Here is a 46913-nt window from a genome sequence, read left to right on the forward strand (position 1 = left end):
TTAACATTGGTGCCACATATAATATGTAGTTATTTCTATTAAACCAAATCATAACAACAACAAATAAGCATAAAACTAAAAATGCTACTGTTGCTAGGGTATTTAAAATATTTATCCTTGAAACAAAGCTAGAATTAATCATTTCAAGTTTATTTACATAATAGCCCGAATCATTGAATGCTTCTTTTATTGAGTCGGTAGTTTTAGTTGATTCTTTAAAATCACTCATCCTTGCATTTGTAATGAACACAGAAGTTTCTTCGACTACCCTTCCTCCTGAAAATAAAAGATTCTCAGGTTTATAATAAACCGTAAAAGAATAGTCTCCTATTTTTTCTTCAAGAGGTATTCTCATAACTGAATATGGTTTATAAAAGTTATTCTTAGATTTATTATAGAAATCCCTCAACCTGAATTTTGCATTGAAAAGTGTATTGTTTACCTTTTCATAATCTCCTTTAAGATTAGCAATTGAGTAGTAAGGAAGTATTCCTTCTTCAAAAAATATGTGTCTAGCTGGAACACCCATAATTCTAGCAGTTGAATTTTCTCCTGTATAGGTAAAACTTATTGTATATTTTATTAAATCTTCATTATTTTGATTCTCAACACTTCTAGAAACTACTAAATCCTCAACATTTGTAGGATTTTGGAAAATAATTCCCGAAAAATATCTATCCTTGCCATCATCAGGCCAAAGCAGATCTTTGCTAAAAAATTGTGTCAGAGAAGATAAAAACAAAACTATAATAAATATTGCAAAAATAATGTATTTTTTTATCTTTTCACTCATTTTCTACCTCCAAATGAAAACATTTCACTTTATTATTATAATAACATAGGTTAATGATAAAATAAACAAAAACTTTAATTTTAAGCTATTTATGATATTTATTTAATTAATTTTATCAATTTATAAATTTTTGTGAAATTATTTTCTTACATTATAAAAAAGCTCCAATAAAATTTTATTAGAGCTTATTATATTAAGGCTTATTTTATTAAGAAGTTGCATTGAGTTCTGTCCATGCTCTGTCATATAATTTTAGGCTATCTCCTAAATCTTTAAAGCTTTCTAAGTTTTCTAAATCATGAGGATTCGGATATGCTACTTCAGAGTTTTTTATTTCCGCTGGCAAAAGCTCTCTAACTCCTTTTACAGGAGATGTATAACCGATGCAATATTTTACATTTTTTACTTGAACTTCTTTTTTTATCATATAATTTATAAATTTATGAGCACCACTAAGGTTTTTTGCATTTTTTGGTATTACCATTGCATCCACCCATTTGTTAGAGCCTTCTTTAGGTATAACATATTTTAAATCAGGATTTTGTTCTATCATAAGCAGTGCATCTCCTGAATACATCACTCCGATATTAGCATCACCTTGAACAATTACATCTCTGCCATCATCATCCATATAAGCATATACCAGGGGTTTTTGTTTTATCAATTCATTTTTTGCTTCTTCAATTTCTTTTGGATCGACTGAATTAATTGAATATCCCAGCCTTTTCAAAGAAAGTCCTATTGTATCTCTTTGAGAATTATACATTATAATTTGTTTTTTATACTTGGGATTCCAAAGAATATCTAGTGAATCGACTTTATCTTTTACCTCTTTTGAATTGTATATTATGCCGACAGTTCCCCAATAATACGGAACTGAATATTTATTTTCCTTGTCATATGTTGGATTTTTTAAAAAATCCTCAACTTGTGAAAAATTATCTATTTTAGAAAAATCAATTGGTTGAAGAAAATCTTCCTTTATTAATTTCTCAATCATATAGTCGGAAGGAACTATGACATCAAATTTGTCTTGAGATTGAGTAACTTTAATATACATATCTTCATTTGAAGCAAATGTTGAATAATTTACCTTTATTCCCGTTTCTTTTTGAAAATCTCTTAAAATTTCTGGATCTATATATTCCCCTGCATTATATACATTGATACTTTCTTTGGCTTGATTTTTTCCGCAAGCAGTTAAAGAAAATAATATTAATAATAAGCATACAAAAATTTTTTTCATTGACTCAACTCCCTTAATTTATTTTCACTTCTCCTATTTATAATTACAAGAAGTATTAATAAAATCAACAGCATTAAAGTTGATAAGGCATTTATTGATGGATTTATTCCTTTCCTTGCCATGGAATAAATTGTTATTGATAGATTTGTTACTCCTTGTCCTGTGTTGAAAAAAGACACAACAAAATCATCTATTGAAAGAGTAAAAGCCATCAAAGCACCCGTTAAAATAGCTGGCTTTATTTGTGGTATTATTACTTTTCTTATAGCATAAAAAGGTTTAGCCCCTAAATCAAGTGCCGCTTCCAATGTATTGGTATCTAATTGATTTAATTTTGGCAAGATTGATAAAATCACATAGGGTATGCAGAATACTATGTGTGAAATTATCATTGTGCAATAGCCCATGCTGAGCTTAAATAGTCCGAAAAAACCCATTAATGCTATTGCTGTAACTATATCAGGATTAAGAACTGGTAGATAATTAATATTTAAAATAACATCTTTTTTTATTCCTCTTAATTCATGAATTCCTATTGCAGCAAGAGTTCCAATAATTGTTGAAATTAGTGTTGCTAAAACTGCCACTATTAAAGTTGTTCTTAAAGACGACAATATTGACGGGTCATAAAATAAATTTTTATACCACCTCAAAGTAAAACCTGCCCAGGAACCTCTAAGCCTTGAATCATTAAAAGAAAAAACTATTAAGATGAATATTGGAGCGTATAAAAATATAAATACTAGAAATAAATAAATTCTATCAATCAATTTTTTCATAAGCAACCGCTCCTTTAGACTCTTTATTTTTATTCTTTTTCAGTAATCCAGGAAGTACCATAAATATAATCATAATAACTATTAGAACTATAGAAATTGCAGAGCCAAATCCCCAATCTCCTGTGAATGTAAATTGTTTTTCAATTAAATTACCTATCAAATAGAAATTATTTCCTCCCAATAAGTTTGGTATAACAAAAGTAGAAATAGCAGGTATAAATACCATAGTTATACCTGTATATATTCCTGGAAGTGATAGAGGAAAAATAACTTTTAAAAATACCATAAAACTATTACAGCCTAAATCTTTTGCTGCCTCAATAAGTCTTTTATCAATTTTTAATAGAACTGTATATATTGGGAGTACCATAAAAGGCAAGAAGTTATAAACCATACCTATTGCTACAGCCTTCATATTATACATGAGATTAAAAGGACCAAGACCAATTAATCCCAAAGCTTTATTAATAAGACCATTTCTTCCAAGTAAAGTCAACCAAGCATAAGTTCTTAATAGAAAATTCATCCACATAGGAATTATAAAAACCATTATTAAATTATTTCTTATTTTTTCATTAAATTGGGAAATAATATAAGCAATAGGATATCCTATTAATAGGCACATCAAGGTTGATATTGCAGCTACTCCCAATGAAACAAATAGTATCTTTAAGTAAAGAGGTTCAAAAAATTTTGAATAATTATTTAATGTAAAAGAAAAATTAACTATATCTTTATTGGCATTTAATGAATAAAGTAAAATAAGTGTTAAGGGAAAAACTATAAATAAAATTCCCCATAAAGCATAAATATAAGCGTATCTCTTCATAATAAGCCCTACTTTCTTCTCATAACGTGGATTAAATCAGGTTCAATTATAAGTCCTACCTTTTCTCCAACCTCATTTTTAATTGTAGACTGTATTATCCATTCAACTCCGTCAACATCAACGCTCATTTCATGATGAACACCATAAAAAACTTCATTAGTAACAAGACCGTTAATCATCCCTTCATGGCGAACAAGTTTTATATCTTCCGGTCTTACAACAATATCCACTTCTTCATTTTTTTCAAAACCCTTGTCTACACAATCAAAAACATGTCCTTGAAATTCCACCTTATAATCTTCGATCATTTTACCTTTAATTATATTAGATTCTCCTATAAAATCTGCGACAAAAGCATTTTTAGGCTCATTATAAATAGATACAGGATCATCTTTTTGCTGAATTATACCATCGTTTAAAACCACAATGGTATCAGACATAGATAAGGCCTCTTCTTGGTCATGAGTTACATAAATAAAAGTTATACCGACTTGCTTTTGAATTTTTTTAAGCTCATATTGCATATCTTGACGAAGCTTTAAATCAAGAGCTCCTAGGGGTTCATCAAGCAAAAGAACTTCAGGTTCATTAACAAGTGCACGAGCTATGGCTACCCTTTGTTGTTGACCTCCTGAAAGAGAATCTATATTTCTATTTTGAAAATTATTTAATCCTACTAATTTTAATGATTGTTTAACCTTATTTTCGATCACTTTTTTAGATAATTTTTTTATTTTTAAACCAAAAGCTACATTATCAAAAACATTTAGATGGGGAAATAAGGCATATTTTTGAAAAACTGTATTTATTTTTCTTTGGTAGGGTTCATCATCTGTAATATCCTTGCCATTAAAAATTACCCTACCCTTATCAGGCCACTCGAAACCTCCAATTATCCTTAAAATCGTAGTTTTGCCACACCCAGAAGGTCCTAATAGAGTTAAAAATTCATTTTTCTTAATTGTTAAATTAAAATCTTTTAAAATTACATTATCCCCAAAAGTTTTGCTGATATTTTTTAGTTCAATAACAAATTTATCTTCCATCCTTACCCCCTAGAAATTTGGTGGAGAGCTAATCCAAATAACCTTAGCCTCTCTTTTTTTATTATTTACAAGAAAATGCTCCCTTTTAGCCTCGAAATAAAAAGTTTGCCCACTTTTTAATTCAAAAATTTTATCACCATAATGCAAACAAATGCTTCCCTTCTCAACATATCCAAAAACTTCACCTTCAAAGGGGGCAATTTTTTTAGACTTGCCACCCTCTTTTAAGGAAATTAGAGTAGGTTCCATCATATTTTTTTGTGCATTAGGGACAATCCATTGTAAAAAAAATCCCAAATCTTCATTTTCATATTCAAAATAATCATCTTCAGAAAATATTATTCTTTCATTTTTATCTTTTGAAAAAAATTCTGAAGGAGAAGTACCCAAAGCTTCAAGAATATCTAAAAGTGAATCAACGGAAGGTGATGTAAGATCTCTTTCTATTTGTGATATAAAACCTTTAGTAAGCTCACTTCTTGTAGCAAGCTCTTCCTGAGTAAGTCCACTGGCTACTCTTAGCTCTTTTATCTTATTACCTATTTCCATTTAATCTCCTCTTATTAAATATTTTTCTTAAATTATTAAACTATTCACAGTATAAAATCAATACCTATATTTGTCAATAGGTTTATTATATTAAATTTAAAATTTATCATAATTATAATTTGAATTTCATTTATTTGTTTTTCGTGATATAATTTTTTTATGAAAGAAAGATATAATATAATTGATTTTTTGCGTGGATTTACCATCATTCATATGATTATTTTCCACTTGATATTTGATCTGATTAATTTTTATAATTTTAATATCAACATGAATTTTTATTACTACCAACAGTATATATGTATTTCCTTTGTTTTTTTAGCTGGGCTGTGCGAAAACTTTTCAAAAAATAGGATAAAAAGATCTATTATTTTAGGAATATCATCTATATTAATTTCTGTTTTTTCATTCATTTTTGATAGATCTTATACCATATATTTTGGTGTTATACATTTCTTTTTTTCAGCAGGTATTATTTTTTATTTATTTGAAAAATTTTCTATAAAATTAAATAAAAAAATTTTATTCTTTGTTAGTTTATTGCTATTTATAATTTTTAAAGATATATACAAAGGTTCTATATTTTTCAAGCTTATTGATATACCTAAAAATCTTTATACTTACAATTTATTTATTTTAGGCTTACCTAAAGCTACTTTCACTTCTGGAGATTATTTCCCGATAATTCCTTGGATATTTTTGTATTTTTCCGGTTACTATTTTTATGAATTTTTAAATATTAAAAAAAGAATGCCATCCAAAAATATTATTAATATTTTGGGAAGACATTCTCTAATTATATATTTGCTCCACCAAGTTATTTTAGTGGCAATATTAAAATTAATTTTTGGCTAGTTAGAATTTACCTCCGGCACCTCCGCCGCCACTTGAACCGCCGCCGAAGCCACCAAAGCCTCCTGAGCTTCCGGAACCAAAACCTCCGAAACCACCAAAGCCGCCAAAACCACCAAAATCATCAAAACCGCCGAATCTATTTCTTCTGTATCTTCTCTTACGATTTTTAGGACCATTGATAAAAAATGAAAATATTATATAAATTACAATAATTAGAATTATAAATTCAGGACTTGTCAATGAAAAATCATCTGATTGAGAAACATCTTTAGAATATTTCCCTTCCTCAGCATTTAATTCCACATCATATTCATCTTCATAAAGTTTAATTATATTATTAAAACCTTCAAGAATGCCAGCTTCATAATCCAAATCTGAAGAATTTTCACTTTCTCTTATAACTTGTCCCATAGCCCTATAAATTCTGGCACATTTTGCATCAGTTATAAAACCTTCAGCTCCATAACCAGGCTCAATCTGAATATCTCGTGATTTAGTAGCCATAAGTATAAGACAACCATTATCCTTTCCCTTTTCACCAATTCCAAGCTCACTAAAAATTTCTGTGGCATAGGCTTTTGCTTGTCCTTCTTCAATGCTATCAAGGATAACTATTGCTATTTCTCCACCTGTTTTATTTTTTAAATCTAAATTTATTCCATTAATATAGTCCTTACTTTCTTGGGACAATACGTTTTGTGTATCATAAATAAAATAATCAAATTTGTTTTTATCTATAATATTTTTAGCAAAACATATATCAAATATTAATGGAAATAAGACTACAATAAATAAGAGCCTTCTCTTCATAAAATCACCTAAAATTCAACACTAGGAACTTCCATATCCTTTTCTGAAACTTCAAAATATTCTTTTTCGTCAAATCCTAATATTCCAGCAATTAAATTTGTTGGAAATCTCTTTACAGATTTATTATAAACCGTAACAGTATCATTGTATCTTTTTCTTTCAGTTGCTATTCTATTTTCTGTTCCTTCGAGTTGAGATTGAAGGTCGAGAAAGTTTTCATTAGCTTTCAATTCCGGATAAGATTCTACAACAACATTTATTGCCCTTGTAAGTTCTGCATCGGCTTTTGCAAGTTCTTTCGGTGTAGATGCACTTTCTATCCCACTTCTTGCTTGTGTTATTTTTGTAAGTGTTTCTTCTTCATGTTTAGCATATCCCTTAACTGTATTTGTCAGATTAGGAATTAAATCAGCACGTCTTTTAACTTGATTTTGCACTTGAGCCCAAGACTGATTCACATCTTCTCTGAGTGACATCAACCTATTATATTTACCTCCGAGAATTGCTACTAAAGCAATTGCTATTACTATTACAATTATTAATCCTGCTATTCCCTTATTCTTTCTCATGGTTTCCTCCTATTTTTATTATTTTCATATCATTTATAGCTTGCTCAACTAACTTATCAATATCTAAAGCTTCTTCTGAATTTTCCATCTCTTCAACCTCTGGTCTTAAAGATGGATGCTTAGGTAAAAATACTGTGCAGCAATCTTCAAAAGGTAGAATTGAAGTTTCATAAGTTCCAATTTCTCTAGCAATATCAATAATATTAATTTTATCCATACCTATCAAAGGTCTAAAAACAAGTTTACGTGTGATTATATCCGTAACTTTTAAACCGTCAATAGTTTGTGAAGCTACTTGTCCTAAATTTTCTCCTGTTATTATTGCATCATAAGAATTGTCTAAACTTAATTTATCGGCTATTCTCATCATAAATCGGCGAGAAAGAAGAGTCATCTGATCTTCAGGACAATTTTTGTTAATTTCTTTTTGAATATTTAAAAGATTAACTGAATACATGGTCATTTTCCCTGAAAAACTAGAAATTTTTTCAGCTAATTTAATAACTTTTTCTTCTCCTCTTTGAGATGTAAAAGGATAAGAGTGAAAATGTAGGACATCTAAGGCTATTCCTCTTTTTGCCATTAAAAATCCTGCAACAGGTGAATCTATTCCACCCGATAAAAGTAATAACCCTCTTCCATTTGTACCCCTAGGAAGACCTCCATAAGCTTTTATTTTTTCCGTATATATATAAGAATTTTCTTTTTTAAAATCCAAATATAAATAAAAATCAGGATTATGAACATCTACTTTTAGAGGGAAATTTTTTAAAATTGCCCCACCTAATTTATTATTAAAATCCATTGAATTCATTGGATAAGATTTATAGGCTCTCTTGCAATGAACTTTGAAAGTTTTAAAATTTGGGTTTTCTTTTAGTTTTTCTCCAACAAAAGAAACCACAGCCTCTTCTATTTCTTTTAGATCACTTTTAACTTTTATACAGGGACAAATATAAACAATTCCGAATATATGCTTACACCTTTTTATTAACTCTTTTTCGTCCCTATATCCATCAATATAAATTTTTCCCATAGAATGGTATACATTTCCATGATCTAAATCGCTTATAGCCTTTTTTATTTGTCCAAGAAGTTTTGACATAAATTGCCCTCTATTCTTTCCTTTAAGGACAATTTCTCCTAAAGACATTGACAATACTTTTTCCAAACAATCACCCTATCATTATATTTCTAATTTCATTTACATACTTAATTAGTTTTTCGACAAAAATATCTATATCTTTAAAACTGATATCTTTAGATGTACAAATTCTAATAGTTCCATCCATTAAATTGTCATTAAGACCAATTTCTTTTAAGGTTTTTGACTTGTGATTTCCGTTAGAAGAACAAGCTGAAGCAGTAGAAATATAAATTTCATCTCCCTCTAAATAGTGAAGAAGAACTTCTGCTCTTATATCTTTTATAGATACACTCAAGTGAAAATTTGAAGAATTTTCGGGCGTATTTATCTGATAATCGCTTAAATTTTCCTCTAAAAGTTTTAATAGATAAGCCTTAATCTTACCAGCATGTTCTATTCTTTGTTCTAAATTTTCATAGGCAAGTTGGCAAGCCTTGGCAAAACCTAAAATTCCCGGAACATTTTCTGTTCCACTTCTGAGACCTTTTTCTTGACCTCCACCGATGACAAGGGATGGAATATCAAGGGATTCTCTAACATATAAGGCTCCTACTCCCTTTGGTCCATAAATTTTATGGGAAGAAATGGAATAAGTATCAATACCTAATTCTTTTAAATTAACATGAATCTTACCAACAGCTTGAACGCCATCACCATGTATTAAAACATTTCTATTTTTTTCTTTAACTCTTTTAGTAATTTCCTTTAAATCATTTATAGTCCCAAGCTCATTATGGACATGGATAAGAGAGAGAACTATAGTATTTTCATCAATTTCATCTAAAAGTTTTTCTATATCTACATTTCCATGTTTATCAACACCAATAAATTTAACATCTAATCCTTCATTTTTATAATTGATAAACTGATCGTTAATTGATGCATGCTCAATAGCAGTAGTTATTATTTTATTTCCTTTTCTTTTATTCTTTTTTATTAAACCATGAATGGCAATATTATTGCTCTCAGTTCCACCCGATGTGAAAAAAATCTCTGAAGCTTGTGCCCCAACTAATTTAGCAACTGCACTTCTTGATTGTGCAATTTCTTTTTCAACTTTTAATCCAAAAGAATGTAGAGATGAAGGATTGGCAAAATCCTCACTCAAAGCTTTTGTCATAATATCTATTGATTCTTGACAAGTTTTTGTTGTTGAACAATTATCTAAATAAATCATCTAATCACCTATGTATCAATATCCTAAATCTTCATTTATTAAAAATACATATATATCTCTATCCTTAGCAGATGCATTTAAAAATAACTCCATATTAGCTGCATCATCATAATGTACATAATCATCAGACCTCAAGCCTTTAAAAATATCATTATTAATCCTTCTTGAATTTAAAGGTATAGCTATATTTTCAGCTCTTCTAACAGCTTCAGCCTTATCTGCTACAATTTTATTTCTGCCAATAAAAATAAAAACTTTCTTATGACCAAAGCAAACTGAAGAAATTCTATTTCCAATTCTATCTACAAAATACAAACTTCCATCAGATGTAATTGCATTTGCAGAAGTTAGATAATAATCAGCATCTTTACAGTTGTCTAATCCTTTTTTAAAGCCATCTTTCCAATGCCAAAAACATTTATAGCCCTTATCTATTAAAATATCATAAATTCCTAAAGTTTCTAAAGTCTTAGAGCCAGCAAAGCCAAAACTTATATTTTCTTTTGCAAAATGAAGAAAATAATCAACTGCATCTTCTTTATTATCAAAAATATAAGAAAAAAAGCCATTTTTAATAAGTGAGCTTTTAGTTCTTAGTAAATCTATCATTAAAGTTAATTCACCTCATATTTATGATATACTATTTTTTTTAAAATTTAAAGTATTTATAAGATCAAGTTAAATGCTATAATCATATTGGTGATTGCTTTGATATATAATGAAAAAAGACTAAGTGAAAATTCAGAAAAAAATTTTTTAATAATAGAAACAACAGGGCTTTCAATAAAAAATGACGTCATTATTGCAATAGGAATTATTAAAAATAATACTATTTATCAATTTATTATAGAAGATTTAAAAGAAGAGATAGAACTTATAAATAAGGCAAATAAAATTATTAGAAATGAAGAAATAATTGCTTATAACGGAACTTTTGAAAAAAATTTTTTAACTTATAAGGCTGATACTTATAAAATCCCAACTGATTTCAACATAAAAAAATTAAGTCAAAAAATAAAAAACTTTAAATATCTATTCCCTTTAGAAAATTATTCAAAAAATAATTTAGAAGAATTTTTCAAAATTGAGGGTCAACCTGTAATTTCAGGAAAAAATGTCGGCGAAAACTTTAAAAAATATTTGCTTAATAAAGACAGAAATAAACTCCTAGAAATTTCCAAAAGAAATAGGGAAAATCTAATAAAATTAAAAAACTTATATGTGGTAGTAAGTAAATACCTAGGAAAATTTCTTAAATTAGAATTTGGTAGCTTAACCTTTGAAATAAAAAATATTTATTTAGAAAAAAATACAATAATATATGAAGGAGAATCCTCTTTTGAAGGAAATTATTACAGATCTAATAAAAATTATACCTTTATTTGCAATAAAAATTTCAAAGTGGAATTATTTACTCATTCCGATATCTATGATAAAGCTGATTACTGTTACTATTTATTAAAAAAAGACTTTAAAAACCTGACCAATAAATCTCATCTAAAAAGTCCTTCTCAAATTTTGATTTTATACTATAAAGATTTTTTAATAGAAAATATAATACAAGTCTTTAAAAAAATAATCCAAATGGAGATAGAAAACTTTATATAAGACTATGATTAATTCAAATATCTTTAAAAAAGGCCTAAAGATTATTCTTTAGGTCCCTTTTCCTTAATATAATTATAAACTTTGTCTAACCTTTCAGCAGGCAATGTTTCTACAATTTCTTTTATTGAACTAACAATTTCAGAATCTTCTTTAGGGTCACTGCCCAACAATCCATAAATAAAAGATAATTCTTCATGAGATAACCATTTTTGATATCCCTTTAAATGACTTAGTATAAATTCTTTTTTTTCGTTGTCACTAATCATATTATCACCTCTTCGTGACTATTTTACCCAAAAATATGAAGATAAACATAAAAGTTAAAAATTTTTCAAATTGTAATAATTTTTTTCAAAAAGAAAAAAATAAGTTTATTTTATCCATTATAAAAACTGATTTCAAATTTATTTATATGATTATTAATATATAGAATCACTCCTGTGTATTTATTAGAACCTATATTTTGTTGAAATTGTCCTTTGTCATTTTTTACATAAAAATATCTTTTAGAGATTTACTCACAAACTTATTTTATAAAGCCTCAAAAAAAGTGTTGATGATTTGCCACCAACACTATTTTTCTATGAAAACATTAAATTTATGATACTAAATTCCTAATAAAAATTTTCTATAACATTAACTTATAAATTTTATATTTCTTTTAAATATTTTTTTAAAAACTTTACAGCTTTTTCCGGTTCAAATTTTGAAATAAGACCTACTGATGATAAAATATATGACTTGTCAAGCAAGAATTTGGGGTTTTCAGGTTTCAAATAAGAATCATCTAAATCATTTATTGACTTTAAAATTAAAGATGGATTCTTGGAATTAATCAATACTCCACCAGTTGCTAAAAATTCTTTAGCCCTTCTCAAATCCTTACCACTTTGCTTATATATATATCTTGTACTTGTAGGAATTTTTTTTAACTTGCCAATGTGTCTTGACAATGCAGTTTTTGCTGCTAAATACCCTAAAATTTGATCAAACTTTTCTTCTTCAAGATCAGTAGGCATAAAATCTGTATTATCAAAACGCTCTTGACATCTTTTTTTCGCATCAGTATAGCCAAGGTTTTTAAAAACTTGGTCACCCAAAGACTCATAAAGAGCTGTTGCAGAATATCTCATTCCCATATCTCCCTCAACTGTCCTTTTTTCATATGGCTCATCAATTTCGGGAGCTATGATATTTTCATCTCCCCAATAAGACTTGCCAATAGAATGAATATCTGTAGTAGCTCCACCGATATCAATAGACAATAGTCTTATATCATTTACCTTGCCATAAGTTGAAATAGCATTTTGAACTGCTATTGGTGTGGGTAAAAATATTTTGCATTTTTTTGATAAGGCATCTATCCCCTTAGCTTTTGTAATTGTACTTATGAAAATTTCAGCAATTACTTTTCTTAAAGGAATATAATTTACAACATTGGTTGTTGGCATTACATTTTCAGTAAATACATATTTAATATTGGACTTATCAAAAATATCCCTAATGCAATTATTAGCCGACTCATTGCCACAACAAACAACAGGAAAACTATAATTTTTTTTAGCTATAGCTTTTGCGTTAAAAATTATATTGTAAGTATTTCCACCATTAGTTCCACCACAAAGCAATAGTATATCTGGTTTTAAATTTTCAATTTCATCAAGGTCTTTACTTGTCAATTCATAATAATATTCTTTTAAAATTCTAGCCCCACTTGAAAGGCTGGCAGTTTTACAAGCATAAGTTGTTAAGTTTTTAGAAAATCCCACAACAACAACCTTCAAACCGCCCGATGCTGAAGAGCAACCTAAAAATTCATCATATTCAAGCTTGCATTTTGCCTTAAGCTTTTCAAGTGCCTTATAAAATCCAACTCTTACATCTGAATTTACAGTAGTATAACTTTGACTAGAACCGATAACTTCTATTTTTTCAGTATCTAATAGGTTAAGCTTTGTATAAGTTGAACCTACATCTACTAAAAGATATCTCATGCAAGTTTTTCATCTACAACTTTCATTATACTTTGGTCATTTTCTTTGATTATTTTAGCAACTTTTTCCATTTTCTCTTCAAGTTCTTTTTTATAATCTTGATCTTTCAAAGAATTTAAATTAATTTTTACATTCAAAAAAGCACCTTCTGAAGCTGCTTTAATATTAATTAAAGCTACAGCAACATCTGTTATAGCATTAGAATTACCATTTTCAGCAAGTTCTTTGCAATAAGGATAAAGTTCAGTAACTTTTGTGCCTAAAGTCAATGGAACTTCTATTGCTTTTTTATAACCTTCTTGAATTTTTTCTGCCCTTATCTTTTTTTCATCTTCTGTTTCTTTTGGCAACTTCATAGCATCCATAACACCATTAAAAGAAGATGCGTCTTTATCTATAGCTTCTACAAATAAATCTTTATATTTAGCACATTCAATTTTAATTTCTTCAGCTCTTTTTGAAAAATCTGCATATTTTTTCTTTCCAATTGTTAAATTTGCAACCATAGTCAATAAAGAAGCTGCCATGGCAGCATTTAATGCTGCGATTGAGCCTCCACCTGGAGCAGGTGAGTTGGAAGCCGTTTCATTAGCAAAATCAATAATAGTTAAATCTTTAAGCATATATCCTCCTAGAATAATCCTACAATCTTACCTTCATTATCAATATCCATGTTTTGTGCTGCTGGGACTTTAGGAAGTCCTGGCATAACCATAATATTTGAAGTTTCAGCAACTATAAATCCAGCACCATTAGATATTCTAACTGTTTTTATTTCTATATCAAAATCTTCAGGGGCACCAATAATTTTTTTATCATCTGTAAATGAAAATTGTGTTTTAGCAATACATATTGGCAGTTTATCAAGACCAAGTTCGACTAATTTTTTAACTTGTTTTTTTGCGGCACTAGTAAATACAGCACCTCTACCCCCATAAATTTCTCTTACAATCTTATTTATTTTATTTTCAATTGAATCATTGGCATCATATAATAATTTAAAATCAGATTTTTCTTCATCAATAATTTTAACTAATTTTTGGGCTAAATCTTCTGCTCCTTGACCGCCTTTTTCCCAAACTTGACATAAAGACATTTCAAGACCCAAGTTCTTACAAAGAGTTTGAAGTTTGGCAATTTCAGCATCAGTATCCTGAACAAATTGATTTATGGCAACAACAACAGGAAGTCCAAATTTCTTCAGATTTTCGGCATGGCGTTTTAAATTTTCAAAACCTTTTTCCAAGGCTTCTACATTTTCTTCTTTGAGGTCATTTTTATTAACCCCGCCGTGCATCTTAAGAGCCTTTATAGTTGCAACAAGGACCACTGCATCAGGCTTAAATCCACCTATTCTGCACTTAATATTTAAAAATTTTTCTGCTCCAAGGTCTGCACCGAAACCAGCCTCTGTAATTGCATAATCACTTGTTTTTATAGCCAGCTTAGTTGCAATTATCGAATTACATCCGTGTGCAATATTTGCAAAAGGTCCACCATGAATTATCGCAGGTGTATTTTCAAGAGTTTGTACAAGGTTAGGTTTAATTGCATCTTTTAAAAGCATTGCTACTGCACCTTGTATTTGTAAATCAGAAATATATACCGGCTTTCCAGCTCTTGTATATGCGACAATAATTTTAGAAATTTTTTCTTTTAAATCTTTAAGATCCTTTGATAAACAAAGCACAGCCATAATTTCAGAGGCTACAGTTATCATAAAATGGTCTTGTCTTGGTACTCCATCAGTTTTTTTACCTAGACCATTTACTATATTTCTCAAAGACCTATCATTCATATCAACAACTCTATTCCAAGTTATATTATTAACATCAATATCAAGAGCGTTACCTTGATAGATGTGATTATCTATGCAAGCTGATACTAAATTATTAGCTGTTGAGATGGCGTGAATATCTCCTGTGAAGTGAAGATTTATATCTTCCATTGGAATTACTTGAGAATATCCTCCTCCTGTAGCTCCGCCTTTGACACCAAAAACAGGACCTAATGAAGGTTCACGAAGAGCCACAACTGATTTTTTTCCAATTCTATTAAAAGCTTGAGATAAACCGATTGAAACAGTAGATTTACCTTCCCCAGCAGGAGTTGGAGAAATTGCTGTTACTAAAACTAATTTACCATCTTCATTTTTGTTTAATCTATTTATAGCTTCCCATGAAATTTTGGCTTTATATTTACCATAATGTTCTAAGTCATCATTTTTTAGTCCAATTTTTTCACCAATTTTTTCAATAGGTTCAATTTTAGCTGCATCAGCTATTTCTATATCTGTCTTGTAATCCATTTTACCTCCATTTCTTATTAATAATTATATTATCTTATTAATAAAGTTTTATTCTTCTATCAATAAAGTTTCAAGCACTTGTTCAGCTTTTAAATCTTCAATTTGCATATAATATGCAGCTGAATCTATCAAAGCTTGTAGAGGTAAAAGTCCAATAAGTTCTGTATTCACAACGCTAAGACCATAACGTCTAGCTTCTGATTTAACCATTTCAAGTGCTTGGTAAATTCTAGTCTTTTCAAAATTTACTAAGTTCATTGAAACTTGAACTTGTCCTTTATCTTTAAGTTCTAGACCTATTGCTTTTACAAATCTAAGACCTCCACCTATATGACGAACTTTTTTAGCAATTGCATCAGCAATTTCAAGCTTATCTGTATTCAAATTAACGTTGAATGCAACAAGATGAAATCTTGCACCAACTGCAGTACATCCTGATTTTTCATTCATTTGTGCTGGACCAAAATCTGGTTTCCAATCTGGATCTTTAATTTTTTCAAAGAATCCTTCATATTGACCCTTTCTAACCTTTGCTAAATTTTTTCTTTCTTTTGTTGTAGCTGCATCTTCATATAAATATACAGGGATTCCCATATCTCCAATTGCCTTACCAACTTCATTAGCAAGTTCTACACATTCTTCAGTTGTCATTTCACTAACAGGTACAAATGGAACAACATCGACAGCACCCATTCTTGGATGAGCACCTTCATGAGTTCTCATATCTATTATTTCACTAGCAACTTTTACTGATTCTATAACAGCTTCAACGACTGCTCTTGGGTCCCCGATTACTTCAACTACTAATCTATTGTGGTCCTTATCAGGTTGATAATCAATTAACTTAATTTTTTCCTTATTTCTAAAACATTCTGTAATTTTATCTACCTTATCCAAATCACGTCCTTCAGAATAATTTGGAATACACATTACTCTTTTCATTTTTTTCCTCCTATTATTTATATATTATTAAAAATATTATTCATATACTATTTCAGTTCAAGGTTAACAGATTTTTTAACTTCTTCAAGTAACTTACCGCTATCTATAATATCAGTTGCTTTTTCAAGTTCATCATAGATTTCAATGTCCTTATCTTGTTCAATAAAGTCAACAAAATCTCTTATTACATCGTAAGCTTTTTGAGTTCCCTTGCCTAGATGAAGCTTACCATTTTCCATTTCCCTTCTGAAATCAACTGCTTGAGCAGCTATCATAAGTTCAGTTGCCAAAACTCTTTTAACGTTAAATACTACTTCACGAGCTTTTCTTGCTGCCCATTGACCCATAGATACAAAGTCTTCTTGATTTTCACAAGATGTTATTGAATCAACTGATGCAGGGTGAGCCAAAGTTTTATTTTCAGATACAATTGCTGCTGCTGCATATTGAGTAATCATAAATCCTGAATTTAGACCTGGGTGTTTAACAAGAAAAGATGGCATTCCTGAAAGTGTTGTATTTATTAGTCTTTCAATTCTTCTTTCAGAAACATTTCCTAGTTCTGAAACTGCAATAGCTAAAAAGTCAAGTGGTTGAGCCATAGGTTCACCATGGAAATTACCTCCACTAATTACATGACCTTCTCCTGTTACTATTGGATTGTCTGTTGCAGAATTTATTTCGATTTCTACCTTTTCTTTAACATATTCAATTGAATCTTTACTTGCACCATGAATTTGTGGAATACATCTAAAAGAATAAGCATCTTGTACTCTTAACTGTGCAGTATGAGTTACATATGTTGAATCTTCAAGCAATCCTCTCATATTTTTTGCAGTTGCAAGATTTCCTTCATGTGGTCTTATTGTGTGAAGTTCTTCCCAGAAAGCATCTATAATTCCTCTTGCACTTTCTATAGATAAAGCACCAGCTATATCAGCTATTTTTGCAAGTTCAATTGCATCGTAGGTTGCAAGAGCACCGGTAGCTGTTAAAATTGTTGTACCATTAATTAAAGCAAGACCTTCTTTAGCAGCAAGTTTAATAGTTTTAAGTCCTGCACGATTCATCGCTTCAGCCCCCTTTAAAAGTTCTCCTTCATAATATGCCTTTCCAAGTCCAAGCATTGGAAGAACCATATGAGCAAGTGGAGCTAAGTCACCGCTGGCACCTAGAGAACCTTTTTCAGGAATAAATGGTACTACATTTTTGTTTAACATAGCTACCAAAAGTTCAATTGTAGAAAGTCTTATTCCAGAAACACCTTTTAACAATGAATTAATTCTAATGGCAATGGATGCCCTTACTTCAGCTTCTGATAATGGATTACCATATCCTGAAGAGTGAGTTCTGATTAGATTTTCTTGTAATTGTGCGTTATCTTCTTCTGGAATGCTAACCCTTGAAAGCGAACCAAAACCGGTATTAATACCGTAAACAACTCTTTCTTCTTCAACAATTTCTTCAACAAACTTTCTTGATTTTTCAACTTCAGTTTTTGCACTTTCATCAATTTCAACTTTTTCATGAAATCTTGCAATTTTTACTAAATCTTCTAATGTAAGATTATTTCCATTTAAAACTATCATAATAATTATTCTCCTTTTTTTAACACTTTTAATTTTTAACAAAACTTTTATTTTTAGCTGCATCAAAAATTTTAATTTTTTTTGATTTAGACTTAGCTAACGAAATTATACCTTGTAAATCTTCAGACTTGAAATAAAATCTCTTAGTTATATCACCCTTGGTAAAATAAATAATTTTTAGATCTTTGTAGTCATAATCATTAGCATAAGTTAATGCGTAAATATCTTCCCAATCCCAAATCTCATAAGATTTGCTAATAAAAATATTGTAAAATATTTCAAGACCCCTACTTGTAACTACAACATATCTTTTATAAACCAAGGTTAAAAACAACACTAAAGCAATAAAAAGCCCAATTCTATAAACTGTAAAAAAACCAATTAAGGCAAAAAGAATTGTTAAAAACCACGCAATATAATTTACATAATTTTTTCTATTTTTTACATCTATATATGAGTAGATATTTCCATCTAAATCTTTCCAAGGTAAATCAAATTTCACAATAAAACCTTTCAATTAAACTATTTAATAATATATTTTTTTAACTTTTAACGAATACTAGGCGCTTTTCCTTCAGCTCTTCTCTTTTCAAGTTGAGAAACTGCATACTTATGAATTTTTTCAGGAGCATTTGGAACATTTTTAAGCATTTTTGTTTTACCAAACAAATTAGTATAAGCGCCATCAGCCCAGAAAATATTGCGTCCTAAATAAGCGGTGATAACTGCATATATTGGATTTAATAAGTTAACAAAAGCAAATGGGAAGAATTTAATAGGTGAAATTCCCAAAGTTCGCATTTGATAAGCACCACAAGCAGTCCAAGGAAACATAACAGCCCAAAGTGTACCAGCATCTTCAAGTGTTCTAGAAAGCATATTTCTTGCAAGTCCCAAATCGTCATACTTATCATCATATAATGGTGCAGGAACTCCAATACCTAAAAATTGGTCACACATTGTAGCATCACAGAAAATTGATGTCATCATTGTTGCAAGGACAAGCCCTCCAACACTATTTATTCTCTTCTTTAAATTTCCAAATAATTTTTCTACGGTACCACATTTTTCAAGGATACCTCCAAAAGATACTGCTAAAATAATAAGGTTTATTGTCCACATTTGATGGTCCATACCACCTTTAGCTAAAGCTGCATCCAAAAATTCATTTCCTGTTTCTACACTTGGTCCATAGTGAAGAACTGAAAAAATTTCTCCAAGAGATCTTGGTTCTTGGAAAATAAGTGAAAAAATCACACCTGTAAATACAGAAATCATTACACCAGGTAATCCTGGAACTCTTAAAATACAAACGACCACAATTACTAAAATTGGAATAAGTAAGAATGGGTTAATATTAAAAGAACCAATTATCGCATCTTGAATCCCCTTAGCAATTGTTGGGTCGTATGTCCCAATATTTGAACCCATACCCAAGATTGTATAAAAAATTAGTGCCAAAACAAATACTGGTCCTGTAGTTGAAACCATAGCTGTAACGTGGTCAAATAAACCAGTTTGTGCAACACCTGCTGCTAGGTTAGTTGTATCAGATAATGGTGAAAATTTATCACCAACATAAGCTCCTGAAATTGCCATGCCGGCGGTTATCGCTGGGTTAATACCAAGGCCTTGACCTATTGTCATAAAAGCAATACCTATTGTACCTGTAGCAGTCCAAGAAGAACCACAAGCAAGTCCAACAACGGCAACAAGAAGACATCCAACAGGTAAAAATAATTTTGGTGTCAAAATATCTAAACCGTAATAAATTAGAGCTGGAATTGTACCTGATATCATAAAAGATGATATTAAAAGTCCGACAGTAAGTAAAATTAATATAGCTTCCAATGTCGCATCCAATCTTTTAATCATACCAGCAACCATATCTGACCAGGTATGACCGCACATAATTCCAACAATTGAACCCACAATAATGCCAATAATTAATGGCATATGTGCAGCGTCATAGGTCCTATCGCTAAAATTAAAAACATAAATCATAAGACCAACCATTGTAAGAACAGGCAAAAGAGCTTCCAATAAATTTGGTAGCCTTACAGTTTTTTTACTATTGTCCATAATAACCTCCTTTAAAACTTTGCGCTTTGTGAAAACGCATACACATTGACTAAGCAGAAATAATCTGCGCTAAATGTATCTGATTAGAAACTAAACAGATAAGCTTTGAAAATATCCAAACAAATTTCACCATTTGGATTATTTCAAAATGAATATGATATAGGCACTTTTCATACCTAACTTCATACTTAAATTATTTCACACAGGAAAATCATTGTCAACATAAAAAAAATAAACTTTTTTGACAAAAAAGGCTAAAATACAATATGTTAGCAAGACTTTTCGATAACTGTTTAGCACAGAAAAAAGTTTTAAATAATTTATAAAATATAAAAGCCTTAATTATCAATAAATTCAGCATATGGTAAAATTTTTAAGTAAAATTTTAATCAAGATTAGAAAAATAAATACAATAAAAAAAATATTTTTATTTTTTTAATTCCCTTTCAGATACCTATAATATAATTCAAAAAATTTTTACCTTTAAATTTAAAATAATTAATGATTAAATATATTTACTTTAAAATATAATTTTATACTTACAAAAACGTGCAAATTTTATTTACACAAAAAAATCCGGGATTGTGTCCCGGAAATTTTTTATTATTATTTTACTAACTGTCTTTGATCAACAACAAGTTCTCCATCTATATAAACTTTTTTACATAGGTTTGTTGCAAAGAAATATAACAAGTAGTCTAGATTTTTGGCTTCAAATACAGATATATTTGCAGCCTTACCTTCTTCAAAAGAACCCATTGTTTTGGCTCTATCTATTGAATATGCGGCATTTATGGTAACAGCATTAAATACTTCTATTGGGGTGAGTTTTAAGGCAAAACATCCTAACTGCATAATAAATTGCAAATTTGCTGTCGGGCATGAGCCTGGGTTTGAATCAGTACAGAGGGTGATTGCCATGCCATTTTCAAGCATTTTTCTAGCTGGTGCATAAGTGTCTTCCATCAAGGAGAAAGTTGTCCCTGGCAAAAGATTACCTATTACATTATTTTCTGCAAGTGCCTTAATTGACTCATCACTTATTACCATCAAGTGTTCCGCTGATCTTACCTTTAATTCAGATGCAACTTTTGTACCACCGATGTCTGCAATTTCATCTGAATGAATACGAAGTTTAAAGCCGTTTTTTCTTGCTGCTTCGAGTATTCTTTTTGATTGTTCGGCAGTAAATACATCTTTTTCGCAAAATACATCACAAAATTCTGCCAGACCTTTTTCTTTAATTTTTGGCATCATATCAATAACAATGTCTACATATTTGTCAGGGTCATCTTTATATTTTTCTGCAATTACATGGGCAGCCATAAATGTAGGAACAAGTTCAACTTTTAAATCTTCGTTGATTTTTTTTATGACTTCTAGTTCTTTAACTTCTGTATCAAGTTCAATTCCATAGCCTGATTTTGCTTCTACAGCTGTAACCCCATGAATCATAAATTGTTCCACAAGATTTCTTGTTTTGTCATATAATGTTTCAAAGCTTGCTTCTTTTGTTGCTTTAAGTGTTGATAAAATTCCACCGCCAGCAGCTAGTATGTCAAGGTATTTCATGCCATTTAATTTCATGGCAAATTCATTTTCTCTGCTGCCACCGTAAACAAGGTGAGTATGAGCATCAATTAATCCTGGAGTAGCCACGCATCCTTTTAAGTCAACCATTTTTGTATGCTCATCTTGAAGTGATTTATAAGCATCTCCTTGTCCTATTTGTAAAATTTTACCATCTTTTATTGCAATGTAGGCATTTTTTAAAATATCAGCTTCATTCATTTCTTTTCCTCTAAGCGGTCTGCCCAAATCCTTAGGTGAAAATACTTCTTCTAAATTATATAAAATCTTATCAGCTTTCATAATAACCTCCCCTTATTTTGATAAATCATCCCAATTTAAAAACTAACCTTAATTTTAGATTTACTTAATTATTTTGTCAAGGAAAACAATTTTATAATTATGACTTTGCTAGCTAATTGGATAATATTTACAAAATGTAATTTTATTATTTATAAGTATATAAAAAAGCTTATTTATTCTGAAAACATTTTTAATTCATCAAATTAAAAATCAGTTTACAAAATTTTTTCATTGTTTTATAATTATTTAAAAAGGAGGTTGATTAACTTTTATGGATAATCAAACATTAGAAAAAGCGATGGTAGTTAGGCTGGATTTTCTTCCTGAAAAGAAATCTTTCGAGCCTGGAATAAGGCGTGCTCCAGATAGAGGATTCAGATTAACCAAAGAACAAACTAAGATTGCTCTTAAAAATGCTCTTAGATATATACCGGAAGAATATCATGAAGAACTTATTCCTGAATTTTTAGAAGAATTGACAAGTCGTGGAAGAATTTACGGCTATAGGTTTAGACCACAAGGAAGAATTTGGGGTAAAGCAATTGATGAATATAAGGGTAATTGCTTAGAAGGAAAAGCATTTCAAGTTATGATTGATAATAATCTTGACTTTGAAGTTGCTCTTTATCCATATGAACTTGTTACTTATGGAGAAACTGGTTCAGTATGTCATGACTGGATGCAATATAATCTTATAAAAAAATATTTGGAAGTTATGCATGATGACGAAACTCTTGTAATTGAATCAGGTCATCCTCTAGGACTTTTTAAATCTAGAAAAAATGCTCCAAGAGTTATCACAACAAACGGACTTATGATTGGTGAATATGATAACTTAGATGATTGGGAAATTGCTGAAGAAATGGGAGTTGCAAACTACGGTCAAATGACTGCAGGTGGATGGATGTATATAGGTCCTCAAGGTATAGTTCACGGTACTTATAACACAATTTTAAATGCAGGAAGATTAAAACTTGGTCTTGGCGAAAAAGATAATCTTAAAGGAAAACTTTTTGTATCATCTGGTCTTGGTGGCATGAGTGGTGCTCAAGGTAAGGCTGGAGATATAGCAGGAGCTGTTTCAATTATTGCAGAAGTAGATATTTCAAGAATAGAAACAAGACTTGAACAAGGCTGGATTATGAAACTTGCAGAGTCTTCTGAAGAAGCTGTTAATATGGCTTTACAAGCACAAAAAAATAAAGAAACTTTATCTATTGCATACCATGGAAATATAGTTGATCTTCTTGAATACATGGATGAAAAGAATATTCATATAGATTTATTATCTGATCAAACATCTTGTCATAATGTTTATAATGGTGGCTACTGCCCAGTGGGACTAACATTTGACCAAAGAACAGATATGTTAGGAAAAGATATTAAAAAATTTAGAGAATTAGTAAATGCTACACTTAGAAGACATTTTGAAGTAATAAAAAGACTTGTCGACAAGGGAACATATTTCTTTGACTACGGTAACTCATTTATGAAAGCAATTTTTGATTCAGGTGTAAAAGAAATATCTAAAAATGGTGTTGATGATAAAAACGGATTTATTTGGCCATCATATGTTGAAGATATTATGGGACCACTTCTATTTGACTATGGATATGGACCTTTCAGATGGGTTTGTCTTTCAGGAAAACACGAAGACCTTATAGAAACTGATAAGGCTGCTATGAGCTGTATAGATCCTGAAAGAAGATACCAAGATAGAGATAACTATAACTGGATTAGGGATGCAGAAAAAAATAAATTAGTTGTAGGAACTCAAGCTAGAATACTATACCAAGATGCAAAAGGTAGGGTTGCTATTGCACATAAATTTAATGAATTAGTAAGAGAAGGAAAAATCGGACCTGTAATGATGGGTCGTGACCACCATGATGTATCAGGAACTGATTCACCTTTCAGAGAAACATCAAATATTAAAGATGGTTCCAATGTAATGGCAGATATGGCAACACAATGTTTCGCAGGAAACTGTGCAAGAGGAATGAGCCTTGTTGCTCTTCACAATGGCGGTGGTGTTGGAATTGGCAAAGCGATTAACGGAGGATTCGGACTTGTACTAGATGGTTCTGAGCGTGTAGATGAAATAATAGATTTATCTCTAACATGGGATGTTATGAGTGGCGTAGCCAGAAGAAGTTGGGCTAGAAATGAACACGCTATGGAGGTTTCAGTAGAATTTAACGATGAAAAAACAGGAGTTATTACTCTTCCCTATTTAGTTGATGATAAGTTAATTGAAGATGCTGTAAAAAACATTAAATAAGCTTTATTAAAAAATTAAGTCGGGTGCTTATCCGACTTATTTTTTAATTTACATAATATTTTAAAAATTTACAAAAGATTGTTTGTTTTACATAATACTTTTTTTATTTTTAATTTTAATATATACTTTAATAGTATGAAAGGAGGTTTTTTATGAAATACCAAGAAATTGTAAAGGGTAATTTTATAGAAAGGATAAATAGATTTATAGGTAAAGTTATTATAGATGGGAAAGAAGAATTGGTTTATATACCAAACACCGGAAGGTGTGAAGAACTTTTTATTAGAAATGCTCAGTGCTATCTAAGTAAAAATGATTCTCCTAAAAGAAAAACAAAATATACTCTTACATCTATATTGAAAAACGAAATACTTATAAATGTTGATTCCACAGCTCCTAATAACGTTGTTGAAGAAGCAATCAAAGAAAATAAAATAGATTTTGGTTTTGAAGTTAAAGGTTATAAGAGAGAATTTAAATTTGATAAAAGTAGATTTGATTTTTACTTAGAAGGTGAAAATAAAAAAGCCTTTTTGGAAGTAAAGGGTGTAACTCTTGAAAATAATGGACTGGCATCTTTTCCTGATGCACCTACAAAAAGAGGTTTAAAACACATAAAAGAGCTTTCTATGGCTATTGATGAGGGATATGATGCCTATATATTATTTTTAATTCAAATGCATGGTCCCAATGAATTTTTCCCCAATTATAAAAGACATTACGACTTTGCTAAGGAATTAGAAATGGATAACCAAAAGGGAGTAAAGGTTCTAGTTTATGATTCTCTTGTAAGTCCATATGAAATAAAAATTCTTGATAAAATAAACTATAATTTGGACCATATTATTTTAAGACTGGCTGAATTTTCCGATAAAAAAGCTATAGAAAAGATTTATGATGATGGTTCAAAATCTCTTCATGCAATGGGTGTAGACCAATGGCAAGGAAGTTATAAACCTAACCTTTCCAATATGCAAGAACTCTTAAATAAAGAAGAGCTTTTTGTATTAGAAGATAAGGTTCCTGTGGCGACTGCTATTTTACAAACTTATGATTCAGATTATGAAGATATAAGAGGAGAATACCTCTATGGAAAAAAATATTTAAGTATCCATAGGTTTGCTGTAGCTGGAAACCACAGAAATAAAGGCTATGCCAGAAAACTTTTAAATAAAATTGAAGATTTGGCAGTTGAAATGGGGCTTAATGTATTAAGAATTGACACTCACAAGGATAATTATAAAATGCAACATATTTTACGTTCATGTGGCTTTAGATTTGCCGGTGTTATTTATTTTAAAGGTAAGCTGCCCAGAGATTCTTTCGAAAAACCCCTGCGCATAAAATAATGCCATGAACGAAAATAATAAAATGATTTTTAGACTTTGCAAAAAATCAGATAAAGAAAAAATACTAAAAATTTATGATGACGGCTCAAAAGCCTTAAATAAATTGGGAGTGGACCAATGGCAAGGCTCTAAGAAACCTAATCTTGATAATTTAGAAGAACTAATCACAAATAAAAATCTATACGTTCTTGAAAGTGATGATATAATTGCCACAGCCCTTTTAAGAAATTACGATAAAGATTATGATAATATTGATGGCAAATGGGTCTATGAAGGACCATATATAGTTATTCATAGATTTGCTACTAAATCAGAAATTCACCGTAAGGGCTATGGCAAATTTCTTTTTAAAGAGATAGAAAAATTTGCAAAAAATAACAATATAGATATTTTAAGAATTGATACTCATGAAGAAAATCTTCCCATGCTTGGTCTTTTAAAATCTTTAGCTTTTAAATACAGGGGTATTATCTATATAGACGGCAAAGATAAAAGGTTAGCTTTTGAAAAAAAACTAACCTAAACCAAGTACCTCAAAAGAATCGTTGCAAGACCTAGAAATATAAAAAATCCACAGGTATCTGTAAATGTCGTTAAGAAAATAGAAGATGCAACAGCGGGGTCAATATTAAATTTATCAAGTAATAGGGGTATCAAAAATCCTGTTATTCCTGCTATTATCATATTACCAATCATAGATAAAAATAATATTATGGCTAAATATATATTATTAGACCACATCGTAAAAATACCAGCGGTGATTATCCCAATGACAGCCCCTTGCAAAAATCCAAGAATGATTTCTTTCATGATAAGATTAAAATCTTCCTTAAGGGAAATCTCTCCCCTTGCAAGAGAAGTTAATACAATTGATAAGGTCTGACTTCCAGAGTTTCCACCCATACCTGTAACTATAGGCATAGCTACTGATAAAACTACAACTTTTGAAATCGTAGGTTCAAATTGTTTAACAACAGATGAAGCTAAAAATGCTGTTAGTAGATTTATGATAAGCCACGGCAATCTGGATTTTACAGATTTTACAATTCCTGAATCTAAATCTTCATTTCCCACCCCATGCATAGCAAGCATATCTTCGTTTAACTCATCTTCAATTACAGGGATAATATCTTCTGATGTTATTACCCCTAGGATTGCTTTATTTTGATTTAGAACAGGTAAGACTGTCAAATCATATTTAGTAAATAAGTTAGCTGCAATTTCCTGATCATCTCTACCGTACACATAAAAATTCAATTGTTCATATAAATCTTTTAGTAGATCCTCATCATCTGCAGTTAAAATTGTCCTCAAAGTTACATAACCTTTGAGCCTGTGCATATAATCAGTAATAAAAATTTCATCAATTATTTCTGTTTCAGGAGAAATTTGTTTAATTTTATTGAGGGCATCTTGGGCAGTTAAATTTTCTCTTAAAGAGATAAAATTTGTACTCATTATGCCCCCTGCTGTATCTTCGTCAAAGGACAAAATCATCTTCAAGATGTTGGAATCTGATGTTTTCATAATTTTTAAAATTTCTTTACGCCTAACTGTGGGTAAATATCCCAAAAGATCTGCCACATCAGAATTTTTCATATGCGAAAATATTTCTATTAGCTGAAAATCATTAAAAGATTTAGATATTCTTACGGCAAATTCCTCGTCACAAACTTCAAAAATTTCTGCCACATTTACATCTTTACATAGCCTTAAAAATTTAAAAAGATTCTCATCAGATAAGTCTTCAAGTTCATCTAAAATATCAACAACATGGTATTGTTCAAATAATCTATTGGCTAAAAACTCATCTCTTCCTTTAATTATCACACCAATCTCTTTTGAAATATTATCCATATTTACCTCACTTATCTCTACAGCCTTCTAGTTCAATCAGAAATCTTGACATCTCATTTTTAATATTATTCCTATAGTAAGGATATATCAAAAAAAGATTTTCCTTGGTTCTTGTCATAGCAACATAAAATAATCGTCTTTCCTCTTCTAATCCTAATGTATCATCAGGCAAAATATCTATAGCACTCTTAGAAGGAATATTTCCATCAATTAAATCAATCATAAATACATTAGTAAATTCTAATCCTTTTGATGAGTGAATAGTTGAGAGGAATAAATTTATATTTGAATCATTAGGTTTTCTCAATAAAAACTGCAAATGTTTAAGTCTACCAATAAATTCATCAATATCTTTAGCATTTTCACCAATCAAGCTTATATAAAATAGATACTCAGAAATAGAATTCATATTTTCTCCGAGTCTCTTTGCATTTTCCTCTAAATACTTATTATAACCCATTTCATATAGAATGAAAGATAAAGCCTTAGATAATTTCATGTTTTTTAATATTTTAAAATCACTGGCAAGTTTAGAAATATTTTTTAAATAATATGGTGGCAAATTAGGATATGCCATTAATTCTTTAAAAATATTATCAGTAACTTTATTTTTTAAATAAGCAATATGCCTTTTTGAAATATAGCCTTCAAGTTTGTAATAAAATTTTTGATAGAGAGCTAAATTTGATAAGTCATTTGAAAAATTAATAATATCAATTATATCCCTAACTATAAAATGAGAGAAAAACTTATTTTTGTTATCTTTAATATTAAAATCAATATTGTTTCTTACCAAAAATTCAACAAGACCTATGGCAGAAAGATTGTTTCTATATAAAATTGCACAGCTACCTTGCAATTTCGGCAATTTATCCCTAATAAATTCGTACTGATCCAAAGAGTTCTTTAGTTTAATCAGCTCAACTGGATTTTTCCAATCATTATTTGTGCAAATAGCTTTTTTGAAACGATTCTGATTTTGCCCAATAAATAAATTTGAAATATTAACAATATTTTTTGAAGACCTGAAATTCTCTTCCATATAATAGATTTTTAAATCCTCATAAGTTTCATTTAACTTCAATAATTCATCAGGTTTTGCTCCTCTAAAACCATAAATACTTTGGTCATCATCAGCAACAATAAAAATATTATCTTTAGGCTTAGCCAAAAGTTTTAAAATTAAAAATTGCACATAAGAAGTATCCTGACCCTCATCGAGCTGAATAAAATCAAAATAAGACCTGTACTTATTCTTAAAATAGGCATCATCTTTTAAAATTTTGTAAGTTAAAGTAAGCATATCATCAAAATCAATATAATGATTTTCTTTCTTATAATTTTCATAAGACAGAAAAATCTTTTGAAAATTAGCAGTCTGACAATTAAAATTGTTCTCAAAAGATGAGGGATTAAGAAGCAAATTTTTACAAAGGGAAATTTCATTAGAAGTCATATCCAATAAATCTTCAGTTGGATAAGTATTATTAATTGAAATATAGATATTTTTTAAAACCTGATTTTTCAATGATTTTTTTTCTTCAATAAGCTTATAATTTTTACCACGAACCCTTGCATAATCAAGAAGTATTTTATATGAAAAAGCATGAATAGTTAAAAAATTAGTATTCAAATTAGAAGAAATTTTAGAAAATCTCTTTGACATTTCATTAGTTGCTGCCTTAGAAAAAGTTATAGTTAAAATTCTTTTGGCATCTACGCCCGTTTTTATAAGATTTAAAGTTCTGTGTAAAAGTATAGTCGTCTTGCCTGCCCCAGGAACAGCTAAAACAAGTGCCGGTCCATCTCTATGTAAAGTTACTAATTTTTGTTTTTCTGTAAGTTCCAAAAAAATTCCCTCCATAATTAGTCTATACTATTTTTTTAGTTTTTTAAATCTATTTTTTTAAGGTCAAGTGTATTATAATAAAGATAATGGGAGTGATAATATGTTAATGACAAATTTTTTACAAAAAAGGAAATCTGTTAGAGATTTTAAAAATAAGAAAATTCCTGCAGATGTATTGGCTAAAATAAAAGAGAATATGAAAGTCATAGACAATCTAGATGCGATGGCTAAATTTTATCTATTTGAAAACGGTAGCATAATTTATAAAGGACTGGACGGAAAAGCCGGCTATAATGGAGTTATGATTGAAGCACCCCACTACATAGGTCTTGAATTTAATAAAGACTCTGAAGTAAATATTCTAAAAAGTGGATATTTGTTAGAAAAGCTGAACACTGAAATTGTTAATTTGGATTTAGACACCTGCTGGATAACCGTTTTTGAAGTAGATGACAAGGCAAAAAAATCTTTATTTGGTGAAAATGGTGCAAATATTGATTATCTAATAGCTATAGGTTACGGTAAAAAGAAAAAATTATTTGATTTAGCTGTTACTCAAGAAAGACTTTCTGTTGAAGAGATAGTATCTAAAGGCAGTTTATCAGAACCTATAACAGCCGAATTTCTTGAAAATAGGGGACTTTTTGACTTGTTCTCCTCAATCAGATATGCACCTAGCCACAAAAATTTCCAACCATGGAGATTTATGATAAAAGATGAATCTGTTTATGCCTATATGGTCAAAAAAGATGGAGAAGACAAAGCTTCATTAATAGATATGGGAATAATTTTATTCTACTTTGAAGAAATGGCAAAAACAATTGGCATAAGTCACAAATGGAATATTGAATTAGAGGATAAAGGAGAATATATACAAGTAGGTAATTTTAAATTATAATTCATAAAAAAATAAAATAAATCTTTTCATTAAAATAGGGACGCTGACTGAGCAGTCCCTATTTTTATTCCCCATCTTACTTTTTATACTTAATATAGTCTTCTATTATTAGAGGTATCTGAATTACAGTTAAAAATATATAGCAAAGACTATAATTTATATTTTCATATGACATACTATAAGAATCAAAAAAAGCTCCCAGTCTTATAACTGAGAGCTTGAAATAGCTAAAATTATTTATTTTCTTCTTTTTCTAAAACTGCTGTTGCCGTTTTTGTGGAAGGTTCAGCTTGAGTTTCTTCTTTAGCTTTTTGAGCTGCAAGCTTTTTTGCTTCCATTTCTTTTTGTTTTCTTTCCTTTTCTCTTTCTTTCATCTTAGCAACTCTGTCCGGATATTCACAGAAAATTGCTCCTGTAGGACATACTGAAACACACTTGCCACAGTTGATACATTTTTCATAGTCAATTCTTGCCAAGTTATCTTCAACATGAATTGCATCTTTAGGGCAGTTCTTTTCACACATCTTACATGATATACATCCAATGTTACAGTTAGCTCTTACAATCTTACCAACATCATTAGACATACACTTAACAACTGTTTTAGATTTATAAGGTACTAATTTAATTATTCCCTTAGGACAAATATTAATACACTTCATACAAGCTACGCACTTTTCCTTGTCTACTTGTGCAACTCCATCTACCATATGTATGGCATCAAATTCACAAACAGATACGCAAGTTCCTCCGCCACAGCACCCAAATGAACAAGCTTTTTGTCCTTTTTGAAAATCTGAAATTAATCTGCAATCAACAAGGTCATGATAATCATATTTATTTTTAGCCTTACCACAAGTTCCTTGACATAAAACACAGGCTACATTTCTTTCAACATTTCCTGCATTGACACCCATTAGTTCTGCGATTTTTTCTGCTGTATCATTGCCACCAATAACACATCCATTTACTGGTGCCTTACCACTACATATGGCACTTGCCATACCGTCACATCCCGGAAAGCCACATGCCCCGCAGTTGGCACCAGGTAGGGCATTTCTTACTGCAATAACCTTAGGGTCTTGTTTTATATAAAATATTTTTGAAGCTACTGAAAGAATTACCCCAAAAAATGACCCTGTAATTCCCAAAAATAAAATAGGATATAAGATTGATTTTAAGTCCATATTCTCCTCCTATACCAATCCGCCAAAACCTGAAAATGCTAAAGCCATTAGGCCTGCACTAACAAGTGCTATAGGAACTCCTTGCAAAGCTTTAGGTACATTACCAATGGCAAGTTTTTCTCTTAAACATGACATAAAAAGTAATGCAAGAGTAAAGCCCACAGAAGCCCCAAAACCTGAAAATATTGTTTCTATTAAATTGTATTCTTTTTGAATGTTTAAAACTGCTACACCAAGCACAACACAGTTTGTTGTAATAAGTGGAAGGTAAACCCCCATTGCCGTGTACAGAGCAGGCGATGCCTTTTTTATAAACATTTCAACAAATTGTACTAAAGATGCAATAACAAGAATAAATGCTATTGTCTGTAAGTAAGCAATATTTAAAGGATTTAGTATGAAAATTTGAATCATCCAAGTTAAGGCAGAAGCTAAAACAACTACAAATGTTACTGCAATTCCCATACCAATTGCTGTATCAACTTTTGCAGAAACTCCCAAGAAAGGACATACTCCCAAAAATTGTGCAAATACGTAATTATTAACTAAAATTGTAGATACCAATATTACAAAAATACTCTTTAACATCAATCTGCCCTCCTTGTTAATAAGTTTTTAAAAGCTGCTATAACAAAACCTAAAAGTATGAAGGCTCCAGCAGGAGCAGCTAAAATCCCAATTCCTGGATAGATTTCTTTTGGTATAATTTGAATGTTTAATAAAGATCCATATCCAAAAAATTCACGGACAACACCCATTATTAAAACAGCCAATGTATAACCTACTCCTGTTCCTAAACCATCCACTAATGATGGAATTAATTTGTTCTTATAAGCGAATCCTTCAGCTTCACCTAAAATACAACAGTTTACAACTATTAATGGTAAAAATATACCAAGAGCTAAATAAATTGGGGTTGCATAGGCTTGCAAGATCATTTGAACTAATGTAACGAAAGTTGCAATAACAACTATAAAACAAGGTATTCTAATTTTATCTGGTATAACATTTCTTAATGCTGAAACAACTCCATTTGACATAATAAGTACAAAGGTTACTGCAATTCCCATTGAAACAGAATTTACAACATTGTTTGTAATTGCAAGAACTGAACAAAGACCTATCAATTGAATAAAAGTCGGATTGTTTTTGAGCATGGCATCTGTAAATACTTTACTTAATTTCAACTTCTCCACCTACTTTCCTTCTTTTAAATACTTATTATAAACATCTATAACTGCATTATCCCCTGCAAGGACTCCCTTAGATGTTACTGTTGCACCAGTAAGCCATGGAATTTGATTTTCCTTATCTGGGTTTGGTGATAATTCCACAGGAACCGCGGCAGATTTTCCTTCATAAAGCGGATAATACTCTTCAGTCGTTATTCTCGTACCGAAACCAGAGGTTTCTTGATTTGAAATATTTCTAAAACCAGCAATTTTATCACCATCTAATAAAATTCCTATAGCATTTATCATATCTCCACCGAAACCTGTTGCCTTAAAGTTGATGCCATAACCAACAACTTTGCCATCTTTTTGGGCTATAAAAATTTTATCAATTGCTTTGTTTTCTTCTTTTATTTTATTAAGTTTATCTTGGTCATATTCTTTGAAATCATCTGCTGCATCTCCAAATATCGATTCATAACTTGCAAGAGCTTTTTCAAGTTCTGCTTGAGCAATAATTGGGGCCGTAAACCCATTTGCTACTGACAAAAGACCGGCGGAAAATACACAGAAAAATAAAAGAATTAATCCAAATTTAATATGCTCTTTCATTTATTTGACCTCCCCGTAAGCTTGGGTTCTTGTAAATTTATCAATGACAGGTGTGCAAATATTCATAAGACATATTGCATATGAAACACCTTCAGGAAGAGATGCTTTAACTCTTATTATGGCTGTTAAAAATCCACAACCGATAGCAAAAATTATTCTGCCCTTTTTAGTAATTGGATTTGTAGCATAATCTGTTGCCATAAAGCAAGCTCCCAAGATTAATCCTCCTGCCAAAATTTCATAAGGTATAACATCAATAGGTATCCCCAAAATAACAAGGGTAATGGCACATACTCCAATATAAATTACAGGAATTTGAACTGAAACAACCTTTCTTATAACTAGATATAAAAATCCAAGTAAAAGTAATATTGAAGATGTTTCTCCTATAACTCCACCAATATTACCTATAGCCATATTAAAAAGTGATGGCAATTTTTCATAAGCTCCTGAACCTATTAATTTTAATGGAGTTGCAGCACTTACCATATCAACTTGACTTAAAGAGCTAACTCCATTTTTAACCATCTCAGGGCTAAGATAATCAGTCATACGTTTTGTCCAAGAAGCCATAAGCACAAGTCTTCCCGCCAAAGCTGGATTCATAAAGTTAAATCCTATACCACCGAAACATTCTTTTACTATTAAAATTGCAAATATATCTCCAAAAATAAGTTCAAATACTGGCATTGTAATAGGTACATTGAAAGCAATCAATATTCCTGTAACAACGGCAGATAAATCACCTATTTGAATGGGTTTTTTAAGTAATTTTTGAGTGACATATTCAGTAAGAACACAAGCTAAAGATGACACACATATTAATAATAAAGACCTCATACCGAAGAAATAAACTGAGCCAATAATTGCTGGTACAAGTGCAATTATCACATCTAGCATAATCTTTCTAACGGTATCATTAGACCTAATATGTGGTGCCAGTGAAACAAAATATTCGGAACCAGTCACTTCTTTTTTTAAATTATTTTCCATTTGCTCCTCCTATTTCCTCTTTGCTCTTTGAGCCATCTTTAATTCACGCTTAGCAAGCTTTGTTGATGCTGATAAGTGTCTTTTTGCAGGACATACAAAAGAGCATATTCCACACTCCATACATTGATCTGCATGAAGTTCTTCACAAATATCTAGTCTGCCACGTAAAATTGCTGCATTTATATCTGTTGGGTTGATATTAGCTGGGCAATGATCAACACATCTTGAGCATCTAATACATGGACTTTCTTCAATAGAATTTTCTTCCTTATCTGTAAAAACTAAGATACCGGAAGTAGTTTTTGTAATAGGAGAATTCAAATTAAAGACAGACTTACCAGTCATTGGTCCGCCACAAATAATTTCTTTATAATCTTCAACAACTCCACCACAGAAATCTAAAATTTCTCCTACTGGAGTTCCTATTTTTACTAATATATTTTTGGGTTCTTTAATACCTGAACCACTAACAGTTATGACACGTTCATAGGTTGGCTTACCTTTAACCATTGCTTCAGAAAATGCAAGTGTTGTTCCAACGTTTGTTAAAAACAAACCAACATCATTTGTAACCCCATTTTGTGGTACAATTTTACCAATTACCGCTTCAGATAATCTCTTAGAATCACCTTGAGGGTATTTGGTTTGACATCCTACAACTTTCAAGTGAGACCAGTTTGGATGTTTTGAAATAACTTCTTCCATTTTTGCTATGGCATCTGGTTTATTTTCTTCAATCGCCATATATGAAACCTTTTGATTATAAAAGAAAGAAAATATATCTAAACCTTCTAATATTTCTTCAGTTCTTTCTAACATAATCCTATGGTCGCATGTTAAAAATGGCTCACATTCAGCCCCATTTATTATACATTCATCTAATGGAGGATTTTCACCTTTCAGCTTAGCATGAAGAGGAAAACCAGCTCCTCCCATTCCTACGATTCCCATATCCTTCACAAAAGGAATTAAATCATCAACAGGATGTTCTCTGTAATCTAAAAATGGTTTGAATTCAACTTGTTCTCCAAGACCATCATTTTTAATGATTACACAGTCACAATACCTTGCATCAGCTGTGTACATTTTTTCAATACCAATTACCTCTCCTGAAACACTGGCATGAACAGCAGCTGAAATAAAAGCATCAGATTTTCCCACAATTTGACCAACTTTAACCTTATCGCCCTTTTTTACAGTAGGTGTATTTGGGGCACCTATATGCTGAGACATAGGTATGTAAACAATTTCAGGATCCGGCATCCTCTCAATTGCAATTTTCTCAGTTAAAGTTTTGTGTTCGTCCATATGAACTCCGCCAATAGAAAACGTGAGATTTCTTGAACTCATAAAACTTCACCCCTTATTTAACAAATAAATAATAGCTATTTAATAATAACTTTGATTTCATTATAGCACTAATTTTTCATTATGTATATGTAAAATAATAAAAATATCACTTTATAAACCCCTAAGTGTCCTAATTTATAGTTTTTATCATATATAAGAACAAAAAATTTTTTTAATTTATCTATTAAAAAAAATAAATACATGGTTAAAATCCCCTATTTTTTATATTTTTTTAAATACTAATTGATAGAAAATAATTTTGTTGAAATCGTTTTTTGAAAATTTCAATCAATTAAAAAATCCAAAATAAATTAATTTTGGATTTTCTATATAATAATTATTCAATTATTGACTTAATTTTTTGATATATTAAATCTATTGCCACATCATTATAGCCACCTTCAGGAATTATTATATCGGCATATTTTTTTGATGGCTCAATAAATTGTAGGTGGGCTGGTCTTACAGTTTTCATATATTGATAAATAACAGAATCCAAAGACCTTCCCCTTTCCTTTATATCCCTCAAAATTCTTCTGATTATTCTGACGTCTGAATCTGTATCAACAAAAACTTTTATATCTAAGAGATCTCTTATTTCTTCCTCTGATAAGATGAGTATTCCTTCTAAGATTACAACTTCCTTAGCCTCAACTAAAAGTGTCTCTTTTTTTCTGTTATGAAGTTCAAAATCATATAGTGGTTTTTCTATACTCTTTCCAGACTTCAAATCTTTTAGATGCTCAATCAAAAGTTTGTTATCAAAAGCAAAAGGATGGTCATAGTTTGTTTTTACTCTTTCTTCAAAGGAAATATTAGATTGGTCTTTGTAATATGAATCTTCTTCTATTACTGCTACATTTTCTTCCTTTATAAGTTCGACAAGTTTTTTTGTTACAGTTGATTTTCCACTTCCAGTGCCGCCTGAAATTCCAATCAATAATGTTTTATTCTTCATCTGCTCGTCTCCTAATTAAATATCCTTTTTTTAGAGGATATTGAGATTTTATCTTAAAAATTTGTTTAGCTTTATTTGCTACATCTATTTCATTATCCTTATCATCAGTCATATAATCAAGCTTTAATTTAAAATCTTTAATTCCTGGTCCAAAAATTTCTACATCTGTACCCTTAAATACCCTAGACCTTTCTTCGACTGTGGCAATCTTAGAATTTTCATCATAATCTAGAACTATACCTATAAAATCATATCCTCTAATATATGAATTTGTTTCATAAACTTGAGAATTTTCATTTGCCTTATTATAGAAAAATCCAGTTGTAAAATCTCTATGAGAAACTTTTTTTATTTCTTCCAAAAGGTAAGGGTCAAACTTATAATTTTCAGGGTCTTCATAGTATTTATCTATAGCCATCCTATATGATCTTACTACTGTTGCAAGATAATATTCACTTTTAACCCTACCCTCAATTTTTAGAGATTTAATTCCAGCTTCAATAAGATCTGGTATATGTTCAATCATGCAGAGATCTTTTGAATTCATGATAAAAGTTCCCTCGTCATGCTCTTCCAATTGGAAATATTCTCCAGGTCTTTTTTCTTCCATTAAATAATATTTATAACGACAAGGCTGAGCACAATCTCCCATATTTGCATCACGACCTGTCATATAATTTGATAATAAACATCTTCCAGAATATGACATACACATAGCACCATGGGCAAATGTTTCAATATCAATCTTATTCCCACACTCACCTATTATCTCTTTAATCTCTTTTAAAGAAAGCTCTCTTGCAAGCACAACTCTTTGAGCTCCCATTTTTTGCCAGAAACTTACTGTTGAAGAATTTGTAACTGAACCTTGAGTAGAAATATGAATAGGAAGCTTTGGTGCTGCCTCGTGAATTCTCATAAACATTCCTGGATCTGCTACTATAAGGGCATCAACGCCAATTTTTTCCAAATCTTTTACATATTCTTCTAAACCAGCTATATCTTTGTTGTGTGGAATTATGTTTAAAGTAACATGGATTTTTTTCCCTCTTTCATGGGCAAAATCAGCACCCTCTTTTATTTTATCAAGAGTGAAGTTTTTTGATGCTTTTCTTAACCCAAAACTCTCTCCACCAAGATAAACAGCATCTGCCCCATATTCTATAGCTGTCTTTAATTTATTTATATCACCCGCCGGTGCTAAAAGTTCTATTTTATCCATTAGCTCTCCTAACTAAAAGTAATCCATCACCAATCGGTACAATTGATGATATAAACTCATCATTTTTTTCTATTTTTTCTAAAAATTCTCTTAAGCGTCTGACTATTGTAATTTTTCTTCTTATTACCAAATCATCATTTGCAATCATACCTTTAAATAATACATTATCGCATATTATTAAACCATCCTTATTAAGATGATTTATGGCTTCTGCAAAATAATTTTCATATTGACCCTTTGCAGCATCTATAAATATTAAATCAAATGAATCTCTGGTCTTATTCAAAAAGACATAGGCATCTTCTAAAAAAACTTTTATCTTATCTTCTAAAGAAAAATCTTTAATATTTTCCATGGCAATTTTATACATTTCTTCTTTTATTTCTACACTAATATATTTTTCGATAAATGGTGAAGATTTTGTAAAAGAAATTGCAGAATATCCAATAGCTGTCCCAAGTTCTAAAACACTTTTAGGTTTTTTTGTAGAAATCAAAAATTTTATCAACGATTCTGTTTCTTCTTCCACTATAGGTACATGGTTGTCTTTTGCATATTCTCTTAATTTTTTTAGTTTTTCATCTTTGTCAACTATAAGTGACCTTATATAATTTTCAATATAATCATAATTTACATTTGTCATTTTATCACCATTTTATTTAGCATTAGCTATGCATTTTGAAAAATTTATAAAGCTTAAGCCCTAAAGATAAGTTTTTTTAAGGACAAGACCTTTAAAAAAAGGAATCTAATGATTCCTTAAACTTCCATAATTATTGGCAATATCATAGGATTTCTTTTTGTAGCCTGGAATATAAAAGATTTTAGTTCTTCTCTTATTTCAGTTTTTAAAGTAGTCCAATCTTTTAACTGTTTCTTTGTTGAGCTATCTAAAACTTTTTTAACTACAGACTTTGAATCCTCGATTAGATCACCTGATTCTCTAACATAAACGAAACCTCTGGAAATAATATCAGGTCCTGAAATTATTTCTCCGCTGCTTGATATAGATACAACTACAATTACAAGTCCATCTTCAGCCAAGTGTTTTCTATCTCTTAGAACAATATTTCCTACATCGCCTATGCCTAAACCATCGACTAAGACATTACCACTTGGAACATCACCAACTAATTTTGCTCCATCTTGACCTATTTCTAAACAGTTACCATTTTCCATAATAAAAATATTCTCAGGTTTTATCCCCATCTGTTCAGCTATTTCAGCGTGCTTCATTTGATGTCTTACTTCCCCGTGGGCAGGTATAAAATATTTAGGATTAACTAAATTTAAAATAAGTTTTAGTTCTTCTTGGCAAGCATGGCCTGAAACGTGAATTTCTGAAAGTGTTTCATAAATAACTTCAGCTCCGCTTTCAAGAAGCCTATTTATAACTTTTGACACATCAGTTTCATTTCCAGGAATTGGATTAGCTGAAAGAATGATAACATCATTTGGTGTGAGTCTAATCTTTCTATGTTCACCATAGGCAATTCTTGTCAAAGCGCTCATGGGTTCGCCTTGAGAACCTGTAGTTATAAGGACAAGTTCTGAATCATCATACTTACTCATATCTCTAATATCTACAAGAGTTCCCTTTTTAACCTTCAACTGGCCAAGCCTAACGGCAGTTTCTGTAACATTAACCATTGACCTACCGGAAAGTACAACTCTTCTTCCATATTTTTCAGCAGAATTAATTATTTGTTGGACTCTGTGGACATTTGATGCAAAAGTTGCAATTATAATCCTATTTTCTGTTAATTGCATGAATAGACGGTTGAAAGTTTCTCCAACTTTTGATTCACTCATTGTGTAACCTTCACGCAAAACATTAGTAGATTCCCCAATCATAGCTACAACACCTTTTCTACCAATTTCAGAAATTCTTGCCAAATCTATGGGCTTTCCTGAAATAGGTGTCATATCTATTTTAAAATCTCCACTGTGATATACATAACCAAGAGGTGTATTTATGGCAAGGGCTGTAGAATCAGGAATTGAGTGATTAACTCTTATCCATTCGACTTCCATTTTCCCAAGTTTAACAGTGTCACCCGCATTTACTACATGCAATCTTTTTTTAGATAAATTGTGTTCTTTATATTTATTTTCTAACAATCCAATTGTAAGAGGCGTTCCATATATATCCATATCTAACTTTTTGACAACATAAGGAATAGCTCCAATATGATCTTCATGACCATGTGTCAAAACAAGTCCTCTTATTCTATTTTTATTTTCTACAAGATAAGTTACATCAGGAATAACCACATCTATTCCTAACATCTCATCTTCAGGAAAGGTCATACCGCAATCGACAATAATAATATCATCTCTGTACTCAATTACAGTCATATTCTTTCCTATTTCATGTAATCCCCCTAAAGGAATTATCTTTAGCTTATTGCTGTTTTTCATCTACATCTCCTAATTTCTTTTGGCAGTCTTCGCAATAACCTATAAATTTAAGAGAGTGATCTATGATTTTAAATTTGTATTTTGTTGTAATTTCATTTTCAATTGCTTCTAATTTATCAACATTAACTTCAGTAATTTTTCCACAATTCAAACAAATAAGATGATGGTGCCTATGACCGGTTGATGAAAGTCTTAATTCATACCTTACAATATTATCCTCAAAGGTAATTTGGTCAAGTATTCCTAATTTATGAAATAATTGTAAAGTCCTATATACTGTAGCAATACCAATTTCAGGATTATCTTTTGATATGAATTTATAAACTTCTTCTGTTGTTAAGTGATCCTTAACATGGTCTACAAAAACTTTAAAAACTGTATCCCTTTGCCATGTGTACTTATAACCGTGTTCTTTTAAAATATCCTTAACCTTAAGTGCATTTAATTCCATACTATCACCTATTGTAAATTCTCGTTCAAAAGTTCTTCATAAACTTTTGATGCCTCTTCTAATTCTTCATCATCTATACCCTTAAGAGCTTCTTCTCCATTTTTATCAGTAAAAACTTTTAAAATATAGGTATAAGAATCTTCATCTTCAGCAGGGTGCATGGCAACATATGAGGTATCATCAATCGAAAATTTCGCATCAATAATAAATTCACAAGCTCTGCCTTTTTCATCATAAAATACTGTTTTTTCCATCATTACCCCCATCTGAAGAATCCATATACGTTTTAAGAATAAAAGCTGCCGCTATCTTATCAACATATTTTTTTCGATTTTCTCTTCTCACTGAAGCTTCCATTAATACATCCTTAGCCATAAGTGTCGTCATTCTTTCATCAACATAAACAAGTTCTAACCTGAATTTATTTTTTAATTTTTCTGAAAATTTTTGAACCATCTGACAAGTAGGACCGAGAGTATTATTCATATTTTTTGGAAGACCTACCACTATTTTCTTAACATCATATTTTTCAATTAAATCATGAATCTTGTCATACGCTTCTTTATTCGATGTTCTTTCAATAGTTTCTAAAGGTGTTGCTATAGTAAAAGTTTCATCACTAATCGCTACCCCTATCCACTTTTCTCCAACATCTAAGCCTAAAACTCTATTCATTAGATCACAACCTTATAGGTACATATTAAATATGTAAATATGAGATGGCAAAACCATCTCATATCCTTTCTAAATAAACTTTTAACATTTCTTTTAAAAGCTCATCACGCTCAATATCTTGAATTATGGACCTTGCATTGTCATGGCTGGTTATATATGTGGGATCACCAGACAATATATATCCAATAATCTGATCAACTGGGTTATAGCCTTTTTCTTCCAAAGCATTAAAAACTGTCTTTAAAACTTCCTTAATTCTTGACCTTTCCAATTTTTGCTTTTCAAATACTTGAGTATTCGTATCCTTTTGATCCATAACTACCTCCAAGTAAATTATATCATAAATAAATTATAATTGTATACTAAATTAGACCTTCTAAAGTTTTTAAGGCTTCAGAAACCTTTCCTAAATCACGACCACCGGCTGTAGCCATATCGGCTCTACCGCCTCCGCCGCCTCCGCAAACTTTAGATACTTCTTTTATAATCTTACCCGCAGAATAACCATTAGAAACTAAATCTTTTGAAAGTGCACAAACAAAATTTAGTTTTCCGTCATTTTCAGTTGCTAATAAAACTACAACAGAATTTAACTTGTTTCTAACCATATCCGCTATATCTCTTAAAGAATTAACATCTTTATCCTTAAATTTATGTGTTAGATAATTAATTCCATTCTTTTCTTTAACTTCATCCAAAATATTAGAAAGTTCATCCTTATCTGAAGAATGTTTTAAACTATCAATGGCTTTGTTAAGTTTTTTGATTTCATTTAAGCTAGAGCTTAATTTTTGTAAAATATCAGTCTTATTAGCCTTTAATTCATGTGCTATTTCATCTCTCAAATTAAGAGTGTCATTAAGCATTTTATATACAGCAGGACCAGTAACACCTTCAATTCTTCTTACACCACTAGAAACTCCACTTTCTGATAAAATCTTAAACATAGAAATTTCAGAAGTGTTTCTAACATGAGTTCCACCACATAGTTCTATTGAATAATCTCCCATGGAAAGAACCCTAACTATATCTCCATATTTTTCTTCAAAAAGTCCAACAGCACCAAGTTCTTGTGCGTGTTTTGGATTAGTAACTGTAGTTGTTACGCTGAGAGCTTCAAATATTTTTTGGTTGACCCTATCTTCAACTTTTTTTATTTCTTCTTGGCTCATAGCTTGATAATGAGTAAAGTCAAAACGTAGTCTATCAGCTTCAACAAGAGATCCTGCTTGATTAACATGATCACCTAAAATTTCCTTCAAAGCTTTGTGCAGAAGATGTGTTACAGAGTGATTTCTTCTAATATTATTTCTTCTTACAACATCAATTTCTGCAAAACATGGACTCTTAGTAACTTCTCCATCTAAAACTTCAACAATATGAAGGTGCAAGCCTTCTCTTGTTTTTTTAGTATCGATTACCCTACACTTGAAATCATCGCCATCAATATAACCGGTATCACCGACTTGACCACCACCTTCTCCATAGAAAGGAGTTTTATCTAAAATCAAAACTGCCTTTTCTTCTGGTCCAATATTTTGAACTTCATTATAATCTTTAAAAATTCCAATAATATTTGCTTGACACTTATCTTCTTCATATCCAACAAATTCATTTTTAAATTTTGTAAAAACACTTTCGTCTGTATGGGAATCCCAACCAATATTAGTATCTTTATGGGCATTTCTAGCTCTTTTCTTTTGTTTATCCATGTAGTCGTTGAAACCATCCATGTCCATTTCAAAGCCCTTTTCAGTTAATATTTCTTTAGTTAAATCTGGTGGAAAACCATAAGTGTCATAAAGTTTAAAGGAATCTTCTCCGCTTAAAATCTTTTCATTTGAAGATTTTAATTTTTCAATATATGAATCTAAAATGTTCATACCAGATTCAATGGTCATTTGGAATTTTTCTTCTTCACCCTTTATTACATCTTTAATTCTTTGGCTATTTTCTACAAGTTCTTTATAATTTTCTCCCCAAGATTTAATAATGAAATCACAAAGTTCATATAGGAAAGTTTTTTTAATTCCTAAAAGCCTACCGTGACGAGCAGCTCTTCTGATAAGACGACGTAAAACATATCCTCTTCCTTCATTAGATGGTCTTACAGTATCTCCAACTAAAAAAGTTATGGCCCTTATATGGTCTGTTATAACCCTTGTGGAAACATCAAGTTTTTTATCAGTTCCATATTTATAGCCTGAAATCTTTTCGATTTCATTGATAATTTCAGTTATTGCGTCAATTTCAAAAATATTATTAGTTCCTTGTAAAACTGTAGCAATTCTTTCAAGACCCATACCTGTATCAATATTAGGATGAGAAAGTGGAGTATAATTTCCCTTTTCATCCTTATCAAATTGAGTGAAAACAAGATTCCATACTTCTATAAACCTGTCGCCTTCACCACCCGGTCTTTCATCAATAGAGCCGTACTTAAGTCCTCTATCAACATAAATTTCAGTACAAGGACCAGACGGACCGACTTCAAGTTCCCAAAAATTATCTTCCTTACCTAAGCGAATAATTCTATCTTCAGCAATACCTATATCATTTTTCCAAATATTAAAAGCTTCATCATCATCTTTATATACAGTAACCCATAAATCATCTTTGTTAATTTCTAAATTTACTGTTAAAAATTCATAAGCCCAAGGAATTACTTCTTTTTTAAAATAATCTCCAAAGGAAAAGTTGCCGAGCATTTCAAAAAAAGTTGCATGTCGGTCCGTTTTTCCAACATTATCAATATCTCCAGTCCTAATACACTTTTGGCAAGTGGTTACTCTTTTACCAGGAGGAGTGGCTTCTCCTGTAAAAAATTTCTTCATTGGCGCCATACCCGCACCAATTAATAAAAGTGATTTATCATTCTTAGGAATTAATGAAAAGCTAGGAAGGACTTTATGTCCCTTCTTTTCAAAAAAACTAAGGAATTCTTTTCTAATTTCATGTAAGCCCAAATTTTTCATTCCACACCTCATCTAAAAAACTCCTCTAAAGAGTAGCAAACAATAATTATAAATAATTATAAAGTTTTTGAAAAAAAAAGTCAATTTAAAGGATTAAATCCCTAAAAATATGATATTATTTATACAAAAAAATATCAGCCACATCCTATAAGGATGGACTGATAGGCAAAACTTTTCACACCAGCATGTAAAGCTAAATAAAAAGCTTGCGTATTTATGTTTTTATTTAACTATCAAAGATGGGAATTTAATATAACCTTTTAATGCTTGACTTCTCTTATGTGTCTATTCTTATGTAAATAATTACCCTATTTTTCATTATTTCTATATTTATGCTTATTATTCTACACTCATTTTATATAATTCACTATACTCCTCAGAATTTTTTATCAGCTCATTATGAGTTCCAACTCCACTAATCACACCATCTTTTAAAATAACAATCTTATCTGCCTTATCTACATAAAGGATAAGTCATTATCACAATAACAGTGCGATACTAATCAAATCTTCCAAGAAACATAAACTCTCCAGTGAAGAAAGACAGTAACATCAGATTTTTCAAGTAGAAAGATCTATATAGAACATATAAATCGCTATTTAAAAAATTTTACATTTTATTTTCTCGCTATAGAAGTAGACAAAGAGGGTTTGCTTTGCGTATTTCTTTAATTTGTAGTATTTATAATCTCCAACATTACGCCATGAAACAGAGTTCTTATAATTTTATCCCATATTTTTACTTTTTATGATACATAATAATATTTTCAAAACTAAGTAAACTCAATTTTTCAAGGTCTCCAAATGACCGCTTTTATTTTCTCTAAATACGCTAGATCTCAAGAATGGAATTGATATAAGGAGTAGTATAATCGTTTGAACAGCTAATCCTTTATATCCAAAAGCAATGACAAATAGCCCCCATGCAGACATCACAGTATGCAAACCATGAATCAATACCATACACCATATACTGTGTGATTTTTCATAAAAATATGCAAACCAGATTGCATAAAATATTTCTGTTATGATTCTAAGCGTACATACAAATAGAAAATAGAATTCGAATGTATATCCAAAAGATTTGATAATCTCCGGCATCACCATAAAATACTCATTATTAAAATGCCATATTGCCCAAATGACTCCAAGTAAAACCACTCCACCTATTTTCCCAAATTTCTTCTGTAATCTTGGTTGCAAAAAAAATCTCCAACCATACTCTTCCCCAAATAATGTACAAAAACCAAAAATCGGCATCAATATATATACAAATCCAGGTCTAGAAATGGAACTGTCCTCTGTCAATGTTTTTAATAGCACATCAACACTAATATATTTACCTTGATAGTAGACGGTCTTGAAAAGGTCCGTATAAGAATAAAGTAAGTAAGCACTCAAAAATGTAACCGTAGATACAATCAATATTAAAATCATATAAAGAAACAACCATTTTAATGTTTTTTTGAAATTTCCTCCTCGTAACCCCCATTTTTCAGCAACTTTTTTATTCTCATTAAATAATAGCATTAAAAAAATGACTACTGAAAGATCAATAAATAGCTCTGCATAGACACTATAGATGATTCCCAAACAAACTAAACCGATTATAATAGCACCACAGATTATGTAGAAATGAAAACTACTTTGTGGATAATTTTTATATTTTAGTTTAATTGTAATCATAGCCGCCATAGCTGGAGTCAGAGTCTGAGTAGGATTAATTTGAAAATATTGCCCCATGAGTTTAAAATATGCTGCTGCACAAGTCAAAAGAAGTACCATAATAGATAGTATCATAAGAAAAAGCACTACATCATCAATTTCTTGAACACTCCTCATAAAAATTTGACAAAACTTGCTACACTGATCTGAATCAGGATTTTCTTCAGGTGTTACTATAAGGTAATTCGATGTATCTTGAATGCATTGATCTTGAACAAAATTATTTTCCTCACCAACATCTTCATTCAAATATAATTTTTTATCCATATCCTATCCTTTGTATATTTTCTAAATACCATCAAAAACGTTTTATCCATCCCTATATAAATGATAATTCGAAGCAGAATTATCACTTATTTTAATCCCAAGTTATTCAAAATAATAATTCTAAAAAATCTATTTAACATCTAATTTGTACACCATTTCCATTTCTTAAATGACAAGATCCTACTGGGTGATCTTTTGTTGGTGTTGGACAATCATCTGAACATTTTCCTTTAGTACAATTGTTTGTACAATTTTTTTCACTAATACATACCACACAACTACCACTTGGACAAACAAGTAAAGAAAGTGTTACTGTTGTAGTTGTTGTGCCCATAGTCTCATCCCCTGTGTCACTTGTAACCTTCATATCAAGATCAAAATCTTCATATTTCCCCATGACTTCCTCATTTTTAATTTTTCTGCTCCGAAATTATTATTTTCACCTTTTTATCTCTTTGTATGCAATCATACAAAGT

Annotated in this window: 45 protein-coding genes (1 of these 45 only partly in view); 6 read left to right on the forward strand and 39 right to left on the reverse strand. The window is 30.4% G+C overall.

What is annotated here, in order from left to right:
- From F594_RS0105485 to F594_RS0105510, 6 genes are all read right to left on the reverse strand, one after another.
- Positions 1 to 793, reverse strand: partial view of a hypothetical protein gene (locus F594_RS0105485; RefSeq protein WP_019034835.1) — the 5' portion only. 224 nt of this gene lie to the left of the window's left edge; only the first 793 of its 1017 coding nucleotides appear in the window; the start codon lies at positions 791 to 793; the stop codon falls past the left edge of the window.
- 208 nt (positions 794 to 1001) lie between these two features.
- Entirely contained in the window at positions 1002 to 2039 is a 1038-nt protein-coding gene (locus tag F594_RS0105490) for an ABC transporter substrate-binding protein (protein ID WP_019034836.1), read from the reverse strand.
- Positions 2036 to 2818 carry an ABC transporter permease gene (locus tag F594_RS0105495; RefSeq protein ID WP_019034837.1) on the reverse strand — a complete coding sequence of 261 codons (783 nt, stop codon included), beginning with the start codon at positions 2816 to 2818 and terminating at the stop codon, positions 2036 to 2038. The genes F594_RS0105490 and F594_RS0105495 overlap by 4 nt, the downstream gene beginning before the upstream one ends.
- Positions 2802 to 3647, reverse strand: a complete 846-nt coding sequence (locus F594_RS0105500) for an ABC transporter permease (RefSeq protein ID WP_004825605.1) — start codon at positions 3645 to 3647, stop codon at positions 2802 to 2804. The genes F594_RS0105495 and F594_RS0105500 overlap by 17 nt, the downstream gene beginning before the upstream one ends.
- An 8-nt stretch (positions 3648 to 3655) precedes the next feature.
- Positions 3656 to 4693 (reverse strand): ABC transporter ATP-binding protein, encoded by a 1038-nt coding sequence (locus F594_RS0105505; protein WP_019034838.1) that lies wholly within the window; start codon positions 4691 to 4693, stop codon positions 3656 to 3658.
- Positions 4694 to 4702: 9 nt separating this feature from the next.
- Complete coding sequence (locus F594_RS0105510; RefSeq protein ID WP_004825598.1) at positions 4703 to 5242, reverse strand: helix-turn-helix domain-containing protein; 540 nt, start codon at positions 5240 to 5242, stop codon at positions 4703 to 4705.
- 159 nt (positions 5243 to 5401) lie between these two features.
- Between F594_RS0105510 and F594_RS0105515 the strand changes: the two genes are divergently transcribed.
- Complete coding sequence (locus F594_RS0105515; protein WP_019034839.1) at positions 5402 to 6097, forward strand: heparan-alpha-glucosaminide N-acetyltransferase domain-containing protein; 696 nt, start codon at positions 5402 to 5404, stop codon at positions 6095 to 6097.
- On the opposite strand, the gene F594_RS0105520 is transcribed toward F594_RS0105515, so the two are convergent.
- The 5 genes from F594_RS0105520 to F594_RS0105540 are packed head-to-tail and all read right to left on the reverse strand — an operon-like array spanning position 6098 to position 10409.
- Positions 6098 to 6907, reverse strand: coding sequence for a TPM domain-containing protein (locus F594_RS0105520; RefSeq protein ID WP_019034840.1), 810 nt, complete (start codon positions 6905 to 6907; stop codon positions 6098 to 6100).
- A gap of 8 nt (positions 6908 to 6915) precedes the next feature.
- The gene (locus tag F594_RS0105525; protein ID WP_004825382.1) at positions 6916 to 7476 is read right to left on the reverse strand and encodes a LemA family protein; all 561 of its coding nucleotides are present in this window, start codon (positions 7474 to 7476) and stop codon (positions 6916 to 6918) included.
- Positions 7463 to 8647, reverse strand: a complete 1185-nt coding sequence (gene thiI / locus F594_RS0105530) for a tRNA uracil 4-sulfurtransferase ThiI (protein ID WP_019034841.1) — start codon at positions 8645 to 8647, stop codon at positions 7463 to 7465. The genes F594_RS0105525 and thiI overlap by 14 nt, the downstream gene beginning before the upstream one ends.
- A gap of 4 nt (positions 8648 to 8651) precedes the next feature.
- Positions 8652 to 9800, reverse strand: a complete 1149-nt coding sequence (locus F594_RS0105535) for a cysteine desulfurase family protein (protein WP_019034842.1) — start codon at positions 9798 to 9800, stop codon at positions 8652 to 8654.
- A gap of 15 nt (positions 9801 to 9815) precedes the next feature.
- On the reverse strand, positions 9816 to 10409 hold the full coding sequence (locus F594_RS0105540; RefSeq protein WP_019034843.1) for an LUD domain-containing protein: 594 nt from the start codon (positions 10407 to 10409) through the stop codon (positions 9816 to 9818).
- A 90-nt stretch (positions 10410 to 10499) separates the two neighbouring features.
- Between F594_RS0105540 and F594_RS0105545 the strand changes: the two genes are divergently transcribed.
- Positions 10500 to 11408 carry a ribonuclease H-like domain-containing protein gene (locus tag F594_RS0105545; RefSeq protein WP_233428303.1) on the forward strand — a complete coding sequence of 303 codons (909 nt, stop codon included), beginning with the start codon at positions 10500 to 10502 and terminating at the stop codon, positions 11406 to 11408.
- Positions 11409 to 11449: 41 nt separating this feature from the next.
- On the opposite strand, the gene F594_RS0105550 is transcribed toward F594_RS0105545, so the two are convergent.
- The 9 genes from F594_RS0105550 to hutI all read right to left on the reverse strand — a co-directional run bounded on the left by F594_RS0105550 (position 11450) and on the right by hutI (position 22195).
- On the reverse strand, positions 11450 to 11674 hold the full coding sequence (locus F594_RS0105550) for a hypothetical protein (protein WP_009345574.1): 225 nt from the start codon (positions 11672 to 11674) through the stop codon (positions 11450 to 11452).
- Positions 11675 to 12058: 384 nt separating this feature from the next.
- A complete protein-coding gene (gene glmL, locus F594_RS0105555) occupies positions 12059 to 13402 on the reverse strand; it encodes a methylaspartate mutase accessory protein GlmL (RefSeq protein WP_019034845.1) in 1344 nt (447 codons plus the stop codon).
- Positions 13399 to 14025 carry a cyclodeaminase/cyclohydrolase family protein gene (locus tag F594_RS0105560; protein ID WP_019034846.1) on the reverse strand — a complete coding sequence of 209 codons (627 nt, stop codon included), beginning with the start codon at positions 14023 to 14025 and terminating at the stop codon, positions 13399 to 13401. The genes glmL and F594_RS0105560 overlap by 4 nt, the downstream gene beginning before the upstream one ends.
- An 8-nt stretch (positions 14026 to 14033) precedes the next feature.
- Positions 14034 to 15710 (reverse strand): formate--tetrahydrofolate ligase, encoded by a 1677-nt coding sequence (locus F594_RS0105565; RefSeq protein WP_019034847.1) that lies wholly within the window; start codon positions 15708 to 15710, stop codon positions 14034 to 14036.
- Between the two features lie 48 nt (positions 15711 to 15758).
- On the reverse strand, positions 15759 to 16652 hold the full coding sequence (ftcD, locus tag F594_RS0105570) for a glutamate formimidoyltransferase (RefSeq protein ID WP_019034848.1): 894 nt from the start codon (positions 16650 to 16652) through the stop codon (positions 15759 to 15761).
- A gap of 47 nt (positions 16653 to 16699) precedes the next feature.
- On the reverse strand, positions 16700 to 18241 hold the full coding sequence (hutH, locus tag F594_RS0105575) for a histidine ammonia-lyase (protein ID WP_019034849.1): 1542 nt from the start codon (positions 18239 to 18241) through the stop codon (positions 16700 to 16702).
- A 28-nt stretch (positions 18242 to 18269) separates the two neighbouring features.
- Positions 18270 to 18743: a hypothetical protein gene (locus tag F594_RS0105580; RefSeq protein ID WP_019034850.1), complete on the reverse strand. Its 474-nt coding sequence runs from the start codon at positions 18741 to 18743 to the stop codon at positions 18270 to 18272.
- A gap of 47 nt (positions 18744 to 18790) precedes the next feature.
- Entirely contained in the window at positions 18791 to 20323 is a 1533-nt protein-coding gene (nhaC, locus tag F594_RS0105585; RefSeq protein WP_019034851.1) for a Na+/H+ antiporter NhaC, read from the reverse strand.
- A gap of 606 nt (positions 20324 to 20929) precedes the next feature.
- On the reverse strand, positions 20930 to 22195 hold the full coding sequence (gene hutI / locus F594_RS0105590; protein WP_019034852.1) for an imidazolonepropionase: 1266 nt from the start codon (positions 22193 to 22195) through the stop codon (positions 20930 to 20932).
- A gap of 271 nt (positions 22196 to 22466) precedes the next feature.
- On the opposite strand from hutI, the gene F594_RS0105595 reads away from it, so the two are divergent.
- The 3 genes from F594_RS0105595 (at position 22467) to F594_RS0105605 (ending at position 26348) form a co-directional block, all read left to right on the forward strand.
- Complete coding sequence (locus F594_RS0105595; RefSeq protein WP_019034853.1) at positions 22467 to 24476, forward strand: urocanate hydratase; 2010 nt, start codon at positions 22467 to 22469, stop codon at positions 24474 to 24476.
- A 152-nt stretch (positions 24477 to 24628) separates the two neighbouring features.
- Positions 24629 to 25825 (forward strand): DNA/RNA nuclease SfsA, encoded by a 1197-nt coding sequence (sfsA, locus tag F594_RS0105600; RefSeq protein WP_019034854.1) that lies wholly within the window; start codon positions 24629 to 24631, stop codon positions 25823 to 25825.
- Positions 25826 to 25829: 4 nt separating this feature from the next.
- Positions 25830 to 26348 (forward strand): GNAT family N-acetyltransferase, encoded by a 519-nt coding sequence (locus tag F594_RS0105605; protein WP_036746275.1) that lies wholly within the window; start codon positions 25830 to 25832, stop codon positions 26346 to 26348.
- Here F594_RS0105605 and mgtE read toward each other — a convergent pair.
- Both mgtE and F594_RS0105615 read right to left on the reverse strand, forming a co-directional pair.
- Complete coding sequence (mgtE, locus tag F594_RS0105610) at positions 26345 to 27682, reverse strand: magnesium transporter (protein ID WP_019034856.1); 1338 nt, start codon at positions 27680 to 27682, stop codon at positions 26345 to 26347. The two genes, F594_RS0105605 and mgtE, sit on opposite strands and share 4 nt — an antisense overlap.
- Positions 27683 to 27689: 7 nt before the next feature.
- Positions 27690 to 29531, reverse strand: a complete 1842-nt coding sequence (locus tag F594_RS0105615) for an ATP-dependent helicase (protein ID WP_019034857.1) — start codon at positions 29529 to 29531, stop codon at positions 27690 to 27692.
- 100 nt (positions 29532 to 29631) lie between these two features.
- Here F594_RS0105615 and F594_RS0105620 point away from each other — a divergent pair, with 100 nt between their 5' ends.
- A complete protein-coding gene (locus F594_RS0105620; protein ID WP_019034858.1) occupies positions 29632 to 30429 on the forward strand; it encodes a nitroreductase family protein in 798 nt (265 codons plus the stop codon).
- 233 nt (positions 30430 to 30662) lie between these two features.
- Here F594_RS0105620 and F594_RS0105625 read toward each other — a convergent pair whose 3' ends face one another.
- The 17 genes from F594_RS0105625 to F594_RS0105710 all read right to left on the reverse strand — a co-directional run bounded on the left by F594_RS0105625 (position 30663) and on the right by F594_RS0105710 (position 46834).
- Entirely contained in the window at positions 30663 to 31616 is a 954-nt protein-coding gene (locus tag F594_RS0105625) for an RnfABCDGE type electron transport complex subunit B (protein ID WP_019034859.1), read from the reverse strand.
- Positions 31617 to 31625: 9 nt separating this feature from the next.
- Positions 31626 to 32204 carry an electron transport complex subunit RsxA gene (rsxA, locus tag F594_RS0105630; RefSeq protein WP_009345562.1) on the reverse strand — a complete coding sequence of 193 codons (579 nt, stop codon included), beginning with the start codon at positions 32202 to 32204 and terminating at the stop codon, positions 31626 to 31628.
- Positions 32204 to 32803 carry an electron transport complex subunit RsxE gene (gene rsxE / locus F594_RS0105635; protein WP_009345501.1) on the reverse strand — a complete coding sequence of 200 codons (600 nt, stop codon included), beginning with the start codon at positions 32801 to 32803 and terminating at the stop codon, positions 32204 to 32206. The genes rsxA and rsxE overlap by 1 nt, the downstream gene beginning before the upstream one ends.
- 9 nt (positions 32804 to 32812) lie before the next feature.
- Entirely contained in the window at positions 32813 to 33400 is a 588-nt protein-coding gene (locus tag F594_RS0105640) for an FMN-binding protein (protein WP_019034860.1), read from the reverse strand.
- Positions 33401 to 34393 (reverse strand): RnfABCDGE type electron transport complex subunit D, encoded by a 993-nt coding sequence (locus F594_RS0105645; RefSeq protein ID WP_019034861.1) that lies wholly within the window; start codon positions 34391 to 34393, stop codon positions 33401 to 33403.
- A 9-nt stretch (positions 34394 to 34402) separates the two neighbouring features.
- Positions 34403 to 35743 carry an electron transport complex subunit RsxC gene (gene rsxC, locus F594_RS0105650; protein WP_019034862.1) on the reverse strand — a complete coding sequence of 447 codons (1341 nt, stop codon included), beginning with the start codon at positions 35741 to 35743 and terminating at the stop codon, positions 34403 to 34405.
- Between the two features lie 337 nt (positions 35744 to 36080).
- Positions 36081 to 36701: a uridine kinase gene (gene udk / locus F594_RS0105660; protein WP_019034864.1), complete on the reverse strand. Its 621-nt coding sequence runs from the start codon at positions 36699 to 36701 to the stop codon at positions 36081 to 36083.
- Positions 36691 to 37923 (reverse strand): peptidase U32 family protein, encoded by a 1233-nt coding sequence (locus F594_RS0105665; RefSeq protein ID WP_019034865.1) that lies wholly within the window; start codon positions 37921 to 37923, stop codon positions 36691 to 36693. Before F594_RS0105665 ends, udk begins: the two co-directional genes overlap by 11 nt.
- Positions 37916 to 38566: an O-methyltransferase gene (locus tag F594_RS0105670; RefSeq protein WP_004825551.1), complete on the reverse strand. Its 651-nt coding sequence runs from the start codon at positions 38564 to 38566 to the stop codon at positions 37916 to 37918. The genes F594_RS0105665 and F594_RS0105670 overlap by 8 nt, the downstream gene beginning before the upstream one ends.
- 116 nt (positions 38567 to 38682) lie before the next feature.
- On the reverse strand, positions 38683 to 40344 hold the full coding sequence (locus F594_RS0105675) for a ribonuclease J (RefSeq protein WP_019034866.1): 1662 nt from the start codon (positions 40342 to 40344) through the stop codon (positions 38683 to 38685).
- Positions 40328 to 40795 (reverse strand): Fur family transcriptional regulator, encoded by a 468-nt coding sequence (locus F594_RS0105680; protein WP_004825476.1) that lies wholly within the window; start codon positions 40793 to 40795, stop codon positions 40328 to 40330. Before F594_RS0105680 ends, F594_RS0105675 begins: the two co-directional genes overlap by 17 nt.
- Positions 40796 to 40803: 8 nt before the next feature.
- A complete protein-coding gene (locus F594_RS0105685) occupies positions 40804 to 41049 on the reverse strand; it encodes a DUF1292 domain-containing protein (protein ID WP_019034867.1) in 246 nt (81 codons plus the stop codon).
- Positions 41027 to 41470, reverse strand: coding sequence for a Holliday junction resolvase RuvX (gene ruvX / locus F594_RS0105690; RefSeq protein WP_004825457.1), 444 nt, complete (start codon positions 41468 to 41470; stop codon positions 41027 to 41029). Before ruvX ends, F594_RS0105685 begins: the two co-directional genes overlap by 23 nt.
- Positions 41471 to 41528: 58 nt before the next feature.
- Positions 41529 to 41786 carry an IreB family regulatory phosphoprotein gene (locus tag F594_RS0105695; RefSeq protein ID WP_009345551.1) on the reverse strand — a complete coding sequence of 86 codons (258 nt, stop codon included), beginning with the start codon at positions 41784 to 41786 and terminating at the stop codon, positions 41529 to 41531.
- Positions 41787 to 41832: 46 nt separating this feature from the next.
- A complete protein-coding gene (alaS, locus tag F594_RS0105700; RefSeq protein ID WP_019034868.1) occupies positions 41833 to 44457 on the reverse strand; it encodes an alanine--tRNA ligase in 2625 nt (874 codons plus the stop codon).
- Positions 44458 to 45228: 771 nt separating this feature from the next.
- Positions 45229 to 46437 carry a CPBP family intramembrane glutamic endopeptidase gene (locus F594_RS0105705; protein WP_019034869.1) on the reverse strand — a complete coding sequence of 403 codons (1209 nt, stop codon included), beginning with the start codon at positions 46435 to 46437 and terminating at the stop codon, positions 45229 to 45231.
- 133 nt (positions 46438 to 46570) lie between these two features.
- The gene (locus F594_RS0105710; RefSeq protein ID WP_019034870.1) at positions 46571 to 46834 is read right to left on the reverse strand and encodes a hypothetical protein; all 264 of its coding nucleotides are present in this window, start codon (positions 46832 to 46834) and stop codon (positions 46571 to 46573) included.
- Between the last annotated feature and the right edge of the window lie 79 nt (positions 46835 to 46913).

Origin of the sequence: Peptoniphilus lacrimalis DSM 7455 (assembly GCF_000378725.1) — a bacterium.
Lineage (GTDB): Bacteria > Bacillota > Clostridia > Tissierellales > Peptoniphilaceae > Peptoniphilus_A > Peptoniphilus_A lacrimalis.

Excerpts from the sequence above, each read along its gene's own strand:
- F594_RS0105685 (WP_019034867.1), bottom strand. The coding sequence starts at position 41,049 with ATGGAAAAAACAGTATTTTATGATGAAAAAGGCAGAGCTTGTGAATTT.
- F594_RS0105695 (WP_009345551.1), bottom strand. The coding sequence starts at position 41,786 with ATGGATCAAAAGGATACGAATACTCAAGTATTTGAAAAGCAAAAATTG.
- F594_RS0105625 (WP_019034859.1), bottom strand. The coding sequence starts at position 31,616 with ATGGACTTAAAATCAATCTTATATCCTATTTTATTTTTGGGAATTACA.
- F594_RS0105535 (WP_019034842.1), bottom strand. The coding sequence starts at position 9,800 with ATGATTTATTTAGATAATTGTTCAACAACAAAAACTTGTCAAGAATCA.
- glmL (WP_019034845.1), bottom strand. The coding sequence starts at position 13,402 with ATGAGATATCTTTTAGTAGATGTAGGTTCAACTTATACAAAGCTTAAC.
- F594_RS0105540 (WP_019034843.1), bottom strand. The coding sequence starts at position 10,409 with ATGATAGATTTACTAAGAACTAAAAGCTCACTTATTAAAAATGGCTTT.
- F594_RS0105665 (WP_019034865.1), bottom strand. The coding sequence starts at position 37,923 with ATGGATAAAATAGAACTTTTAGCACCGGCGGGTGATATAAATAAATTA.
- F594_RS0105705 (WP_019034869.1), bottom strand. The coding sequence starts at position 46,437 with ATGGATAAAAAATTATATTTGAATGAAGATGTTGGTGAGGAAAATAAT.
- F594_RS0105495 (WP_019034837.1), bottom strand. The coding sequence starts at position 2,818 with ATGAAAAAATTGATTGATAGAATTTATTTATTTCTAGTATTTATATTT.
- F594_RS0105680 (WP_004825476.1), bottom strand. The coding sequence starts at position 40,795 with ATGGAATTAAATGCACTTAAGGTTAAGGATATTTTAAAAGAACACGGT.
- F594_RS0105670 (WP_004825551.1), bottom strand. The coding sequence starts at position 38,566 with ATGACAAATGTAAATTATGATTATATTGAAAATTATATAAGGTCACTT.
- F594_RS0105500 (WP_004825605.1), bottom strand. The coding sequence starts at position 3,647 with ATGAAGAGATACGCTTATATTTATGCTTTATGGGGAATTTTATTTATA.
- alaS (WP_019034868.1), bottom strand. The coding sequence starts at position 44,457 with ATGAGGTGTGGAATGAAAAATTTGGGCTTACATGAAATTAGAAAAGAA.
- F594_RS0105515 (WP_019034839.1), top strand. The coding sequence starts at position 5,402 with ATGAAAGAAAGATATAATATAATTGATTTTTTGCGTGGATTTACCATC.
- F594_RS0105490 (WP_019034836.1), bottom strand. The coding sequence starts at position 2,039 with ATGAAAAAAATTTTTGTATGCTTATTATTAATATTATTTTCTTTAACT.
- F594_RS0105620 (WP_019034858.1), top strand. The coding sequence starts at position 29,632 with ATGTTAATGACAAATTTTTTACAAAAAAGGAAATCTGTTAGAGATTTT.
- F594_RS0105505 (WP_019034838.1), bottom strand. The coding sequence starts at position 4,693 with ATGGAAGATAAATTTGTTATTGAACTAAAAAATATCAGCAAAACTTTT.
- nhaC (WP_019034851.1), bottom strand. The coding sequence starts at position 20,323 with ATGGACAATAGTAAAAAAACTGTAAGGCTACCAAATTTATTGGAAGCT.
- F594_RS0105560 (WP_019034846.1), bottom strand. The coding sequence starts at position 14,025 with ATGCTTAAAGATTTAACTATTATTGATTTTGCTAATGAAACGGCTTCC.
- F594_RS0105550 (WP_009345574.1), bottom strand. The coding sequence starts at position 11,674 with ATGATTAGTGACAACGAAAAAAAAGAATTTATACTAAGTCATTTAAAG.
- F594_RS0105645 (WP_019034861.1), bottom strand. The coding sequence starts at position 34,393 with ATGGAAAATAATTTAAAAAAAGAAGTGACTGGTTCCGAATATTTTGTT.
- rsxA (WP_009345562.1), bottom strand. The coding sequence starts at position 32,204 with ATGTTAAAGAGTATTTTTGTAATATTGGTATCTACAATTTTAGTTAAT.
- udk (WP_019034864.1), bottom strand. The coding sequence starts at position 36,701 with ATGAAGAATAAAACATTATTGATTGGAATTTCAGGCGGCACTGGAAGT.
- F594_RS0105595 (WP_019034853.1), top strand. The coding sequence starts at position 22,467 with ATGGATAATCAAACATTAGAAAAAGCGATGGTAGTTAGGCTGGATTTT.
- sfsA (WP_019034854.1), top strand. The coding sequence starts at position 24,629 with ATGAAATACCAAGAAATTGTAAAGGGTAATTTTATAGAAAGGATAAAT.
- F594_RS0105640 (WP_019034860.1), bottom strand. The coding sequence starts at position 33,400 with ATGAAAGAGCATATTAAATTTGGATTAATTCTTTTATTTTTCTGTGTA.
- F594_RS0105605 (WP_036746275.1), top strand. The coding sequence starts at position 25,830 with ATGAACGAAAATAATAAAATGATTTTTAGACTTTGCAAAAAATCAGAT.
- F594_RS0105520 (WP_019034840.1), bottom strand. The coding sequence starts at position 6,907 with ATGAAGAGAAGGCTCTTATTTATTGTAGTCTTATTTCCATTAATATTT.
- ftcD (WP_019034848.1), bottom strand. The coding sequence starts at position 16,652 with ATGAAAAGAGTAATGTGTATTCCAAATTATTCTGAAGGACGTGATTTG.
- F594_RS0105675 (WP_019034866.1), bottom strand. The coding sequence starts at position 40,344 with ATGAAAAACAGCAATAAGCTAAAGATAATTCCTTTAGGGGGATTACAT.
- F594_RS0105525 (WP_004825382.1), bottom strand. The coding sequence starts at position 7,476 with ATGAGAAAGAATAAGGGAATAGCAGGATTAATAATTGTAATAGTAATA.
- ruvX (WP_004825457.1), bottom strand. The coding sequence starts at position 41,470 with ATGAATAGAGTTTTAGGCTTAGATGTTGGAGAAAAGTGGATAGGGGTA.
- mgtE (WP_019034856.1), bottom strand. The coding sequence starts at position 27,682 with ATGGATAATATTTCAAAAGAGATTGGTGTGATAATTAAAGGAAGAGAT.
- F594_RS0105710 (WP_019034870.1), bottom strand. The coding sequence starts at position 46,834 with ATGGGGAAATATGAAGATTTTGATCTTGATATGAAGGTTACAAGTGAC.
- F594_RS0105510 (WP_004825598.1), bottom strand. The coding sequence starts at position 5,242 with ATGGAAATAGGTAATAAGATAAAAGAGCTAAGAGTAGCCAGTGGACTT.
- rsxC (WP_019034862.1), bottom strand. The coding sequence starts at position 35,743 with ATGAGTTCAAGAAATCTCACGTTTTCTATTGGCGGAGTTCATATGGAC.
- F594_RS0105565 (WP_019034847.1), bottom strand. The coding sequence starts at position 15,710 with ATGGATTACAAGACAGATATAGAAATAGCTGATGCAGCTAAAATTGAA.
- hutI (WP_019034852.1), bottom strand. The coding sequence starts at position 22,195 with ATGAAAGCTGATAAGATTTTATATAATTTAGAAGAAGTATTTTCACCT.
- hutH (WP_019034849.1), bottom strand. The coding sequence starts at position 18,241 with ATGATAGTTTTAAATGGAAATAATCTTACATTAGAAGATTTAGTAAAA.